Below are 56,754 nucleotides of genomic sequence, written 5' to 3'. Positions count from 1 at the left end.
CGCTCGACGGCTGCCTGGTGATCGAGCTGTCCCATGCTCTGGCCGGCCCGCACGCTGCGATGATGCTCGGCGATCTGGGCGCACGGGTGATCAAGATCGAGACGCCCGGCCACGGCGACGAGGCCCGCGGCTGGGGTCCGCCTTTCGTCGGTCCGGATCAGACACCCGAATCCACGTACTTTCTCTCCTGCAACCGCAACAAGGAATCCGTCACCGCCGACCTCAAGACTGAGCAGGGCCGGGAACTGCTCACGCGGCTGCTGCGCCAAGCGGACGTACTCGTTGAGAACTTCCGCCCTGGCGTTCTGGAGCGCCTCGGGTTCCCGTTGCAGCAAATGCGGGAGGCCAACCCCCAGCTGGTCGTACTCTCCGTGAGTGGGTTCGGCCACGACGGTCCCCACGGCGGCCGTGCCGGCTACGACCAGATCGCCCAGGGCGAAGCCGGACTGATGAGCCTGACCGGTGAACCCGGAGCCCCCGTCAAGGTGGGCACCCCAGTCGCTGACCTGCTGGCCGGGGTCTTCGGTGTGACCGCGGTGCTCGCCGCGCTGCTCGAACGCCACACCACCCAGCGCGGCCAGGTGGTGCGCACCTCACTGCTCTCCTCAGTGGTCGGGCTCCACAGTTTCCAGGGAACAAGCTGGACCATCGCCGGGCAGGAACCGTCGGCCACCGGCAATCAGCACCCCGCCATTGCCCCCTACGGCCTGTTCCACTGTTCGGACGGAGACCTCCAACTAGCAGCCGGAAGTGATCGGTTGTGGCGCGCTGTCGCGGCCATCACCGGTCTGGACCCCGCTGATCCCCGCTACGCCACGAACGCCGACCGGGTCCGGCACCGCACCGACCTGGCCGCCGCCCTCGACGCCGTGTTCGCCCGCGATACCGTCGACGCCTGGATCGAGCGTCTCGACGCGGCCGGCGTACCCGTCGGCCGCGTACGCACCGTGGCCGAAGTCTACTCATGGGAGCAGACCCGCCAGCAGGGCCTACTCATCGATGTCGACCACTCCACTCTCGGCACGATCACCCTGCCCGGACCCCCCTGGCGCTTCGAGACCGGCGGCCGTTCCCGGCACAACGCCCCGCCGACCCTTGGCCAGCACACCACCTCCGTGCGCGCCTGGCTCGACCAGGCCGATCCACCGGCTCCCCATCCCTAGCGCCGCGCCAGCACGGGCCCGCCTCCGACAGGAGCACCAGGCCAGGACACCGAAGGCAACAGGACGGACGACACCATGCCGGGCAACGCACCGCCGAGAGCCGCCGTGTCCCGCAGCCTGTGGCCGACCTGGCTGCGGATCGACCCCTACATCGCGGCTCTGATCGCTACCGTCGCGTGCGCCGCGCTGCTCCCCGCGACCGGCGCCGCCGCTGCACCTACGAGTGCCGCCGCAAATGGCGCGGTCACCGTGCTCTTCTTCCTCTACGGCACACGGCTCTCCTCCCAGGAAGCTGCCGACGGCCTGCGCCACTGGCGCCTCCACCTCGCCATCATCGCCAGCACCTTCATTCTGTTCCCATTACTCGGCGTGGCCGCCCGCTTCCTGGTGCCCCACGTCATCGCGCCACAGCTCTACCCCGGCTTGCTCTACCTGTGTCTCCTGCCATCCACCGTCCAGTCCTCCATCGCCTTCACCGCCATCGCACGCGGCAACGTCGCCGCCGCCATCTGCGCGGGCACATACTCCAGCCTCCTCGGCATGGTCGCCACCCCCCTGCTCGCCACCACCCTGCTGGGCTCAGCCGCAACCTTCTCCCCCGATCGGCTCTTCGCCGTCGCCACCCAACTGCTGCTCCCGTTCCTCACCGGACACCTGCTGCGCCCATGGATCGGCGCCTTCATCAACCGCCGGCACACGGCACTGCGCCTGTTCGACCGCAGCTCAGTGCTTCTGGTCGTTTACACGGCCTTCAGCCAGGGCACTGCACAGGGCATTTGGCACCAGACGGCACCGCTACGACTGCTCACTCTGTTGGCGGTGGAAGTGGTCTTGCTTGCCCTGGTCCTGACCGTCACCGGGATCGGCGCTACGGCGTTGGGGTTCGGGCGTGCGGACCGGATCACGATCGTCTTCGCAGGGTCGAAGAAGAGCCTGGTCAACGGCCTTCCCATGGCCTCGATTCTCTTCGGCGCGAAAGCGGCCCTGGCCGTCCTTCCGGTCATGCTGTTCCATCAGATGCAGCTGATGGTGTGCGCAGTCATTGCCCGACGCTGGTCACGGCACCCCATCATCGAGGCCTCACGGCAGGAGCGGAGCGCCCCGTCCGTCCCGGCAAAGTAGACGCCTTCTACTGGGAGTTGGGCGTCGGCCGGCTATCTGCAACACGGCAAATCACCGCCATGGGTGGGCGCCCTCACGAGTGTCCCGGTCGGCCGTCATTCGAGCAGGGCCTGATACCGCACGGCAGCTGCGTACTGGTGGTGGCTACGCGTCCTCCGGTTGACCGTCGCGTTCTCCGGGTCAGCTGAAGATGCCGGCGTGGCCGAGGGAGCAGCGGCCGGGTCATGGGTATACGCACAGTCCGTGGGGGCCGCGGCCGACGGGGATGCGGGCGTGATCTCGTCGTACGCGGCCGTAGCGCTCATCGCGGATATGTCCAGGTGGTGCTGAGTGTGGCTGCCCAGGTCATGTCCATTGTCCAGGGTGTGGCGGGCCATCGCCGGATGCGTGTCGAGCCAGGTGCCGACCGCCACCTTCGACGTCAGGCGTGCAGGGCCGGGACCTGAGCCCCGGGGTAGATCAGGTGGTCACGGAGCGGCCTACGTGACCATGCGCCGGAGACCGAGAGCCGACCCTGGGCCGAACACGCCCTCAGCCTGCCCGGCCACACCGCGGCCCATTCAGTTGACAACGCCGCCAACACGGCTGTCGCTCTTCTTCGGCCAGATGGCCGACCAACTCGACCGCCGGACGCATCTCCCGGCCGTGAGCCGCAGCCAGCCCCGCGTCGCCTTCAGTGCCATCCGCCCGGGGCCTCAGATCTCCGGTGCCAAGCATGCCGAACAGCGGATCATACGTTTTCCAGCAGGTCGGGGCCGGGTCGACAGCGGGTAGGGCACGTTCGACTACACCGTTGTAGACGGTTTGCTGATCAACCTCTATGGTTAGCCGAGCCTTGCCTAAGCGAAACGGCAGGTTCCTTCGCGTCCGCCCGTTGCCATGGAGTACGTATGTCCAGTTCCCAGATTGCTCTGCTCGGCGCGGTGGCGGGGTTCACGATCTACCTCGGGCTTCCGCTGGGCAGGTTGCGCAACGCCGCGCCCCGGTTGAGGGCGGGCTTGAATGCCGTTGCGATCGGTGTCCTGGTGTTCCTCGTCTGGGACATCCTGACCCATGCGTGGGAGCCCACGGACGCGGCGCTGAGCGACAAGCACTGGGGGACCGCGCTCGTCGGGGGAACGGTGCTGGCTGCCGGGCTGGCGATTGGACTCGCCGGGTTGGTGCATTACGACCGCTGGGCGGCGGCACGGCGGGCCAAGTCCACGCTCCCGCACGGCCCCGGTGCCGCGGATACCGCCGAACTCGCCCCCGCCAAGCGGTCGCAGGCCGGCGAGCTCGCTTTGATGATCGCTACCGGTATCGGGCTGCACAACTTCGCCGAAGGGCTGGCGATCGGCAACTCCGCCGCCCAGGGTGAGATTTCCCTGGCGGTGCTGCTGGTCATCGGTTTCGGTCTGCACAATGCCACCGAAGGGTTCGGCATCGTCGCTCCCCTGGCTGCTGAGGGTGAGCGCCCGACGTGGACGACGCTGCTCTGGCTGGGACTGATCGGCGGCGGGCCGACGTTCCTGGGCACCCTTCTTGGACAGCACCTGGTCAACGACACCTTGTCGATCGCGTTCCTCGGCCTGGCCGCCGGATCCATCCTCTATGTCGTCATCGAACTTCTCGCGGTGGCCCGTCGTGCGGCGGCGTCGAAGGAACTGACGACATGGTGCATCCTGCTCGGCCTGCTCCTCGGATTCGCGACTGATGCCGTAGTCACCGCTGCCGGGGTATGACCCCTTCGCTACACCACCGGGCCCGGTAGCAGAAGGGTGAAGGCCGTGGGGGCGGTGGCGCTGACAGTGAGCCGTCCGCCCGCCGCCTCGGCCATCTCCCGCGCGACCGCCAGTCCGATACCGCTGCCGAACCCAGTGGTGGTGCCCCGTTCGAAAGCGGCCCGCGGGGTGATGCGCAGGGCCCCTTCGTCCGTGACATCCAGGGCGATGGCCCCGGTCGCTTCACGCACGGTGATCAGCACGGTGCCCCGGCCATGTCGCAGCGCGTTGTCGAGGAGGACGTCGAGGACCTGGTCGGTGGTGCGGCCCGGGAGACGAAACGAGCGGGCCTCGGAATGGACCGCGACATCCAGCCGCCGACCCGCTTCGGCGAACGCGCCGTGCCAGCGGCGTTCTGCCCGTGCGATGAGTTCGACGGCGGTTTCATCGGGCGCGGGGACCATGTCGCCGGAAGGTGCGCCGGCCAGGCGAAGGACTTCGTCAACGGTCCGCTGGAGGTGCTGCGATCGTTCGAGTGCGTCCTCGAGTGCCTGTCGCAGCTCTGCGTCGGGGGCCCGGGTCGCGTCCAGCGCGGTTTCGAGTCCGAGCTGCAGTCCTGCCAGTGGGTTGCGCAGCTGGTGTGAGGCATTGGCGCTGAAATGCCGTTCGCGCTGCAGGAGGGTGGTCAGCCGCGCGACCATGGTGTTCTGGGCCGTGGCCAGCTGATCGATCTCCACAATGCCGCAGCGTCCCGCGCGCGCGGTGAGGTCACCGTCGGCGACGGCCTGCGCCGTGCAGGACAGGGACTCCAGGGGTCGGCTGAGTGCCCGCGCTTGCCGCCGGGCGACGGCGATCGCGGCGCCCAGGGCCAGGAGCACCACGCCCAGGAGCGCCAGCCAGGTCAGCAGGATACGGTGCCATACCTCCGAGGTCGGGGTCGTGGCGCGGACGACGCCGATGACCTGTTCCGAGGTCGAGACAGGCACCGCGACGACCAGGTCACTTCCGGAGCCCCCGCGCACCACCACTCCACGGGCCGCACGCCGCGTCACGTCGTCGGCCTGCGCGGAACCCGAGCCCGAGCGCAGCCGCATCGTGAGGTCGTAGACGCCCAGTTGTCCTTCCGTTTCCGGTGCGGGCAGTTCCACTTCGTCACCGGCCGCGAACTGCGGTCCGACGCGGACGGCAGCGGCCAGCGCTGTCCTCTCCAGTTCCCCGCGCTCGTCGTCGAAGAAGGACCGCTGGATCACTACCGCCAGGGGGACGGCGAGCAGGACGAGGGCCACCAGGACCGCGGCGACGGCCACTCGCACCACATGCGCTCTCATAGGCCCATCATGGGCGCCGCTGACTCCCGCGGCCCGGTTACGCGAGGGCAGAGGCGAGGTTTTGTCGTCGTCTAACCCTCGTTGCGCCGGGGTTTTACCGCCCGGTCCCTAGCGTCGTGGTCATCGCAGTCATACCCCCTGTGGAGGCCATCATGACCTTGCGAGGCTCTCTCACCGTCACGGCTGCCCTGTTGGCCGCGGTGGCCATCGCCGGATGCGGCGGCTCCGGCGGCGCCAAGGGTACGACTGCCGTACCCACGACCGCCGGTCCTTCCAACGCCTCCAGCCCCGCCGTCCCGGGCACTTCCGCCGGCAGCCAGACGCCGGCGCCGGTGGAGTCCAATCCGCCCGGTGACATCCCCGACAACCAGGCGTACGTGGCGTACATCCCGGCCGGAGGCGGTTTCCAGGTCAAGGTGCCCGAGGGCTGGGCCCGTACCCAGGCCGGCTCGGTCACGGTCTTCACCGACAAGCTCAACCGTATCGAGGTGTCGCAGAGTGCCGCCCCGACCGCCCCCACGGTGCAGGCAGCGAAGTCGGTGGTCGTGCCCCGGCTGACCCGGGAGGTCCCCGCCTTTGCCCCGGGATCGGCGTCGCTGGCCTCCCGGCAGGCCGGTCAGGCCGTGCTGCTCACCTATCGGGGCAACTCCGCCCCTGACCCGGTGACCGGCAAGGTCATCCGGGACGCCTTCGAGCGGTACGCCTTCCACCAGGCCGGCCGCGAGGTCGTCATTACGGTGTCCGGCCCCGTCAATGCCGACAACGTCGACCCGTGGCGCCTGGTTACCGATTCCTTCCGGTGGCAGTGATGAGCGGAACCGCGCCCGCACGGGCCAAGGACGAGGACATGGCCGGGCCCTACGCCCTCGACGCACGGGACCTCTACCGGTTCTTCCGCTCGGGGGCGGAAGAAACCCTCGCCCTGCGCGGGGTCAGCCTGCACGTCGGCCGAGGGGAGACGGTCGCGGTCGTGGGCCCCTCCGGATCGGGGAAATCGACCCTTCTGGCGTGTCTGGCGGGGTTGGACGAGCCCGCCGGCGGGGTGGTTCGTGTCGGCGGGGAGCGCATCAGCCACCGGCCGGAAGCCGAGCGGGCTCGGGCGCGGATCCGCCGCATCGGCGTGCTGCTGCAGTCCGGCAACCTCATCGCGCACCTCAGCGTGCGCGACAACATTCGCCTCGTCCATATGGCAGCGGGACGCAGCCGAGGTCCGGCGCCGGACGCGGACCGCCTCCTCGAGCAGGTGGGCCTCAGCAGCCGGGCGCGGGCGCTGCCGCATGAACTGGCCGGCGGTGAACTGGCGCGTGCGGGTCTGGCGGTCGCCCTGGCCAACGACCCGGACATCCTGCTCGCCGACGAGCCCACCGGTGAACTCGACGGACAGACCGAGCAGCGGGTACTGGCCCTGCTCAGGGACCGTGCGAAGGACGGCCGCGGGGTCCTCGTGGTCACCCACAGCCCCGAGGTCGTCCGGATCGCCGACCGGGTCATCAGCCTGCGCGACGGAAGGATCGAGTCATGAACGCCCCGATGTCGGCCCGAGCCCCGGCCGACACGGTACTGGTGAGTTGCCAGAACGTCGCGCGGACCTTCGGCAGAGGAGCGGGCGCCGTGGTCGCGGTGCACGGCACCTACTGCCTGGTGCGCGCGCACGACAGGGTCGCGGTCATGGGTCCCTCTGGATCCGGGAAGTCAACGCTGCTGCACCTGATGGCCGGCCTGGAACGGCCGACCGGCGGCACCGTGACCTGGCCCGGTTTCTCCGCCGATGGCGGACTGCGCGCACGGGACGTCGGGGTCGTCTTCCAGAGCCCGAGTCTGATCAACACTCTGGACGTGGCCGAGAACGCCGGTCTCCCGTTGGTCCTGGCCGGCAGGCCCGAGGCCGAGGCCCGGCGGCAGGCGCTCGAAGCGCTCGACCTCGTGGGGGCGGGCGATCTGATGGGCAAGCTTCCCCAGGAGCTCTCCGGCGGCCAGGCCCAACGGGTCGCCATCGCCCGTGTGCTGGCGCTGCGGCCCCGGCTGGTGCTGGCCGATGAACCCACCGGGCAACTGGACCGTGTCACCGGCCGGTACATCGTCGACGTCCTGCTGGGCGTGGCCGACCAGATCGGTGCCGCACTGGTCGTCAGCACGCACGACCCCAGCGTCGGTGAGCGGTTCCCGGCGCGCTGGACGATGTCCGACGGCCGGCTGACCGTTCCCTTCGATTCCGGTCCGCCGACTGCGGGCGCCACTCACCGGGGAGACACACCATGATCGTCACCTGGTCGATCGGCCTGCTGCGGCGGCGCGGTGGCAGATTGCTGGCCACGGCGCTGGGCATCGCGTTGGCCGTGGCACTCATCTCCGCGCTGGGTTCCTTCCTCACCGCGTCGAAGTCGACCATGACGGCCCGCGCGGTCCACTCGGTCGCCGTCGACTGGCAGGTGGAGGTGCAGCCCGGAGCCGATCCCGCCACCGCGCTCGGCACGGTCCGCGCCGCCGCGGGTGTACGGACCGCGCTGCCGGTCGGCTTCGCCCGCAGCACCGGCTTCCAGGCCACGGTCGCAGGTTCGGTACAGAGCACCGGATCGGGGGTCCTGCTCGGTCTCCCGGAAGGCTACCGAGCCGCGTTCCCGCGCGAGATCCGACAGTTGACCGGAGCGGCCGACGGCGTGCTGCTGGCACAGCAGACGGCCGCGAACCTGCATGTGGCACCAGGCGACACGGTGCGCATCGGCCGGCCGGGCGCGAGCCCCGTGTCCGTCACGGTGGCAGGCGTCGTCGACCTGCCGCAGGCCGACTCGCTGTTCCAGAAGGTCGGTGCCCCGCCCCAGACGCAGCCCTCCGCACCACCCGACAACGTCATCCTGCTCCCCGCCGCCGTGTTCAGCACCCTGACGACCCCGGTGAAGGCCGTCGACCCGGCTGCCGTCACCACCCAGATCCACGTGGCCCGCGACGCGCGCCTGCCGCAGGACCCCGCCGCCGCCTACTCGGCGGTCACCAGTGCGGCCCACAACCTCGAAGCGCACCTGTCCGGCGGCGTACTCGTGGGCGACAACCTCGGCGCCTCCCTCGCCGCGGCGCGCCAGGACGCCCTCTACGCTCAGATTCTCTTCCTGTTCCTGGGCGCTCCCGGAGCTGTCCTGGCCGCCCTGCTGACTGCGGCACTGGCGGGTGCGGGCGCCGGCCGGCGTCGCCGCGAACAGGCACTGCTGCGCACCCGGGGGCTGCGGCCCCGCCAGGTGGCCCGGCTCGCCGCGGTGGAAGCCGGAGTGGTCGGGCTGGCCGGTGGCGCGGTCGGGATCGGAATCGCCGCGCTGGCCGGGCGGCTGGCCCTCGGCACCGCATCGTTCGGCGCCACCACCGCCTCGGCCGCCGCATGGTCCGCCCTCGCCCTGATCCTGGGGTTCGCCATCGCGACCGGAGTCGTGCTGCTGCCTGCTCTGCGGGATCTGCGGGCCGGCACCGTGGCCGAGGCGCGGCTCACGGTCGGGCGCGGCCGCAACGCGCTGTGGATGCGGTGGGGTCTGGACGTCGTACTGCTGGTGGTCTCCCTCCTGGTCTTCCGGGCGTCCAGCGGCAACAACTACGCGCTGGTGCTGGCCCCGGAAGGTGTGGCCGCCATCTCGGTGTCCTACTGGGCGTTCCTGGGCCCGGCCCTGCTCTGGCTGGGCTCCGCGCTCCTACTGTGGCGGCTGGCAACAACGGTTCTGGCCCACGGCCGTCGGCCGTTGGCCCGGCTGGTCAGGCCGCTGACGGGAACGCTGGCCGGGGCGACCGCCGCGAGCATGTCGCGCCAGCACCGTCCGCTGGCGCGGTCCATGGTGCTGCTGGCGCTCGCGGTCTCGTTCGCCGCCTCCACCGCGACCTTCAACGCGACCTACCGCCAGCAGGCGGAAGTCGATGCCCAGCTCACGAACGGCGCGGATGTCACGGTCACGCAGTCGCCGGGTTCCACCACCGGACCCGGCGGCGCGAGCGCTCTGGCCTCGGTCGCCGGAGTGCGGCACGTCGAGCCGTTGCAGCACCGGTTCGCGTACGTCGGTTCCGATCTGCAGGACCTGTACGGGGTGCGGCCGTCCACGATCACCTCCGCCACGTCCTTGCAGGACGCCTACTTCTCCGGCGGCAGTGCTCAGAGCCTGATGCAGCGGCTTGCCGCCCGGCCCGACTCCGTCCTGGTCAGCGACGAAACCGTGAAGGACTTCCAGCTCGCCCCCGGAGACCTGCTGAATCTGCGCCTGCAGGACAGTCGCAGACAGCAGCTCCGGACTGTGGCCTTCCACTACGCGGGCATCGTCAAGGAATTCCCGACCGCCCCCCATGACAGCTTCTTCGTCGCGAACGCCGACTACATCGCCAAGACCACCGGCAGTGACGCGGTCGGCGCCTTCCTGGTCGACACCGGCGGCACCCACCAGAAGGACGTGGCCGCGGCGCTGCGGAGCCGGCTCGGCACCGGGGCGAGCGTCACCGACGTTACGCAGGCACGGTCCTCGGTCGGCTCCAGCCTCACCTCGGTCGACCTCGCCGGACTGACGCGGATCGAGCTCGCCTTCTCGATCCTGCTGGCCGCGGCGGCAGGCGGCATCGTTCTGGCCCTGGGCCTGGCGGAACGCCGCCGCACCTTCGCGATCGCCACCGTGCTCGGGGCCTCCAGGCGGCAGCTGCGGGGGCTGGTTCTCAGCGAAGCCGCCGCTGTGCTCACCGGTGGAGTGCTCGGTGGCGCCGTGATCGCCTGGGCGCTGTCGCAGATGCTCGTCAAGGTACTGACCGGGGTCTTCGACCCGCCGCCCAGCACGGTGGCCGTGCCCTGGCAGTACCTGGGCCTGACCCTGCTGATCACCATGACCGCGCTGGCAGCCGCTGCCCTGGCCGCGGCCCGCGCCTCCCACCGGCCGGCCGTCGAGGAGCTGCGGGAACTCTGACGGCCCACCAGGCCGGCGGGGCAGGCGCCACGCTCGCCCTGGTGTCTGTCCCGCTCCTGCCTGCCGGGCCCCCTACGCTTTGGAGCATGCCCATGGCCACCGCATCCGACCGGCCCGCCGCTCTGGTGATCGAGGACGACGAGACCATCGGACGCCACCTGCACACCGGCCTGCTCGGCAACGGATACAGCGCTACCTGGTGCCGCACCGGGACATCCGGTCTGAGCGCGGCGCACAGCGCCCGCCCCGACGTCGTCCTCCTGGACCTCGGCCTGCCCGACATGGACGGCATCGACGTCGCCCGCAGCCTCCGCGCGGACCACCCCGATCTGCTCATCGTCATCCTGACCGCCCGCTCCGACGAGATCGATGTCATCGCCGGCCTGGACGCGGGCGCTGATGACTACCTCGTCAAGCCCTTCAGCCTGACCGTTCTGCTCGCCCGGCTCCGCGCCCACCTGCGCCGCCGCCCCACGACCGCGCCGGAGGGCCCGGCGTCGCTCGTGATCGGTGCCCTGACGCTGGATATCGCCGCGCGGCGCTGCCTGCTCAACGGTGCGGAAATCCTTCTGCGCGCGAAGGAGTTCGAACTCCTGGCCGTACTGTGCCGCAACCAGGGCGCGGCAGTCTCCCGGGAGGACCTGATGGCACAGGTCTGGGACGAGAACTGGTTCGGCCCCACGAAGACCCTGGACGTCACCATGGCCTCCTTGCGCCGCCGCCTGCACCATGCCGCTGCCACAGCGCCGATCCCCACCCGGCCGCTGGAGATCACCACCCTGCGGGGGCACGGCTACCGGCTCGAGCGACCGGAGAGCGGGTAGGGACTTCTGACATGGACTCCTGCAGGAGCTTCGCGGCTACCGCGGCCCCGGCCGGTGGCGGGCAGACCACGTAGTCAGGTTGTGTTCAGGTGGGCCGTGGCAGCCTCGCGCCATGACGATCACGACGGAATGGTCCGGGGCCGCGCCCACGCGCCGCCAGATGTTGAACAAGGTCCCGGAAGTCACGATCTACTTCTGGATCATCAAAGTGCTCTGCACCACCGTGGGCGAGACGGCAGCGGATTTCCTGAACAGCAATCTCGACCTCGGCCTGACCAACACGACCTACATCATGGCCGGCCTGCTGATCATCACACTGTTCTTCCAATTCATGGTGAAGAAGTACGTGCCCGCGATCTACTGGATGGCGGTCGTTCTGATCAGCGTGGTCGGCACGCTGGTCACCGACAATCTCACGGACAACTTCGGAGTTCCGCTCGCGACCACCGCCGTCCTGTTCGCCGTCGCGCTGGCCGCCACCTTCGCGATCTGGTTCGCGAGTGAGAAGACGCTGTCCATCCACAGCATCGTCACGGTGCGGCGCGAAGCCTTCTACTGGGCGGCCATTCTGTTCACCTTCGCCTTGGGCACTGCCGCGGGCGATCTCACCGCGGAGCAGCTCGGTCTGGGCTACTGGGTGTCGACGGTCGTCTTCGGGGCGCTGATCGCCCTTGTCGCGCTGGCGCACACCGGCATCAGGCTGAACGCGGTGGTGGCCTTCTGGATCGCCTACATCCTGACGCGCCCCCTCGGCGCCTCGCTGGGTGACTACCTTTCGCAGCCAGGTGACGAGGGCGGCCTCGGCCTGGGAACGGTCGGGACCAGCGCCCTGTTCCTCGTGACGATCTCCGCTCTCGTCGCCTTCCTCTCCTTCACCCGCAAGGACCAGACGGACCCCGGAACCGCAGAACCCGTCGCGCGCGACCTCGTCCGGGGCACCTCGGAAACCGGGCAATACTGACCCCGTGGCCGTTCACACCCCTTCCCACCGCGACGCGCCGTCCGAACGCCGGGCCGAGCCGGCCGAAGGACCCGGCGCGCCGCCCGGCCCGGCCGCCCGCAGGACGCGGCCCCTGGTGCTGGTCGTCGAGGACGATCACGCGCTGAGGGACGTGCTGGCCCGAGGACTCCGCGAGGAGGACTTCGAGGTCGTGACCGCCGCCGACGGCCGCAGCGCGCTGCGAACCCTTGCCGCCACCGGCCACCCGGACGCCGTGGTGCTGGATGTCGGCCTACCGGACTCCGACGGACGCGATGTGTGCCAGGCCATGCGGGCCCGCGGCCTGGTCGCACCGGTGCTGTTCCTGACCGCGCGCGACGGACTGACCGACCGCCTGTCGGGCTTCTCCGCGGGAGGCGACGACTACCTGTCCAAGCCGTTCCACATGAGCGAGCTCGCCGCGCGACTGCGGGCGGCCCTGCGGCGCACCGGAAGCGAACGCGTGGCGCACGGCGCCGGGATCCGACTCGACCCGGCGCGGCATCTGCTCGAGGTGCGCGACCGCACCGCATCCCTGACACCCACCGAGTTCCGGCTCCTGGCCTGCCTGATGGCCGAGCCCGGCGCGGTGGTGCGCCGGCGGACCCTGATCCGCACGGGGTGGCCCGACGGCGCCAGCGTCAGCGACAACACGCTCGACCAGTTCCTGGCGCGGCTGCGCCGCAAATTGCGGGAAGTGGACGCGGCCGAAGGCATCGAGACCGTCCGCGGAGTCGGATACCGGTTCGCATGAGACGCCTCACGCTCCGCCCGGCCACCCTGCGGGGCCGACTCGCACTGCTCGCTCTGGCCACCACCGCGATATGGGTGGCACTGCTCACAACCGCGTTCAACGTGGTGCTCGACGCCCGGCTGCGCGCGCAGGCCGATGATCTGCTGCGCACGCGTGCGGCCGCCGTCGCCGCCACCGTCGAAGTGCGGTCCAACGGCTCACTCACCGTCCATGAACCGTCCGACGACCATGTCCTGGACACCGGAATCTGGATCTACCAGGGCCGGCACGTCGTGGAAGGCCCGCCGCCACCGGGCGGCCCGCAGGCATGGGCCGACCGGCTCGCCGGCGGGGAAGGGTTCGCGGACGAGTCGTCCGGCACCGCACCGTTCCGGCTGTACGCCCTGCCGATCCGGGACCGCGGCCGACAGGTGGGCACGGTCGTCGCCGCGGTGGAGGTCACTCCGTACCGCCACACGGCCCAGACCGCACTCATCGGGTCGATCGGACTGGCCGTACTGCTGCTCGGGGGCGTCTACCCGGTGACCCGCGCGGTCGTCGCCCGGGCACTGCGCCCGGTGTCCGTCATGAGCCGGCAAGCGGCACGGTGGAGCGGGGAGGACGCCGGTCACCGGTTCGGAGCGGAGCGACGCCCGGCGGAACTGGCTGACCTGGCAAGGACACTTGACGGACTTCTGGACCGGCTCGCCGCTGTGCTCCGGCACGAGCAGCAGCTGACCGGAGAGATGTCACACGAGCTGCGCACCCCCCTGGCCGCTCTCACCGCCGAGGTCGAATGGCTGCAGGCCAGGCCGCGCGGCGCCGAGGAACAGGAGACCGCGCACCAGGCCATCGCCTCCGGCGCCGCCCGCATGCACGACATCGTCGAAACGCTGCTCACCGAAGCGCGCACCCGCGGCTCCGAGACATCCGGACGATGTTCGCTGCATGAGGTGATCGTGGATGTCGCGCGCCGCAGCGCTGAGGATCATCCCCAGGATCCTCCGGTTGTGCTGCGAACCGGCATCGACGGGGAGACCGCCACCGTAGGCGTCTCCGCTCCGCTTCTGGAGCGGATCCTGGCGCCGCTCCTGGACAATGCCCGCCGCTACGCGGTGCGGTGCGTGGTGATCGACTATGCGGCAGCTCCGGGACAGAGCGTAGAGGTCAGGGTCTCCGACGACGGTCCCGGGATTCCGGCCGACCTGTGGGGAGATGTCTTCGAACCGGGATTCCGGGCCGCTCCCGCCAGCAGCCACGACGGAGCCGGCCTGGGCCTGCCACTCGCACGCCGCCTCGCGCGGGCGGCAGGGGGTGAGATCACGGTGTCTCCTGCCGATACCGGCGCCCGCTTCGTGGTCTCACTTCCCGCCGGATAAGGCATATTGTCCGGGGTAATGTGACCAGGAGCTGGTTGTGACGGGCCGCGTCACCGATTCGCGGACAAGAGGGTTCCAGCGTTCCAGCTGTCCCCGAGAGAATCCCTGAGCGGATAATCAAACACCGACCCTTTCACCGTCAATGCACCGGAAGGGATCCGCCACGATCCAGCCGGAGCAGGCGCTGATGTCGCCGGGGATTCCCGTCAGCGAGGGCAGTGGCAGGGATCCCACGTTACGGAGAGCTCTTCCGGCTCGGGTAAGCCGGTGCTCAAGCCCCTCATCAGCGGTCCGTCGATGACTCCGGGCCCGGTGACACCACCCCCCGGATCATCAACCGCGACAAGGGGGGAAGTCATGCCGGACCCGAAGGCCGGTAGCCCCGTTGCGGAGCCACGAAGACGGTAACGGGGGGTCAGCCGCGCGGGCGGGTCGCTGTCGCGCCGCAGCAGCAACTGGGCGACGACCTGCGGGTCCAGGGCCGTGCCCCCGTCCGCCACTCGCCGGACCGCCGCCACGAAGTCGGCGACATCGGCGACCCGCTGCTTGAGCAGGTAGCCCACACCGCTGGTGTTCGCAGACAGCAGGTCAGCCGCGTACCGCTCCTCCACGTACTGCGAAAGCAGCACCACCGGCGTCCCCGGCCAGCGCCGACGGATCTCCATCGCCGCCCGCACCCCCTCGTCGGTGAAGCCGGGCGGCATCCGGACGTCGATCAAGGCACGTTCGGGCCGGTGCTCCGCCACTGCCGCCAACAGCCCCTCCGCGTCGCCGGCTTCCGCGGCGACCTGGAACCCGCCCATCTCCAGCACCTTGATCAGGCCGACCCGCAACAACACCGAATCCTCGGCGATCACCGCGCGCACGGCAGCTCCGCGGTGATGGTGGTGGGCCCGCCAACGGGGCTGCTGACGTGGAAGGCCCCGTCGAGGGAGCCGACCCGCTTGGCCAGCCCGGTCAGCCCCGTGCCGGCGGCGGCGTCGGCACCGCCCAGCCCGTCGTCGGTAACGCGCACTCGCAGCACCCCGCCGACCTGACGGACTATCACCTCTGCACGCATCGCGTTGGCGTGCTTCGTTGCATTGGTCAGCGCCTCAGAAATGACGAAGTACGCGACTGACTCCACGTTGGGCGCCACCCGCTCCTCCAGATCGACCCGCAGCCGCACCGGCAGGGGCGTGCGGGCAGCCAGCCCGGACAACGCCGCGTCCAGACCCCGGTCTTCGAGCACAGCGGGGTGCAGCCCCCGCACCAGGTCATTGAGTTCGGCGATCGCCTCCTTCGCCTCCAGGTGCGCTCTCGCGATCACCTCGCGGGCATCACTCGGCAGGTCCGGGCGGGTGGCAATGGCCAGACCCAGGTTGACCGCGAGAGACACCAACCGCTGCTGGGTGCCGTCGTGCAGGTCGCGCTCGATCCGGCGGCGCTCCGTGTCGACGGCCTCGATCAAGTCGGTCCGGCTCACGGCCAGCTGATCGACCCGCTCCTGGAGCCGCTGCGCCCGGCTGGGCCCGAGCAGGCCCAGCGCCAGCCGCGCCTCGGCCCGGGCTAGTGCCCGCGCGGTCCAGGGCAGGGCACACAGGAGGAGGAGCCCAGCGGCCGTGTAAGCCGGCAGCTGGGTCAGGTATCCGAACCAGTCCTGGCGGATTCCGGTTGGCAGCGCCCATGACCAGGCGTAGGCGATGACGCCCGCCAGGCACGCCGCTGCCACTGCGAGCACCAGCAGCTCCAGCAGCGCGAGCAGCGGGCCCAGCAGGAGGTGGTAGCCGATCTTGCGCCAAGGCCGCCTCGCCGCGAGCCACCGGGCGGTCGAGGCCCGCGTCCATTGTTCCGGCGCGGTGGGGGTGATCCGGGGGACGTCCACACCGATGAGCACCCGGTAGCGAGCCCGCTGAACGGCCGTCAGCACCGGGGTGCCGAGCAGGACCAGGGCGGCCGACACGGAAACCGTAAGGAGCCAGTTCCCCGTCCTGGCAGTAGTCGCCGCCGCCCAGGCCCACACGGGTACCAGCGCCAGGTGCGGCAGCACACCAGCGGCAAGAAAGCCGGTGTCCCGCCGCGCCCGGAGGACCGTGCGACTCAGTCCACCTGGAATCGTCATGGCACGACGCTAGGGCACCGCAGGAGGACGGTGCCATGAAACCTGTACCCGATCTCATGGTGAACCTAGTACCAGCTGTAGATCTTGATCTTGTCCAACGGGACTCCTGTGCTACTGAGTTGAGACTTCGCACACCTCCCTCAACGGCGCGGGAGCCCTGTCCGTTGCGTACCCCACCCTCACGCCAGCTCCGCACCCCGATCGGTAACCGCTCCGAAGAGGCTCCGTCAACGCCCGGATGGTGCCCACGCTGGCGGCGGAGGTGATGGGCCTCAACCAGCAGGTCGCCGAGATCGACAAGTTCATCGAGGCCACGGTTTCGCGAGCACCACCACTTCGCAGTGATCACCAGTTTGCCCGGTCGGGGTGTCCTCGGTGCCGAGTTCCTGGCCGCAACCGGCGGCGACATGGCCGTCTTCGGCGCTCCCGACCGGCTCGCCGGCTTCGGCGGCGTCGCGCCGGCACCGCGGGACTCCGGGAAGATCAGCGGCAACCTTCGGCGCCCCCAGCGATACAACCGCAGGCTCCAACGCGTCTTCTACACCTCCGCCTTGTTCAGCATCCGAACGTGCGAGGAGTCCCGCCGGTTCTACGACCGCAAACGAGCCGAGGGCAAGCGCCATACCCAGGCCGTCCTCGCTCTTGCACGACGCCGCGTCAACGTACTCTGGGCCCTCCTGCGCGACGGACAGTGCTACGAACTCGCGCCGCCGACGGCCCCTGCGGCTTGACAAACCGCATTGGGAATCAGTGAGACGAACTGTGACTGAGCGCCGTACCTATCTGGCCGGTCTGGCCAGATAGATACGGCGCTCATTTGGTGTGTCAGTGGCGAGTCAGTGATCGAGAGCAGTGGGCGGCGTCATTGCCCTGTAGTCCCAAGAGTCTGGTCGGCAGTCGCGAAGCGGTGCTCCGTCGGCTTCAGCACTTCGTAAAGGTGGCCGAAGTACTCCGTTTTCGCCGTTCCGGTGAGCACCGCCAGCAGGAAGGCCAGGGACCCCATGTCGTGATGCTCCCACAGGGGACCGCGCCCCTCGTTGTAGAGCACGGTCCACTCGTCGGGGTGCTGACCAGGCCGCGCGAGCCAGTACAGGAACGCCCCTGTGCCCTCCTCGAATGCCCACGGCAGGACCTTCGCTCCCGCCTCCTGCAGGCCAGCTGGCTTGTCCTCAAACTCCCACAAGTCGGTCAGGACCTCGTCCCGTTCCGCCGTCTGCGCGTGCAGGTCGCAGTCGTCGTAGGCGGAGTCCGGTACAAGCAGCCAGATCGTCTCGTCGAAGATGCCGTCGCCGTACGTCTCGACGAGCTGTTTGTAGTCGGCGGGCAGCGCCGTACCAAGGGTCAGCTCGGCATCCGCCCAGTCCACTGCCGGTGGCGGATCGACCGGCGGCTGGCAGAGACGGACAAGCGCATCGAGGGCGATCATGGATCGGACGCTACCGGAGAACCCGCCGGGAGCCGTGGGGGAGTCGGCAGGCCCTGCGAAGACCCGCAACGGAGCCCGACCCAAGCAGTCGCCCGCCGAGCTTGAAGACCCCGGCACGCCAAGACCTGCGCCTGTCCGGCGGTCGCTGAGCGCGCACCTGGCCGGCGGGACAACCTACGGCGCTCGGTCACACGAACTCAGGCCGCCGACGGCCCTTGCGGCTTGACAAACGGCATTAGGAATCAGTGGCTGTCCCATCTCGGCGAACTTTGACCAATCTCACCGAAGGTTGCGCGGCCGCGGGCGGTGAGGGCGGGAAGGAAGACACCGCGTCCGTGCAAGCATCGCAAGATGGAATCCCTTGAGCCACCTGCAGGATGGACGATTCAGCAGATCCGTGATGTCTCTGGAGACGCTCAAGCTACGGTTCTCAGTGCTGATCGCCCGGCCGTGTACTGCGGGATCGCCGGCCGCGCCGATGAGCTGCTGCACCCAGAGATCGTCCTCGGATTCCACGAGCTGTGCATCGTCAAGGTCTCCGGTGACGATGATTGGCATATGGGCAACCTGTACGGCGACGGCAGCATCGTCTGCTGGAGCACCTATACAGATCTTCGCGACGCCCTTCGGGGACTCTGAGCTCCCACGGAGGCCCGTGCCACAGCCGTGCCAGGTCTGTCAGGGCTGACGGGCGTCCCGCCCCCTCCCTGGAATAACCGTGAGATGTGGGTGCGTGCGTGGGCGGGCGAGACGATGGCTAAGACCCTGCAATGCCGCCTTGACCAGCCAGAACGCGATCCGGTCCTGGTCTTCGGCCCCGCTCTCGGTACTACACGGCACAGGTCGTAGAGACCGTCCAGGGGCGTCCACTGAGTACAGGGAAGTGGCGTAGTGCCAGGTGGGGTCCTTGTGGTCCAGGGTCGTCGGTGTTGTTGGTGAGATGCGGGTGAGAGGGGAACGGGGCTCCTCCGGTCGGGCCGTCGTGCGTCTCGCACATCACTCGGGTTCGCACGGCACCGACCTGTGGCTCGGGGAGGGCGCAGGGTTCGTGCAGGTGTACACCGGAGACACCCTGCCCGAGCGGCGGCGCCGGGGCATCGCGGTCGAGCCGATGTCCTGCCCGCCGAACGCGTTCCGAAGCCGTGACGGTCTGGTGGAACTCGCACCCGGCGACCTGCACACCTTCCGGTGGGGCCCGCGAGCGTGGCGTCGGCAGGACTGACGCCACTCGGCGGTGGCGAAGGGCGCGCGGGCGACAGCCGTCCAGGGGCCGAATCCCCAGGTGTTCAGGCGGTTTCAACTGACGAGTCCGTAGAGGCTCTGTCCCACCAGCCATAGGCCGAGGAGGAGTGACAGGCTCACGATGGCCTGGTCCTGGTGGCCCTCGATCCAGGCGCGAAGGCCGCTGAGTGTGGTCGCGGCGGCAGTTGGTCTGAAGGTCGTGTAGAGCTCCATCGCCAGCAGGCTGGAGGTGGCCAGCAGCACATAGCCGATCAAGGCCAGGTAGGTGGCGAGGGACGACATGTTCGCCTGCACCACGGTCGCTCCGCCGGCGGCGACCATGGCCCACGGCTGGAGGAGGATGCCCAACGCCGCTGCGAACCAACCGGAGACGTTGTCGAGTCGTGCGAACCGCTTGGGGGACGGACGTGGTTTCGCCCCACGGCGCCGTTTGCGCTCGGCGTAAAGGACCATGCCCAGGCCGAGCAGCAGCTTCAGGGCCAGGGCAACGGTGGAGGGCGCGCTCTTGTGTATGAGGGGTTTGCCGCCGGTCAGAAGGACCACCGCGGCGATGACAACTACCAGACACACCAGCCAGGCCAGGATGAACGCGACCCCTTTGCGTACCCCGCCGGGCCCTGAAAGCAGCAGGATGAACGCGGTGTTGTGCAGCGGCCCAAGGGTGATGGCCAGACCGATGATGATGAGGTCGAGCACCATGGCCGCCTCCAGGGGACAGCATCGTTCGACGGGATGGGCAGTCGGGGCTTGCTTCGTTCCGGTGGCTGCCGTCAGTTGATGCTGTCCGGGGGATCCGACGGACTGATCAAGCGCCGGCGTCCGCGGTGTCGAGTGCGGCGACCAGTTCCTGGATCGGAATCCGGCCGCCGGCGATCATCTGCGCGCCGGAGCGTCGCAACGCGGAGGCCAGAGGGGCGGCCCAGAGGTTTTCGTAGACCAGGATTCCCGCCGCGCTGCCGGGCTGGAGGACTCTGCCGGCCTCGTCTATGTCCTCACCGCTGAGCAGGCCCGAGGACGCTCCCTCGAAGACGGCCAGGTCCAGACTGCCATCGTGGTCGAAGTCGGCGATGGTCACGGCGACCACCGATCCATCGGCTTCCTTGCGCACGAATGTGAGGTCGATGATGCGGATCACGCCCCTGTCGACGAGGTCGACGAGCAGGGGGAAGCCCTCGCCACTCATTGCGCCTGGGGGGAATTCGATGATCAGGTAATCGATCGGCCCCATGTCGTCCGTCTCGTTCATGCCGGCTCCTCGTGGGTCTCGGGGTGGGATCCGTCGTTGGTGGTTCTGTTGTTCCACACGTGCCCCTGGTCTCGGACCTGAGAAGTCCGGGGGATCAGCCTTGTAGCACCTTGGCTTTCTCGGCCGCGAACTCCGCGTCGCTCAGCGCTCCTTGGTCCCGGAGCTTGGCGAGCTGGGAGAGTTGGTCGAGCTTGCTGTCCATGTCGGTGGAGGGCGCGGCGGCCGGGGCCGGTTTCGCGGGCTGTGCGGGATCTTGTGGTTGACCCTGCTGAGCCCAACGGCCGGCCTGTCGGCGTGAGACACGGTTCGACACGGCGGTGGCGGTTCCGGCGACGGCCGCGGTGCGGACGACTGCGCGAAGAAGTCCCGGCATGTGCTCTCTCCTTCGGATCCACGGCGAGGTTGTCTGCCCCTGGTCGACTCTTTTGCTCGCCTGCTGCTGATGCGACCTGGTCCCGGGGCGCCCGCGCTTCAGCCGGCCAGACTTGCACTGAGCGCGAATCGGAGGGCGCGCCCTTGGCATGGCCGTTCTGCTATCCACCCTAGGCTCGAAAAGGCCATTTGGCGCCTTATGCCGCATGGCCTGCACAGGGGACTCGCTTGGGCCGCTGGCTTGGGCCGTCCGGATGGGCCAGCCCCGCGTGGCCACCGTCTTCCGGAGCTGCAGACGTGGTCCCCGCATACGGTCGGTGGAGACATTTCCGGCGTGCGAGAGGACCCCGCCCGATGGTCGATCCGCCCCCGGACCGGATGCGCGCTCCGGCTTCCGGGCCCGGAGGGGCGGGCGAGGAGCGAGCCGCCGTGAGCCGGACGGCTAGGTTGCGAGCCCGTCTTCCGCGCTCGTGGCAGGACCTCCTGCCCGGGGCGGCGATGCTGGTGAGTCAGGGGCGTGGATCGTGGGCCAAGGACGCGATCGTCGGTGTGACAGTGGCCGCGGTGGCGGTTCCGGCCGCGATGGGCATGGCCGGGCTGGCCGAGGTGGCCCCGAGGCGCTGCGCAAGCTGGGCGACGCCTCCGTCCTGACGGTGGTGCTCAGCGTGGCGTTGCTGGGTGCGGTGCTGCTGATGCAGCGCTTCACGCCCAAGGTGCCCGGCAGCCTGGTGGTCGTCATCGTCGCGATCACTGCCTCGCAGCTGTTCCATTTCAAGGACCACGGCATCGCAGTCGTGGGCGACCTCCAGGGCGGTCTGCCACATCTGCGGTTCCCCCACGCAGGGCTCAGCGACATGGTCGCCCTGGTGCTTCCTGCGGCCGGGATGGCGCTGGTCTCCTTCGCCGACGGCATCGCCATCGCCCGCTCCTTCGCCGCCAAGAACCACTACGTGGTCAGCGTCAACCGGGAGCTGGTGGCCCTGGGCACGGCGAACCTCTCGGCGGGTTTCACCGGAGCCTTCCCGGTGGGCAGCAGCGGCTCGCGCACCGCGCTGGCCGACGCGTCGGGGGGACGTTCGCAGGTCACGGGACTGGTCGCTGCTGCCATCGTGGCTGTGGTAGCCGCCGTCGCCACCCCGTTGATCGCCCCGCTGCCCAAGGCAGCTCTGGGCGTCGTGGTGGTCGCAGCCGCCCTCAAGCTCTTCGATTTCAAGGGGATTCTGCGACTGCACAAGGTCCGCGATGCCGAAGCCGGGCTGGCGGTGTGCGCCCTGGTCGCGGTGCTCGCCCTGGGGGTTCTCAACGGCCTGCTGGTCGCGGTGGCTCTGTCGATCGGGATCTTCGTGCACCGCACGGTGCGCCCCCACGACGCGGTCCTGGGCCACGACCAGGACATCGACGGCTTCCGCGACATCGAGGTGCATCACAGCGCTCAGACCGTTCCGGGTCTGGTGGTCTACCGCTTCGACGCAGCCCTGTACTTCCCCAACGTGCCCTTCTTCAGTGACCGCGTGCTGCAGGTGGTTGCGGACGCCCCGCCGAAGGTCCGCTGGATCCTGGTCAACGTCGAGGCCGTCACGTACATCGACTCCACCGCCATCGACGCCTTGCGCGACCTGCACCAGAAGTTGGCCAAGCGTGACGTGGTCCTGGCCTTCGCCCGCGCCAAGACCCCCCTACGCCGCGTCCTGACCAACACCGGCATGACCGAGCTGGTCGGCGAGGGGTTCCTCTTCCCCACGGTGCGCGCCGGGGTTGCCGCCTACCGCGAAGCGCACCCGAGATGACTCTCCGGTGCCCGTCACCGCATCGGCGCTCCGAGTTCAGCCGGCAGCGGTTTCGTTCCACAGCACGGGGAACCGGGTGGCCAGCTCCTCTTCCACCCATGTCAGCCGGGCGGTGACCGCAGTCTGGTTGCGGTCTTGGACGTGCGGGTGCAGGCGCGCGAGCAGGGCCCGCAGGCGCATCAGCACGATCGGGGAACCCATCGCGGCCGCGATGATGCCGTCCAGGCCGGTGCGTAGGAAGTCGCCCCAGTCGGGCAGGGTGAGCACCACGCGCGGCTCACCTTCGTGGTCGCTCACATACAAGGGGCCGCGCGGCACTCCTTGCAGCCCCTCAAGGAGGTCCTCCAGGCAGTGCAGGCCCTGGACCGCGGTGGCGGGGTCGTTCACCGCGGGGGACAAGGCCCGCATGACGATGTCGGCCAGCAGACGAAAGGCTTGGAGTGGGTCCTGTTCGAGGGTTCGCTCGGTGCCGGTGACCATGCAGTCGAGGACCGCGCCGGCCGGCAGCGGCGCACCGCGGATGTCCGCGAGAGGTGCCCCGTGTCGTAGCACCTCTCCGGGTGTCACGTGCAGGACGATGACGGCCCCGCACTGCTCCGCGGCTGTCACCAGCTCGTCCATGTCGATCTGCTGCAGTACCGACAGGTGCCCGGGCCAGGCGACCGTGGCGACCGGCGCGGGCAGCTCGACGTCGGACATGGGCACCGGCCCGGCTGGGCCGGGGTAGAGGCTTGCGAGGATGGCGCGGCCGCGCTGAGTGATGGCGAGGAGCACCGGGGCGAGCTGGATGGAGGCGAAGGCCTGCAGTTGGAGTCTCCGCAGCATCGCCAGCATCGTGAGCAGCATGATTCCGGCAAGGGCCGGTACCGCGAAGGAAACGTGAGGTCGTGTGCCGATTGCCAGCGCAGCGGTGATGCTGAAGACGGTGACGCTGATGGCCATCGCGAAGGTCCGCCACACGATCGGCGCCTCACGGAAGAGCGTCAGGCGCGGCGAGAAGTTGGAGTGCGCCCACTGGACCACCAGAAACAGCAGCGAGAAGATGACCGCGACCACTCCGAGCACGCCGAAACCCAGAGTGAGCAGCATCGTGGTGACCTGGCCGGACGCGATCTGCGGCCCACCGCTGACCCTGGGCATCACAAGGCCCAGGCCCAGGCCCACCAGGGTGAACAGGGCCTGGGTGCGCTCGGCGCGCACACGGCGCCTACGGTGCAGCGGGGTGTGACCGGTCCGGGCTGCCATCAACACTCCAGCCATCACAGGGCGCCACGGCCGCGCCCTCGACCCTCGGCCGCGCAGCTTGCTGGGGTAGGCACCTGCAGCCGGCGCAGGGCTACCGCGCGGCAGGTAGCGCGCGTACCTTGATCGTCACCCCGCGGCTCCGTGCGCGCACGCGGAGACGTCCACGTTCGCCCACCGGGTAGCGACCTACCACCTGCGCCCCGGAACACGCGGGACGTGGCCTCGGCGTGAATGCCGCAGCCCGAACAACCGCGGCCCGGACCTTTGCCGGACATGCACACCAGTCGGCGGGGTGCGAGGCTTTCGCCATGCTGATCGCACTACTGGCGGTGCTGGGTGTCGACCTGATCGTGATCGTCGCGTTCTTGGCAGTCGTGCTGGCACGACGACGCTGGGTCACCCGTCAGCCTGACGTTTTCAAAGGGGCCATTCGGGTGGTCGACGGCGATGCGCCGGGCCTGAGTACGAAATGGCGGCGCGGTTATGGACTTTGGGTTCGCGACGTCCTCGTCTGGGAGAAGAAACCTTTCCTGTTCCGGGGCGCATTCGTTCTCCCCGACGCCCTGACGGGCCCGGCCCGGGAAGCCGAGAAAGGCGAGGTCAAGCGTCTGGGGAAGAACGTCGTGGTCACTCCGATGGTGATCGAAGGTGGTGCCCGGATCGACCTCGCATCGGCAAACGACGACAGAGAACAGGTCTACGGCCCGCTGAGGGCTCAAGGACGGGGCACAACGACGTCTTGACGCGAACGGAGTGCACGTGCTGAGGCTGCGGATGCCCCGCATCCTCAAATGTGGGCGTCCGCAGCCTCAGCACGTGCACTCCCTGCCGAAGCGGAGTTACTGGCGTGCCATGGCGATCCGGATCCTTTCGTCCGGCTCGATGAAGTGGTCGGCGTCGTTGCTTCCGACGTCGACCTGGACCCAGTGGATGTCGCCGGTGAAGGTGCCAGTGGGGCTGTCGTAGTCGGGGGCGACCGGGGTGCCGCTGTCGAGACCGACGTCTGCGGTCTCGTCGGCGGAGAAGATGAAGGGCAGGGTGTGTTCGAGCCGGCCCTGGCCCACGGGCTCACCGTCGTAGTAGAGCGCGACGTTCCCGCCCTTGCCGAGGCCGCCGCCCTCGTAGTCGAACTCCATCCGGACCTGGTGCTCGCCGGAGGGGAGCGGTCGGTCGGCCTCGATCGACGTGACTTCCAGCGCGCCGAGGTTGTAGGCGAACTTGGCGCGGCCCTCCTTGGTGTAGAGGCTCCAGCCGCCGAAGCTGCCACCTTGGGCGAGGATGACGCCCGAGAGCGGGCCGCCGTTGGTGGATGCGACCTCGGCGGTGACGGAGAACGACTTGTTCTTGACGTTGACCAGACTGTTCTCGGTCAGCCGTCCCATGCCCGCGTACAGCATCTGGGAATCCCCGGTGATCAGTTCGGGGCGCCCGGCCAGCTCGGCGTTGAACCGCTCGGCCGTCCGGTCGTCCAACGGGAGCACGTTGTAGCGGGCGGCGTCGATCAGCCACAGCCGTTGCAGGTAGTGCAGCTTGTCGGGCATCTCCGCGGCCAGGTCGTGGGCCTGGGTGGAGTCGGTGGCCCCGTCGTAGAGCTCCCAGACGTCGTCGTCGAAGGCGAGGATGTTGCCCGGACCCAGCAACCACGGGGTGCGGTGCTTGGTCACGGCGGACCAGCCCTTGTGGTAAATGCCGCGGTTGCCGAACATCTCGAAGTACTGGTGGTCGTGGCGCTCGGGGGCGTCGGCGTCGTTGAAGGTGTAGAGCATCGAGGTGCCCTCCATCAGCGACTGCTGGACGCCGTTGACCGAGGTCGGCTCCGGGATGCCCGCGGCTTCCAGGATGGTGGGGGCGATGTCGATGACGTGGGTGAACTGGTGGCGCTGTTGGCCGGTGGCGGTGATCCCGCGCGGCCAGTGCACGATGGTGCCGTTGCGGGTTCCACCCCAGTGCGAGGCGATCTGCTTGGTCCACTGGTAGGGGGTGTCCATGGCGTGGGCCCAGCCGACCGCGTAGTGGTTGTAAGCCTCGGGGGTGCCGAACTTGTCGATGCGCTCGGCCATGAATTCGGGCGTCTCCACGTCGGCCATGGCGTTGAAGACCAGCATCTCGTTGAAGGTGCCGCGCAGGCCGCCCTCACCGGAGGCCCCGTTGTCACCGATGATCAGGTAGATCAGGGTGTCGTCGAGGACGCCCAGCTCCTCCAGGGCGTCGATGAGGCGGCCGATGTGGTGGTCGGTGTGGGTCATGAAGCCCGCGTAGACCTCCATCTGCCGGGCCAGGACCGGCCGCAGTTGGGGGTCGGTCTCGTCCCACGCGGGGATCTCCTCGTGCCGGGCGGTGAGTTCCGCGTCGGCGGGCACGACCCCGAGCTCCTTCTGCCGGGCCAGGGTCTCCTCGCGGATCGCGTCCCAGCCCTGGTCGAAGCGGCCCCGGTAGTGGTCGGACCACTCTGCCGGCACGTGGTGCGGTGCGTGGCAGGCCCCGGGGACGAAGTAGCAGAAGAACGGTTTGTCCGCCATCAGAGTCTTCTGCTGGCGCACCCACATGATGGCCCGGTCGGTGAGGTCCTCGGTGAGGTGGTAGCCCTCCTCAACGGTCTTGGGCGGATCCACGGGGGTCGTGCCGTCATACAGCGCGGGATCGTACTGGTTGGTCTCCCCGCCGAGGAAGCCGTAGAAGTGCTCGAAGCCGCCGCCACCGGAGGGCCAGGCGTCGAAGGGCCCGGCCGGGCTGGTCTGCCAGACCGGTACCTCGTGGCACTTGCCGAACTGCGCGGTCGAGTAGCCGTTCAGGCGCAGGGTCTCGGCGATCGGGGCCTTGGTGTTGGGCCGCAACGAGTTGTAACCGGGGGCGGAGGTGGCAATCTCGGTGATGCCGCCCATGCCCACCGAGTGGTGGTTGCGCCCTGTCAGCAAGGCCTGGCGGGTGGGCGAGCACAAGGCGGTGGTGTGGAAGCGGGTGAACTTCAGGCCCCCGCCTGCCAGCCGCTCGAAGACCGGTGTCTCGCACGGGCCGCCGAAGGCGCTGGACGCTCCGTACCCCACATCGTCGAGCATGATCACCAGGACGTTCGGCGCGCCCTCGGGCGGGCGCAGTTCCTTCAGAGGCGGGAAGGACGTGTCGGGGTCCTTGGCGTCGTAAGTGATCGGACCGGGGCGGGGCAGGTCCGGAATGGGAAGGATCTGACGCTGAATGTCAGCCATGACTGCTGCCTTCTCTTCGTCGGTCATGCGGATTGCCATCCGGGGCCTGGCGCCGGTGCGGTCGCCATGCGGCGGCCGGCGCACGGAACGGCTCGCATCCAATCTGCGTCGACGACGCGTGCACCGCGTCACCCGCACCGGGTGAACGCACCCCCGCCAGGCCAGGTGCCTCAGGAGAAATCACGCTCTGGACGCATCGGCCGTGCCCGTCGAAGGCCGGCACGACTGGCGGCACCCAGGTGCCCGGGGTTCAGTGGAAGGAGGTTACGTCTCGCAGGCCCCACTCGCGTGATCCTGGGTGATCCCTTGCAGAACCTGGCAGCGTCCGAGCCCCCCGACCCCTGGCAGCACCGCGATCCGGCACCGTCGGGTGACCCGATCCTCTCCGCGAGGTTCGCCGTCCCCGCCGTACCCAGGATCCTGGTGCCCCGGCCGGGCCTCCTGGAACGCCTGACCACTGGTGTGCAGGGGCCGGTCACCTTCGTCAGCGGCCCCGCGGGCGCCGGCAAGAGCGTGCTCACCGCTCACTGGGTGAGTCAGTACCGGGGACCGGGCACGGTCGCCTGGCTGAGCGTGGAGCCCGGCGATTCCCCCGACAACTTCTGGGCCCATGTTCTGGAGGCCCTGCACCGCAGTGGGGTTCGGCTGCCGGCTCAGGTGGACACGCCACTACGCGAGCAGGACGCCGGGCGGTTGCTGCTGGCGCGCCTCGCCGAGGGGCTGGCCCACGCACCTGAACCGGTGGTCCTGGTTCTGGACCGGTTCGACGCCCTCGTCTGCCCCGAGGTCACGCAGGACCTCGCGTTCCTGATCCGGCACGCCGCCCCCGGACTGCGCCTGGTGCTGACCAGCCGTTGCGATCCGCTGCTCCCACTGCACCGCTACCGCGCAGCAGGCGAGATCACCGAGATCCGCAACGCCGACCTGAGGTTCACGCAGCAGGACACCCAGGTGCTGCTGCGCGGGCACGGGCTGGACGTCGGCGAGGAGGATCTGCGCACCTTGGCCGAGCGCACTGAGGGCTGGGCGGCGGGCCTGCGACTGTGCGCGCTGGCGATGCAGCGTGCCATGGATCCGCGGGCCTTCATCCGCGACTTCGCCGCCGACCGGTCCACCATCGCCGACTACCTGCTGACCGAGGTACTGGACGCCTACCCACCCGCGACGCAGAACCTGCTGCTGCGGGTGAGCATCATCGACCGCATCCACCCCGACCTGGCCGACGCCCTGACCGGAGACCACGACGGCCAGTGGACCCTAGCCGCGCTCGCCCGCGCCAACGCCTTCGTGGAGCAGGTGAACGACACCGCCTGGTACCGCATGCACCCGCTGTTCGCCGAGGTACTGCGAGCCCGGCTGCGCCACATACACCCCGACCTGGAACCTCGCCTGCGCCAACGCGCGGCGCGATGGCTGGCCGCCAACGGGCAGCAGACCGAAGCCGTCGTCCAGGCCTCGGCCGCCGCCGACTGGGGTTTCGCCGCGCAACAGCTGGTCGACACGCTGGCGATCCCCCGCCTCCTGGCCGGCCCGGACACCGACAGGCTCACCCGCCTGCTGTCCGCCATGCCGCTGGATCTGGCCGGCGCGGAACCTGCCCTGGTGAACGCCACCCTGTGCCTGGCGCAGCACGACGTCCAGGGCTGCGCCGCCGCGCTGCGGACCGCCGAGGATCAGCCCGGGAATCAGGGCGTGGCTGTCAAGCTCTCCGCGTCCTTCCTGGCGGTGCTGTCCGCGCGTCTGTCCGGCCCCTACGAAGCCGTCCGTGAGGCAGCAGCGGACACCCGCAGGCTGCTGCGCGAGATCCCGCAGCCCCTCCGTCTGGAACACCCGGAACTGGCGGCGACCGTGCTCGCCAGTCTCGGATCGGCCGCGCTCAACGCCGGAGAGCTCGACAACGCCACGGCCACCCTGACCGCCGCCGTCGACGCCTGCGGGCAACCGGGCACCGAACACCCACACCACGACGCTCTGGGGTCCTTGGCTCTGGTCGAACTGCTCCAGGGACGGCTGCGCCAGGCTCAGGCCTACGCACACAACGCGCTCGACATCGTCGAACGTTCCGCCCTGACACCCGCGCACCACGCCGCACTGGAACGCCTTGTCCTGGCGGGCGCAGCAGCTGAGCACAACGAACTGGCCGATGCCCAGGCCCATCTCGACCTCGTGCTGACCACCAGGGCCGACCTGGAGGATGTGGCGTTGGTCGAGGCGGCGGTCATCGGTGCCAGGCTCGCGGCTGCGGCGGGTCACTGGGCCGGGGCACGTGCGGCCCTGGACCGGGCGTACGAGTGCCTGCCTGCCGACGGCGCACCGCCATGGGCGATGGACGAACTCGCCATCGCCGCGTCCGCGGTGCACCTGGCCCAGGGGCAGACCGGCGCGGCCCTCGCCGCCCTGGACAGCGTCGCCTGCGAACGCCCCCAACACACCGTGGCTCTGGCCCGCGTCCTGCTGGCGACCGGCCGTGACGACAGCGCGATGCAGGAACTCACTCATCTCCCCAACCCGGAACCGGCCACCGCTCCCAGCCGAGTACAGGCCTGTCTGCTGCGCGTCCAGGCCGCGGTGCAACGAGACGACCTCCAAGAGGCGCACAGCCTGCTGGCCCAGGCGCTCACGCTGGCCCGGCCCGAGAAGCTGCGCCGCCTGTTCGTCGAGAGCGGGCCTGGAGTGCACCTGCTGCTGCGTGAGAACCCGGACCTAGCGCAGGCACACAGCTGGCTTCCTGCTCAGCTTCTCGGCCGTCATCGCATCGACACCATCACCGAACTGCCGTCCATTGTCGATGGTCTGACGGACCGTGAGCGGGACGTCCTCAACCAGGCCGCCCGCATGCTCTCGACCGAGGAGATCGCAGCCGAGCTGTGCGTGTCCGTCAACACGGTCAAGACCCACCTCAAGAGTGCCTTCCGGAAGCTGGGTGTCACCCGCCGCAGCGAAGCAGTCCACCGCGCGCAGGCCCTCGGTCTGCTGTGATTGCGCCAGTGCCGAGTCTCCCCCGAACTGGGGGAAGACGTCCGGCCCGCAGGCGCCGACCATGGTGGGACGAGCATCGGACTGCCGCACCCACGTGGAGGCACGCGTGCGCTACGAATTCCACATCGCCGGCGTCGTCTCGGAGGACCTTGCCGAGACCTTCCCCGAACTCGACCACGTCCCGGTTCCCGACCAGGACCTCTTCCTGGGACCTGTCACCGACGAAGCCCACCTGTACGGGCTGCTGCTGCGGTTCCAGGCGGTAGGCCTGCACGTGCTGGAGATGCGCCGGCTACCCGATTGAGGCAACCGTTCACCCGCGCCGGGTGAACCCATCAGCACCCACCGGTGCAATGGTGGACGAGCCAAGAACCCGCGAACGCAGGAGGAGACATGGCGACATCCATGCCTGCAGAGGCAACCACACCGGACCTGCGCACCGCGCTCGCCGCGGTACAGGCGGCCTACGAGCGCCTGACCGCGACCCCACGACCGGACCCCCGTGTACTGCTCGACCTGGAGCGGCGGACCCGGGAGCTGGACACCGTCGCCCACAGGAGCGCCCAGGCCGCGCACAGGCACAGCTCGCGTACTGAGCGCCGGTGCGCTGTCGCGAACCGCGGCGCCGAATGGATCATCCGGCACTACGCCTGAAACACGGCACGAACCGGACCCGTCGCTCACCGTGCGCCACGCCCACCAGCCCGGCATCCTCCGTTCCTGGCCGGCACCGGCAGATAATCCATGCACCGCTGAGCCCGGCACCGCACGAGAGAGCCGCCCACCAGGATGAACGACGACCGGCCCGCCTGTTGTAGTCCTGCCCGTCCTGTCCAACCGGCGGGGCCACCCCAGCCCCTGGAGTTCCCGGCCACGTCGGGGGCGGTGCCCGTGCTTGAAGCGCCCGTTCATTTGGAAGCCGGCTCCTTCCGTATGGGTAGCGACGACGCCTGGGCCTACCCCGGCGACGGTGAAGGGCCTGTGCGCCGGGTCGACATCAGCGCCTTCGCCATCGATGCCCACTGCGTGACCAACGCCCGGTTCCGCGCGTTCGTCCAGGCCACCGGACACGTCACCGACGCCGAACGCTATGCGGCGTCCTTCGTGTTCGCCGGACTGCTCCCTGACGACTTCCCGCCCACCCGCGGCGTCGCGGCCGCCCCCTGGTGGCGCGAGGTTCCCAGCGCCCAGTGGCGGCACCCCGAGGGCCCGCACTCCGACCTGACCGGGCGTGAGGACCATCCCGTCGTACACGTGTCCTGGAACGACGCCACCGCCTACTGCGCCTGGGCAGGCGGGCACCTGCCCAGCGAAGCACAGTGGGAGTACGCCGCCCGCGGCGGCCTGGAACAGCAGCCGTTCCCCTGGGGCGGCGAACTGCGGCCGGGCGGCCGACACCGGATGAACGTCTGGAACGGCACCTTCCCCCAGCACAACACCCGGGAAGACGGCTACCTGGGTACCTGCCCGGTAGACGCCTTCGAGCCCAACGGCTACGGCCTGTACAACACGACCGGCAACGTATGGGAGTGGACCGCCGGCAGGTTCCACCCCGGCTCATCCACCACCAGCCCCGACCAGGACCCCACCGGGCCGCCCACTGGCACCGCCCGTGCCCTGCGCGGCGGGTCCTACCTCTGCCACGCCTCCTACTGCCGCCGCTACCGGGTCTCGGCCAGGATGGCCAACACACCCGACTCCTCCACCGGCAACATCGGCTTCCGCTGCGCGGAGCCGATCGGACCGTAGCCGGGAACCCCGGCTACGGTCCGATACGAACGTCGACCGAACACCGGTCGGTCAGGAAGGGCCTGCTGATGTCTTGGAGTGCGCCGGGGCGCACAGGGAAAAGGACAGGCTGGGTGATGGGATGACAAGCGTGGACCTCGCTGGCTGGCGTGAAGGCGGTTCCAAGCGCGCGATCGCGGAGTTCGTGGAGTCGGCCACCCAGCCCGGCGCAGCCTTCGCGCCGCTGGCGGACCGGATCGCCACCTTCGACAACGACGGCACTCTGTGGGTGAAACAGCCGGCGCCCCCGCAGTTCGATTTCCTGCTGCGTGTCTGGTCCCAGGAGGCGGGGGAAGCCCCGTCACTGGCCGAGCGGCAGCCGTACAAGGCCATCGTCGAGCGCGACCCGGCATTCTTCGAGGGACTCATGACCCAGGACCCTCAGGTCATGGCGTCGCTGGAGGGGGCAGTGGCCCGCTCGTGGGCGGGATCCACGCCGGACGCGTTCGAAGCCCAAGTGCACCGATGGGCCGATACGGTCAAGCAGCCCAGGTTCGGCATCGGTTACACCGACCTGGTGTACCGGCCCATGCTCGAACTCTTCGACTACCTCAAGGCACACGACTTCCGGGTGTTCGTCTGTTCCGGGGGCGGCCGGGATTTCATGCGCGTGTTCGCTGAGGAGATCTGGAGCCTGCCGAAGGAGAACGTCATTGGAACGGCCTCAGCGTACGAGTACACCGACGGCCGGATCGTACGGACCGACCGGATGCTCGGCGGGCTGGCCCTGGGCGCGGGAAAGCCGGAGCACATCTACGCCCAGACCGGGCGCCTGCCCCTGCTCGCAGCCGGCAACGCCGATGTGGACATCGAGATGCTCACTACGGCCTCGCTCGCTCTGCTGATCAGCCACGACGACGCGGAACGCGAGTACGCCTATACGAAAGCGGCGGAAAGGCGAAAGCCCCTGGCAACGAGGGTGACCTGTGATGCAGTTGGCCACTTCGCTCCACGATGGTTGGCCAGCGGGGCACTGCTTCTGTCACGCAGCGTGAAACCGCGTCGTCTCGGTGTGGAACTGAGGAGCTGTGCCGTACCTGGCCGCCAGGGGGTTTCTACGGGAGAGGGTGGCGGCGCGCAGAGCCTTGGGAGGCTCTGCGCGCTCGGTGCCGGTCTACTCGGCGTCGAAGCTTGCCGGGTCTTCGGGACCGTGCATTTCGTCGGCGCTGTCGGCGGCGCCGTCTTCGCCGTCGATGGGAAGTGCGGACAGGTGGGCGGCATGCCCGGCGGGTGCCGTGGCCGGAGCGGCGAGGGCGGGGGCCGCCGCGCCTGCGGTGGCGGCGATGACAGTGGCCGCCACGACGGCCTGACGGATGCGTACGGACATGAGCTGTTCCCTCTTCTTCCCCGGCCCCGCCCGGGGGTGGGCGGAGCGTCCTGAACGCCATACCCGACACTCCGCCCGCCATGGGGTACTCCACCCAAACAGCCGGTAGTACACCGTCCCCGAGCCACCAGAAGCGGCGCACACCCGAGCATTCGTGATCAGCCACAGAACGTCACTGGCCACCTATCGCGGAATGTGGCCAACAAACGTGGAAGGCCACATCTGCTCCGGGGCGAGCTGGGGCACCTTCGGCGACGTCGTCTCCGTGACGGACTCCCTGCTGTTCGTAGGACGGGTGCCTGCTGCGCCCGGCCGATCGCCCTACGGTCCAGCGCTGGACCTGTGGACAGGGTCCGGCCTTCAGAGAGGGACACTTCCTGTGGCGTCAGTCACGGACAAACCGGGAGGACAAGGGGCGGTCAAGGGGCGTAACGGGCATCGGTGGTGGGCGGCGAACAGACTGCGGGCAAGGGGTGGCTTCGCACGGTGGCCCCGGCCCGTACGCACCTTCGCGTGCGAGCCGGACCTGTCACCGATCCGGCCGCGAACGGCCGGAGAATCCGAGGATCCGATGACCACCGCACCCACTTCGGAGACTCCGCCGGCCCCGGCGGGCACCGCTGCGACGGCGAACCCCGCTGCGAGCCCTGCGGCAAGCCCCGCTGTCGGTCCCGCAGCTGTCGGCCGCCGCCTGAGCGTTGTTGCTGATCAGACCCCCAATTCGCCTGCTGTGGCGGGTTGCAACTCCTCTTCTCCCCGTATTGATTTACCGGGAGAAGCGTCCCGGCCCCGCAGGAGCGCGACGGCGGCGAAGGCCGGAGCGGACATCCGCGGCGAGGTCCTGCTGACCCTCACTCAGCTGCGCCTGGCCACACCTCGCCAGCTCAAGGCGCTGCTGCTGTCGCACCAGCAGGACACCGACCATGTCCGTCGCGCGCTGCGCAGTCTGCTCGCCGAATCCCCGGCCCTGGTCGGCCGGACCCACCGTGCGCAGCAGAGCTACTGGTACTGCACTGCGGCGGGTCTCGCCGAAGCCGCGGCCTCCGGTGAACTCGCGCCGACGACTGGGCGTACCACGGGCAAGCGCATCGCCGCCAGTAAGACGGGCCTGTGCGAGCACGGCCTCGCCCTGGTCGACACCGTCGTCGCCTCCACCAGGCGCAGGTGGCCGACGCTGCGGACTGGCGGGTGGAAGTCGCCCACCCCACCCCGGCCGGGAACCTGCTGCCCGACGGCGTGGTGCTCCTGAACAACGGTGCCAGCGCGTTCGTGGAGATCGGCCGCACCATGTCCTACGCCCGACTGGTCGCCAAGCTGGAGCGCTACGACGCCTACCGCAACGCACCACCGTCCGGGCGCGGCAACGCCGCCCGCACCCCGCGCAACCACTGGCAGGAGACCTACGCCGGGCCGTCCCGGGAGCGTTCATTCCCGGTGGTGTTGTTCGTCCTCGCCCCGGCCCCGCGCCGCGCGGCCCCGGACACGCGGGAGGCCGCCTTCCACGAGCGGGCACGCCACGCCGGGAGCGTGAACGGGCAACCGCCCGGACTCTCGATCCGCCGGACGTAACGCTCCTCCCAATCGGGCCGCAGTCGTGGCGTCAGCCAGCCCGGGGCCACCTCGGCCAGCTGTTCCAGTGCCAGCCTGCACCCCCCTGGCAGGCCCCGGAATGACGCCGGGTTACAGCACCACCAGTACTGTCACGATGACTGCTCCAGACCGGCCTGAAGCACCTTGCGAACCAGCGACTCCGGGCAGACCGGCTTGTCCGGGTCGCGAGTTAAGGGGATACGTTTTTGGGTCGCCGTCGCCGCCGTTGCCGCCGTAGCCGCTATTGACCTTGCCGCCGCCGCCGCCGCCTTTGCCGCCGCCGCCGTAGCTGCTGCCTGAGTTCGAGATGGCTGCGCCGCCCCCGCCGCCCCCACCGGAGAGATTGAAGCCGCCGCCGGAGCCGCCGGCGCCGCCGCGGCTCCGGGAGAGGCCGACAAAGCCGTTGCCGCCGTCGCCGCCCAGCGTTCCTGATTGCCCGATTGTTCCGACGGTGGAGATGAGGGGGATTGATGTGAGGCTGCATTCTGATGTGCCGCCGGATTGGCCACCGCGTCCGCCGCTGCCGGAGGCGATGCCCCCGGTCCCGCTGTAGCCGCCATCGCTGCTACCGCCGTAGCCGCCGTACTGGCCTTGTGTGCTGCCGCCGGAGGGCCCGAGGCCGGGCGCTCCCCCGTAGGCATATACGTTGCTGCGCAGCACAGGGACGAGGGCGCCGAGGGGAGAGAACTGGCTGGGAGAGCCGGTGCTGCCGTTGGCTGCGAAGCTGCCGGACGTGCCTGGGCTGCCGTTGGAGCCGTTGTTGTGTACAGACCCGCCGGCCCCGCCGCTGCCGCCGGCCAGGCCGGTGCCTCCCCCGCCGCCGGCGCCCACATTGACGGCGAACGTCCCTCCACTCAACAGCGGAATTCCGACGAATGTGCATTTGATGAATGCGCCGGCTTGGCCGCCGCCACCGCCGTTCCCGCCGGCGCCGGTCCCGCCGCCGCCACCGCCGGCACCGTAGCCACCGCCACCGCCGCCACCGCCGCCACCGCCTGCGCCGCCTGCGCCGCCTCCGCCGCCGCCCCACATGGTGACGGTGAGGACAGTGGTCGTCCCGTTGATGAGCCCGCTCGGGATAGTGAAGGTGTCCCCATTTCCACCTGTCGTGGGTGCGGTGTAGATACAGGAATTGCCGCTCAGCATCCCGGTGTTGCCGCATGAGATGCCGTCGGCGGCGTGCACGGCCGGAGCAAGTGCGGGCATCAGCCCAGTGGCCAACACCCCCACCGCTGCACCCACCCCGACACGACGGCGGCTGGTGGGAGTGAGGGAAGCGGGAGTGAGGCGCATGGCGGGTCCCTTCCAATCAGGTATCGCGAGTCAGACGTTGGGTGTCGCCTTGTCAGTACGCCGCATCAGGATGATGTCTGAGCTGAGAGGCTTGCTTCCCGCACGTCGCTTTGGTGAGGACCAACGGACCCGGCCGAGTCGAACCCGCACGCGCATCCACTGATCCTGCTTGCAGTGTCTCGAAAGAAAAAATCATGACAGAAGGATTTGAATGCCACTATAAGCCCAAAGCGAGCTGAATGTCTGGAGCGCTCCGGGCGCGCCTCGGCTGACCCAGCATCTGATTCCCCTCCCCGCCCCCGCGTTGGGCTCGTGTGTCGACGGGCAGTCGGCAGACATGGGGAGACGAGTCCGCAGGGCCGTGCTGATGGTGCTGCTCACGGTCGCAACCGCAGGGGCCGGCACCGTTGCGACACACCTGCTGCTCGGTCACGGGTGGCGGGACGCGGTGGAGATGGCCTGTTCGGTGACCGCGGGCGTGGTGGGCGGCTCGCTGGTGCTCCGTTGGACGGGCTGGCGCGGAAGGCGCCGGTAGATCCTGAACCGCACCCCGCCCGCCCCACCGCCGCCGCCGGCTGCGGGCGTAGGCGGAGCCGATGGGCGCGTGCTGCCGATGTGCCGCGCGCCTGACCCAAGCGCGGGTCAGGCGCTGCGCTTGCGCGCGGTGGCTTTCTTCGCCTTTTCGTTCCTGCGGGTGGCCTTTCGGCGGCCCTCTCCGCGTGGCTGACCTGGTTTCGGGTGGCCAGCCACTATCCATGGGCTACATGGACCACTTCGTCACCCGGCGTACCGCTCTGACCGGCGCTCTTGCCGCAGGTGCGGCCGTCGGCCTGCCCGCCGCTGCCACCGCCTCCGCCCGCCGTGCGGCATCCGGCCCGGCTGCCGAGCCCGACCCCCGGTCGGTCTGGGAACTGCCGACCGATCAGGCCGCGCAGGAGGGCGACCCAGAGGCCGACGAGGTCGTCAAGGAGCTGGTGAGCGCCGGTCAGATGCAGCTGGCCAACCAGGTCTTCCACGAATGGACCCGCAACGACCAGCCGGTGCCGGACGCGGCGCCGTTGGGGCTGCACGACTTCCTGACGCGCAACGCCGTCCTGACCAGGGAGGAGCGGGCCACGATCGACCTGGTCAAGAACGGTGACTCGGGCAAGCTCGTCCAGGGCAATATCGAGGCCATCACCATGACCGAGGCTTTCGGCGGCCTGTTCACCGCCTTGGCCGACCCGCTGCTGGCCAAGTCGGTCTGGTACGCCAAATTCGACCTGGTGATGGACATCGGCCGGCGCTTCTCCCGCACCATGAACACCCTCTGGGACGGCATCGACGGCGGCAACTGGAATCCGTCGGGCAACGCCTTGATCAGCATGGTCAAGCTGCGGCTGGTGCACGCGGCGGCCCGGCAGATGGGCCTGGCGCACGGCTGGAACGTGGCCCGGGACGGCATGCCGATCAGCCAGCGGCTGGAGGTTGAGGAGCTCATGTACGTGGGCGCCAGCAACGTCCAGCTCGCGGCCAAGTTCGGCTTCCACCCCAACCCCCGGCAGATCGACGAGCTGGTGCAACTGATCCGCATCGGCGGCCGGCTGCTCGGCATCCAGGAGAAGTACAACCCGCGCACCCTCGACCAGTGCAACCAGGTTCTCGCCGACGCCGCCGCCCACCACCGGGCCTCCTCCGACGAAGGCACCAAACTGGCCCACAACATGCTGGACTGGATGGACCGGAAGATCTTCCCCGGCGCCGGGGCCGTCGGCGCCTCCATGGTCCGGATGATGGACACCCACGTCGCAGACATCCTCGACATCAAGCCCAACCCGTTGCTGGACATCCCCGTCGCCACCCTCGGCCCCTACCTCTACCGGCCCGTGTACGAGATCCAGCAGAAGTTCCCGCTGCTCGTCCCCATCCACGAGAAGATGTTCAAGGTCGCCTCGCAGACGGTCGCCTGGTACGCCGTCGACTTCCGCGACTACGACCTCCAGATGCCCGTCCGCTGACCGCCCGACGAAAGTGCGCCCGGTGGACGACGAGCAGCCTGCCCACCGGGCGACCAATCGCCTTACGGCGACCGCAGAACCTCGGTGGCAACCGCCGTGCCGAACCACCGCCTGTGACAACCACCCGGGCCAGGCGCTTCCCCCTCAAGCGACGGCCTCCGATCACCGACAGTGACTGAAACGCCGCGCACTCGCAAGCTACCGTGCTCATCACGGTGCCGGGGGGCAGGTTCTCAGACCTGCTTCTTGAGAATGTAGTCGGCGGCGTCGCCGACCGTCCGAAAGCCCTTCATGTCCTCCTCGGGGAGCGAAGGGTCAGCGCGCGCGGCCACGGCGTGGCCCTGGAAGTCGGCACGCTGTTCAACGACTACTAGGCCGTGTATCGGAAGTGAATCTTGCACATAGGGTGTCGGCAAGTCACTGAGCCACATAGCCCTCTCGTCTGGACGTTCGATCGAACTCACCGAGCTGCGAATGTCTTCGACCTACGGAGGGATGCTGGAGGGCTACCCGTGCAAGCCCGTCAATGACATGAAGGTCAGGAGTCTCCAGCGGCAGGCTGAACGTGCGTTCCCCTCCACGCCGGTCCATTCGGTTCCCCCCTCCCGCGAGTACCCGGACCAGGCTGCCGGCGCCTTCGGCCCCGTTGAGGTGCTGCCTTCCGTGGCCTGCATCGGCGCCTTCCGCTCGACAGCGGTCGCCCCTGAACTCGACCCGCTCCTGCACCGTTCCGCTCTTGGCCTAGGGCGGCCCGCGCATCGCACAAGGCCTGGGCCGAGATCGTTATGGATTACTTGTCTCGAATGAAGCCACCACTCGCTCATGAGTCCGTGCGAGTACTCCGCAGGTGCGTCGGCACGGCCCACCACTGGTCCGGGCGGTCCACGACTGGGGCGTCGGGGCCGCTCTCGCCGTACCGGGCGAGGCGCAGAAGGTAGGCCGCGATGCCTGCCGCGCCCTGCATCCACGTCGTCTGGGGCGGCAGCAGCGGCGGGTCCTCGCGGTGTTCCAGAAAGCGCCAACGGGCGCCCGCATCATCTCTGATGACCCGGTCGACCAGCGCATCGCCCATCCGGTGCGCGGCCCGCAGCAGGGTCTGCCTCCGCTGCGGCGACCGGCAGTCCTGGGCGGCGTCTAGCAGGACGTCTCCGACGCCTGCCGTTCCGCAACAGCGGCCGTCGTTGTCCCAGAAACCGGGACGGAGGCGTTGCGGCAGGCCCGAGGTGAGGATCGAGGTCATACAGCGGTGCCGCAGTTCGTCGACGTCATGGCCCGCCACCTCGGCGACCCCTGCGTGCGCCAGTGCGGTGAACAGGTGCGAGGTGCCCGCCGGGCCGTGGCACCACGTGTACGTCACCGGTTCCACCTCCCGTTTCGACGGCGGGATCGTGTGCGGGACGACGAAACCGGCGTCCTCCAAGGACCCCACCGAGAGGACGTGCCGGGCGCCTTCCACCGCCGCCTCGATGAAGTCCTGACGGTCCAGGGCGGTGCCCGCGACCGCCAGTGCGGCCGCGATGCCGGCGGTTCCGTGCGAGTAGTTCGGTGCCCTCGACGGCCTCCCCGGGGTCATGCCCCAGTCGAGGCCCGCTTCCGTACGGTCCGCTGCCCGCAGCAGCGCCTCGCCTCCCGTCGTCGCGATCGCCTCTGCGAACTCGCTCTTCGCCCAGACCGCCGTCATCACGACGCCCGCGGTCCCCATGATGACGTCGGTGAGGGGTGCGTCGGAGCCCGGTTCGAAATCGAGGGTGGTCTTCCACCCGTCGCCGGTCGCCAGGGCGGCCAGCCGCCGCAGTGCCACGGCTTCCTCGCCTGGGGCGAGCAGTCTGAGCGCCGTCGCGTCGCCTGCGAGGCCGTCGTACAGCGAGGGTTCCGTTCGCTGCCCGGCCTGTGCCGACAGCCTGGTCACGATGCCGGTCGCCAGTGCCGCTTCCCGCGCGCTCAGCTCCCGGTACTGCGCGATCTCGGCCAGCACCGGGCCAAGCCGGCGATCCCCGCGTACAGCGAATCGCGGTCCTGTGGCGGCGACACGGTTTCCGGACCGCCCTCCACCACCGCCTGTACGAGCCATGGGCCCTCGGCCTCGCGCACGTGGTTCAGCACCCACGACCAGGCGGCCTCGCCCACGTCCCGATATACGTCGCTCCTCATCCGGTCACGCTACAACCCCCCGGATGAGCAGCCCGTTCGGCGGGGTGTCGCTGGTCTGTCGGTTCCGGCGGTCCTGGGTACCGGCTTCCGCGGCCGCCTTCAGGTCACGCAGCCCTGCTTCGAGGCCGTCGCGCGACGGGTGCCGATCACAGCCACTCGTTGATAGCAGCGATCAGCACGGTCGCCTCGTAGCGGACGGCGAGCTTGTCGTATCGCGTGGCGACGGCGCGGTGCCTCTTGAGGCGGTTGATCCCGCACTCGACCGCGTGGCGCTTGCGGTAGTCGGCCGGGTCGAAACGTGGTGGTCGGCCGCCGCGGGAGCCGAGCTTCTGGCGGTTGCGTGTCTGGTCGGCCTTGTCGGGGATGGTGCAGCGGATTCCGCGGCGCCGCAGGTAAGCGCGGTTTCTGCGGGAGGCGTACGCCTTGTCGGCCCGCACGCGATCGGGGCGGACGCGTGGCCGGCCTAGTCCGATGCGGGGCACGCGGACCTTTTCCAGCACGGGCTCGAACTGCGGCGAGTCCCCTCGCTGCCCGGCCGTGATCACGATCGCCATGGGTTTCTGGCCCTGTCACATCGCCGTGCAGGTCAAGTCCGGACCCAGCTTCTTCGACAAGCGGCAGTCGCCGAACGGCTGGTGGTTCCCCTTCGGGGACGGTCACGGCCAGTACTGGCTCCACCATGACTTCCCCGTGATCGTCGTGCTGGTTGACCTGGAGAGCGGCATCGGGTACTGGCAGGCCGTCACCGCCGACACCGTGATGTCGACCGGCGAGGGGTGGAAGGTCGAGGTCCCCTCCGCTCAGAGGCTCGACGGCAGCGCGCTCGCAGCTCTGTTTGAACTCGCCGAAGCTCCGCGGGTGCAGGGGGACTCCATCCTGGCTGAGTTCTACACGAACCTGGACCACCTGCCCCCCGAGGCAGCACGTCCTCTGCGCAGGTTGCACGCCTCCGTTCCGCGCACCGATCTGAGCGCACGCCGGCCGATCGAGCGGCTCGCCGCAACTCTCGCCAGCAAACGAAGCGACCCGGACGGCTGCTGCGGGCTCCTGCTGGAGAAGACCCCGAACTGGCTGCACCGGCGTGAGGACGACAAGCCGGAATGGCGCGGGCCCGACGAGCGGGAGGTGTGGGTGGCGGTCGGCGGCTACGCCAACGAGTACGGACTGCCGGCCCGGGCTGCTGAGGCTTACCGGCGCGCCGCCGCCGCCGGTTCCCAGCCGGAGGGCTACTGGCGCGCCGTCGGCGGCCTGTTCGAGGTGGAGATCGCCCAGGAGCAGGCGAAGGAGACCCTGGAAGCGGCGGGCTCGCGTGTCGGCGGGCGGATCCTGGTGGACATCGGCCTGGCGATCTTGGCCCACCGCGGGCAGCCGGGGCCAGTACCTGTGCCATCCAGCCTTCTTCCGCAGACAGCCGCGGACTGACAGGGCATTTCCACCGCGCTGCTGTTCCTCGGCGATCAGGCTACCCAGCGCCACGACCACGACCAGGCGCTGTCGCGCTATGAGGCGGCCCTGGATCTGTGTCCGGGCAGTGCGACCATCCAGATCTTGATCGCCCGCACCCTGTTGGACCGGCTCCAGACCCACAAGTCGCCCTCACGCGATGCCGACCTTCGGCGGGTGTTGCGGCTTGCTGAGGCCGCCCGCGCGGACCGGCGCCGGTGGGACGGCCCCAGCGACGCCGCCGCGGCGGTTCTCCTGCAGGCCCGCCTCCTACTTCCCGACACTGATGCGGCTCTGGCCGCCGCGCTGCCCGCCCCGCAGGGGGAAGCCACGGCAACGGAAGCCGCGGCACCGGGCCTTGCCGCGTTCGCTGCGCGGATCGCCTACCGGGACGGCCGCACCGACACCGCCGACGCCCTCGCGGCTCGCTCGGCATCGGCTTCCGACCGGTACGCCGCGGAGCTCGCCGCCGCCCGGGCGGCGGCGATAGGAGCGTCCGAAGACGAACAGCGGCGCCTATGGGGCGAAGCGCTTGAGGCGGCAGGCGACGACGAGCAGCGCCTGACGGCCTGCAAGCGGCTTGCGGAATTGGGCCAGTGGCCGATCCCTGTTCTGGAGGGCCTCCGCGCGGCCGATTCCGTCGCTCGTGACCTCTACGCGGTGATGGAGGCGAAGGCTCGCCACCACGGTGATCCGGCCGGGGCGCTGCGGCTGCTGCGCCCGCTCCAGAACACCAGCGTGTACGCCGTCATCGCGATGGCAGAGCTGTTGGAGGCCGACGGGCACCCGGAGCAGGCCGCCCAGGTCCTGCAACAGGGCGGCACACGGTTCGCCGACGTGCACCTGGATCTCGCCGCCTTGGATGTGCTGCGCCGCGGCGGCGACCAGCAGGGGGCCGAGACGCAGGCCTTCCGGATTCTGGCCCCGACACCTTCGTCCGGGACACCGCCCGCAGGGTTGGCATACCGGCCTTCGGCACCCTTGCCCTCGTCCGCGAGCTGATCGACAAACAACGCCTCCCCGACTCCCGCGCGGACGACCACGCTCGCCTGCTGGCCGGTTTCGTCGTGGACCTCCCCTTGGCCCCCGACCTCCTGCTCGTGCAGGCGGAAGCCGACCTGTGGCAGCCCGGGGCGGCCGCCACAGCCCTGGCCCGCCCTGCGGCCTGGCAGTCCCCTGACGCCTTGGACACCTGGGCGACCATCGCCGCTGCGATCACTGCCAACGCCCCCGAGCAGCTCGCCCCCTGGGTCTACCTCGTTTCGCTCGGCGCGGCTGTCCACGATTCGGGTACCGCAACGCGCATGGGTCAGATCCTCACCGTGGCGGTCATCGAGGGGGAAGCGGACTCAGCGCTTGAACTGATCGGAGCCAGCGCTGAGGCTGCAATGGTTCGGGGCATCCCCGCAGCGTCGTGGATGGCGGCCGTTCGGTCCGAACTGGGCGGGGCGGTCGTCGCAGGCCATCTCGTCGGTGTGACCGTCGACGATGTCGAGCGCTTCCTCGAGAGGTTGGTGCAGGAGCCGGACAGGTCCTGACGTTGCTGGCGGCCCGGGAGCTGTGTCGCCGCGGCGGCGACTTCGCAGTACTGAACGCCGCCGACCGAGGGACCTGGAACGCTCAGGCAGCCGCGATGCCGCCCGGGGTGTTCACCCGCTCGGTCGGGATGAGGCTGACGATCGTGGGGGCCGCCCATTTCCAGGGCCGCGACCTTCGACCAGGGCCTGCGCTCGGCCACCAGGCCGTCGACATCCTCGCCCCTGTCCAGTCAGGCCTGGACTACGTCCGCGAGCTCGACACTGGCCTGGCCCCTTGGCGGTGCGAGACCACGGTCCGCGACTTCTTGCGCCACACCCGCCAGAAGCTCGGCGTCGCCTGACAGTGGTCCCCAGCAGCGATGTCGGGGACCACCCGGAGTCGGCCGCCGGGCAGTGCTTGGGAAAGTGCACGACGTTGTCGGACAGCGGGTCCTGTGTCTCGGCCTTGTGCAGAGTCTGGGTCGAGGGCCCATACGCATTGGTGGCCGTCCGGTTCGACGGTCATCCCATAGTCGTAGAGCGAGGGTCGGCCTGCGCTGATCCACTGGTCCCATGCCTGTTCGACGTCGTCGGCCAGCTGGCGCGGGCCGCCCTGGGTGACGATGGTCCGGCCGTCGCCGATGGCCACGATAGAGCGATGTACGGCCGGGCCTCCTTCGCTCTCCTTCGGACGAGAATCCTCATCCGAGAATGACGACGCCGACCTCGGGCGGGGGAGGAGAAAGTCCCAGCTCAGCGGAGCCTTGCCCTGCCATGATGGGGATATGACACCGACCGGTCCCGATCAAGAGCTGACTGCAGCAATAGAGGATGCGGACTCACCTTTGTGGTCCGTGAGAGCTGATGCGGGTCGGCGACTCGCAGTTTTGGCAGAACTCGTAGGGGTAGCCGACGTTCTCCACCGGCTGCTGCTAGACGCTCAGGACACGGGGGTGACCCAGGAGACGGCTGAGGCATTGTTGGCGCGAGGGGATACCCGGGGACTGCGAGCCGTCCTGGCAGCCCTCTTCTGCGCGGCAGAGATGGGGACCTTGGACCAACTCAGCGCAGCAGTGGATTGTGACCCCAACTGGATGACCGAGGAAGGTGAAAGTCGACTCGTCCGCCAACTGCAGGAACTGACGGCCGATGACGACGCCGGGGTCCGTAGCGAAGCCGAGAGACTCCTGAAGCCCATCCTCCAACACAGACAGAACCGCCAACCTTGACCTTCACGAATCGCGGGCAGAGCCATCACGGCTGTGACCGCGCTTCCGTGATGACTACGCCCCTTGCGGATCGTTGATGTGGACGCTGGGTCAGGCGGACTCGAAGCTGGGTGTCGCGGGTCCGATGTTGCCCGCTTCGTCCATGAACTGAAGATTCGTGACGAAGTTGAGGACGAAGGCGGTAAACGGGCCGTCGAAGGTCACGCAGCTGGATCCATGCACCGCTGTGACGACCTTCCATCGGTTCGGATCAGGGCTGCACGGCATGAAGAAGTGCTCATCCCCGCCGAAGTCGTACCCCCAATAGATGAGACCATTTTCCTCAGGGTGGAACGGATGAGGAAAGTCGTCCGGGCGCCGCTCGCGGGACCGGCTGACGCGCTCGTGTATCTCGCGCATGTGCGGCAGGAGCGGGGTCGAACCTTGAGGGTGGAAGACCATGAGCTCTTCGGAGATGATGCCGCTGCCATAGGCGTCCATGAAGGCCTTGTAGTCGCTCGGCAGCGACGAGCCGAGGTGGTTTTCAACCTGAGCCCAGTCGCTCGGCGAGTGCGGCCTTGGCGCAGGCTCTCCCAACAGGCGCTTCAACTCGTCAAGGTCTGACACGTACCCCACCTCGCTCGAACGTCGCGTTGACCAGCGATGACGAAGATAGCTGGGCCAGTTCGGCCACGGGCGAAGGGGGTAGGGTTCGCCCGGTTCATGAAGTTCGACATCGACGCCGTCACCGCTGGCCTGACATTGCAATACAGCTCTGGCGTAGTAGAAGGCCACGTCAACCGCGTCAAGACGATCAAGCGACAGATGTACGGCCGGGCCTCGTTCCACGTACTGAGAGCCCGAATCCTCATCCAACCGTAGTCATCACGGAAGCGCGGTCACAGCCAAAATCACGGATTCCCATCAGGGCCGAGGCGCCGCTGCCGTGCCGCTGGTCAATCATGGGGCCCGCGGCCGAGGCGGGACTGGGCGTCACCGGGCGCCCGATCTCGGTCATCGGTGGGAGGGTGCTCAGGAGGCGCGCCGTGGCGGCGCAGTTGCTGGTGGCGTCGCCAGTCACGCCACCAGGCCAGCCGGTGCTCGGATTCCTGCGGGAAGACCGATTGAATGCCGACCACGACCAGGACCAGGGCACAACAGATAACCGCAGCCACGGTCAGCCACCAGTGCGCGCCGGCCAGGGCCAGTAAGACAGCGGCGATGCCGGTGGTTCCGGCCGCGGTGAGCAGGCCATTCACGAGAGACATATGCGGTTTCCCCTTCGGACGGGCGCGCTGGCTCAGTCCGCCCGGTGGCAGACCCCCGGGTCGTTCTTGCCCGGGCTGGTGGGTCCAATTTCTCAAAGGGACGAGCAGGTGATGTATCGGTGGGTGTCACAGACGGCGGCCGTACCGGTCGAACGCCTCGTGCCACGCCGCCTGCATCGACTGTTCCAGGGACAGAGAGGTGGTTCGAAAGGCCCAGGTGGCAAGAAACTGTACGAAGTCCGGCTGGTCCTGGCCGGCCAGCACGGTGGCGGCCACGGTGTGCCCTGGCCACCGCCACACGGCCCTGCTCACCACGAATTTCGCGCCGATGCCCCGGTCGTACTGCTGGGCCAGGCGCCCGAACGCGCGCGCGTCGCCGCGTTCGTGCTGCTCCCGCAGCACACGGAGCCGGTCTTCGTCGTCCGGATCGTCGTCCTCGAAGGCTTGGATGACCGCCTCCATAGCGGCCAGCGTCGAGGCGCGCGCTGCGGCCCGGGCCTCCCGCTGCTCCTCGGCGGTGACGAACCCGAAGGCACGGGCCTTGTCCACTGGAAGGTCCAGCCCGAACCCCACCATCGGTGGCTCCTCCTCTGACGGGCCGTCCCAGACCACGAGTACCGCCTCGATGAAGGCGCTGATCTGCTCGGGGCGCAGCGCGGCGGCGGCCGCGGCGACCGGTTCCATCCCGGGCGCCGGCACCGGTACCTGCCCGGGCCCGTCTGGAGAGTCGCGCAGCGGCTAGACCGCTTGCCCGTCGCGGAAGGGAAAGCACAAGACTTTCCCGTCGGCCACCCACCGGGCGTACAGCTCGGGCAGCGCTCCGTCGCACAGGGCCGGCGCGCGGGCGTGCCACGGCCCGGGCAACTGGACCTGCCATCCGGGCGGGTCCAGCTTCCGCTGCGGCTCGGAGTCAGAGCCGGCCGGACGCTGCAGCAGCCAGTCCTCGAAGTACCGAAGATCCACATGGCGGCGCGCCCGCCATACCGCCGTCCCGCCGCGCCCGGACCAGTCGTAGGCCGTCGATCCCTCCATCAGGCGCGCCCGGTGGTCGTCGGCGGCATGCAGGGTGTCCTGGTAGCGCTCTTCCCACTGATCGTCCTGCTCGTAGAGCAGGTCTTCGTGGGCGCCGGCGTTGGTGCCGGTCAGCAGGTCGCGGGCGATGTTCTGGGCGACCTGGAAGCGCTGCGGTGAATGCCAGGCCGCGTCCTCTTCCAGTGCCCTCGCGAGCAGGAGCGTGTGAGCATCCGCCGCCCCGCCGCAAGACTCCAAGATCCGTTCGTCTTCGGCTGCGGACAACAGGTCTCGCTCCGGGCGGGTACTGGTTGCGGCCATCGCCAACCGCCACAGCGCGAGCGCGGCCCGCTGCCGCAGCAGCGGGAACAGCCCGTCGAGGAATGCGTCGGTGAAGGGCTCGCGCACGGCGATGGCCGTCATTACGGCGTCGGTGAGTGCTCGCCCCTGGTAGTCGCGGTGGCTGCGTTCGTACTGCCCGGGCAGGTGCAGCGAGACACTGCGGGCACGCGTCAGCACGTCGGCGGCTACACGCAGCCGCAAGGGACGGTCCTGCCGTGGATCGGTGCGCCACCGAGGTGGTGGCGGATAGCGCAGTACCGTGGAGATGTGGGTGAGCCGGTCGTCAGGATCCCGCCCTTCCTGCACTTCGACGTGGGCCGCCAGTAGTTGGCGAAGGGCCTCGTCCCGTGAGGTTCCCCGCTCAGCCACGATCGCGCCCAGAGCCTCATGGGCGCACTCGGGCAGTCGGACGTTGGTCTCCGCGTATCCAGACACCCGGTCAATCTCGAGCATCTGTGACCCATGCATGGGCGACGGGCCCCGCCGGCCGCCAAGGTGCTCACCGTGCCGGCCACGGTCCCGGGGACTGCAGGCACCGGACCTCTTCTGTGCCGTTCCGTAGCGACGGCGCGAAGCTGTTCCAGGTCAGGGCGAATCGACGGGCTATTTTCGGCGCAGATGACGACAGCGGCGGGCGGCTGAGGCCGGTTCGAGCGGCGGGCGGGTTCGGGATTGCGTTACCGGTGCGAGCAGCCATCGAACGCGCCTGGTCCTCATCAACCCCCAGTCCCAGCAGGCTCATACGGCTCTTCCCCGGGCCGCATGAGCCGGCTGATCGCACCAGGGCGAGGCACGATTCCTGGACCGTTCGAGGACGCGGTCGTGGACGGTCGAAGAGCCCGTCAGCCCACCCGGAGACCGACCGCCAGCGTCAGTTCGAGGACCCGGTGCGGGGACCCGAGGTCGGGAAACAGCTCCCGCACCTGTGACATCCGGTACCGGACGGTCTGGGGATGGACGAACAGCGCCGCCGCCACCTCGTCCCGCCTGCCCTGGTGCAGCAGCCACTCCCGCAACGTCTCCTCGAGGCGTCGCGCGGTCGCGGCAGGCAAGGTCAGCAACGGTGCGAGGGCTCGGGCACGCAGGTCTGCGAACGCGTCCGCGTCGGCGCTCAGTACCAGCTCGGGCAGGTGGTCCTCGGTGTCGCGGATGTCGGAGGAGAGGGAGCGCGCGCGTACGGCTCGTGCGTACGAGGCGGACGCACGCGTCCATGGCCGGGCCGGGCCGACCACGACGGTGCGGTCGGGCAGCTGCCTCAGGAGATGTGCTCGGTCGGCATCGGGGACGAGCAGCACGCCGGAGGCGTCCGGCAGATCGTCGAGGACGAGGGTGCCCGGGTCGAGCGCGCGGTAGGCGGGCCGGGCTTGGGCGGCGGGCAGCAGGACTGCGGTCAGTGAAACCGGCGGCTGCCACCCGGCCCGCCCGGCAGCAGCAAGGAGCGCGTCCGGGCTCGCGCCGGCGAGGAGGTCGCGGGCCAGTTGTTCCAGGTGGCGCTCGTGGGCGCGGCCCCGGGCGGCCAGTTCGTCGGCGTGGCCCGCGGCGCTCGCGGCGGAGAGCTCGTCGATGTAGGCGAAGGTCAGCTCGGCGAACTTGGCGACCTCGGCGGCGGGCAGACCTGCGGGCACGGCACCTGCGGCCAGGCCTCGCCAGGCCACGCGGGCGCCGACCCGGTAGGCGCTGAGCAGGGCGTCCATCGAACGGCCGTCGCGGACCTCGCCGCGGCCCAGTTCGTAGGCTGCGTCGCTGGCGTCGCCGCCCGTGGCGTTCCCGCTCGCGAGGTCCAGGTAGAGGCCCAGGGCGGTGCGGACGGCTCGGCGGATGGTGGAGCCCATGCGGCCCGAAAGGGCGTTGGCGTAGGGAGGGACCTCGTCGATGATTGCCTGGACGACCTCGTCGGCGGTGGTCCTCAGCGCGGCCCGAAGCGCGTTGACCGTCGTCTCGTCCAGGACCAGTTCGCTGGCCCTCCGGATTGCGTGACTCATACGTTTGTTCCCCGCGAACAATTCGGCTGACCAGATTCACATCCTACGGACAGGACTTTACCCCTAGGGGTGCAGGAAGCTGGGGTCATGACGAGTGCAGCCCTCCGCAGTAGGGCGTGGAAACTGCTGGAGATGCTCACGACGCCACTTCTGCCGTCGGACTACCTCGACCTGGTCAGCCCGCTGCGTGCGGGTGCCGACCTGCGGGGGCGCATCGAGGACGTGCACCCCGAGACCGGTGACGCCGCGACCATCGTGATCAGGCCGGGAAGAGGCTGGCGCGGCCACACAGCCGGTCAGTACGTGCGGATCGGGGTCGACGTCGACGGGGTGCGCCTGTGGCGTGCCTACTCGGTAACCTCGCCGACAGACCGCCGGGACGGCCGGATCACGATCACCGTGAAGGCGATCCCGGACGGCAAGGTCAGCAATCATCTGGTCCGCAGGGCGAAACCGGGCACGCTGATCCAGCTCGACCAGGCGACCGGTGACTTCGTGCTGCCGGAGGCCAAGCCCGCCAAGGTGCTCTACCTGACGGCCGGCAGCGGCATCACGCCGGTGATGGGCATGCTGCGCGACATCGAGTTCGACGACGTCGTCATGGTCCACTCCGCACCACAGCCGCACGACGTGATCTTCCGCAAGGACCTGCACGACCTGGTCGTGGACAAGAAGCTGCGGCTCACCGAGCTGCACACCGACACGGACGGCATGCTCGACATCGCCCGTATCAACGAACTCGTGCCGGACTGGGCCGAGCGCGAGACCTGGGCTTGCGGGCCCGCGGGGCTGCTCGACGCCGCCGAAGAGCACTGGACCGAGCACGGCGTCCCAGAGCGCCTGCACACCGAACGCTTCCGCCCCAGCATCGTCGTCGCCGGCGACGGTGGCAAGGTCACCTTCGGCACCACCGGCAAGACCGTCGACGCGGACGGCGCCACGCCGTTGCTGGACGTCGGCGAGGAGGCCGGCGTGCTCATGCCGTCCGGGTGCCGCATGGGCATCTGCTTCGGCTGCGTCACGCCGCTCACGGCGGGCGCCGTCCGCGACCTGCGCACCGGCGAGATCACCGAAGCCGAGCCGGGCGTCCTCATCCAGACCTGCGTGTCCGCCGCGGCGGGCCCCTGCGACATCGAACGGTAGGAGCGCCTTGACCGCCATCGACCCCACCGCCCACCTGACCGCGGAGCAGATCGAGGAGCTCGGCCGCGAGCTGGACGCGATCCGCGACGAGGTGATCTCCAGCCGCGGCGAGAAGGACGCCGCCTACATCCGCAAGGTCATCTCGGCGCAGCGCAAACTCGAACTGGTCAGCAGGGGCATCCTGCTGTTCTCGATCTTCCCGCCCGCGTGGCTGATCGGCACCGCCGGCCTGTCCGTGGCGAAGATCATGGACAACATGGAGATCGGCCACAACATCCTGCACGGCCAGTGGGACTGGATGCGGGATCCGAAGATCCACTCCACCACTTGGGACTGGGATCACGTCTCGCCGGCCGAGCAGTGGAAGCACTCGCACAACGAGCTGCACCACACGTACACCAACGTGATCGGCAAGGACAACGACCTCGGCTACGGCATCATGCGCGTCGACGAGGACCAGAGGTGGCACCCGTTCCACCTCGGCCAGCCGCTGTGGAACTTCATCAACGCCTGCTTCTTCGAGTACGGCATCGCCGCCTACGACCTGGAACTCGGCAAGAACCTGGACAAGCGCCGCCGCAAGGACCCGGAGTTCCGCGCGCGAGCCAGGGCCGTGGGCCGCAAGATCCGCAAGCAGGTGCTCAAGGACTACGTGATCCACCCGCTCCTTTCGGGCCCGTCGTTCCTCACCACGCTCGCCGCCACGTTCACCGCGAACCTGGTCCGCAACATCTGGTCCCACTCGGTGATCATGTGCGGGCACTTCCCCGAGGGCGTGCAGGTCTTCGAGCGCCGGTCGATCAAGGGCGAGACGCGCGGCCAGTGGTACCTGCGCCAGATGATGGGCTCGGCGAACATCAGCGGCAGCAAGGCCATGCACTTCATGACCGGCAACCTGTCGCACCAGATCGAGCACCACCTGTTCCCGGACCTGCCGAGCAACCGGTACGCCGAGGTCGCGGTGAAGGTGCGCGCGTTGTTCGAGAAGTACGAGCTGAAGTACGTCACCGGGCCGCTACCCAAGCAGGTGTACTCCGCGTGGCACAAGGTCTTGCGGCTCTCGCTGCCGAACAGGAAGCCCAAGGTCACGACGCCGGACCGTGAGCAGGAGCTCGTCGCGGCCTGACTCCCGGTACTGGTTCGGGCATCAGAAGTCGGAGCTTCACGGTGTGGAGAGACCTGCGCTGACGGCGTCGAAGGTACGTCGCAGGCCGGCGATCAGCGAGTGGAGGGCTGAGAGGTCGTCTGCAAGAACTCGCTCCATCCAGCGACGAATCGCGGAGATCCTGCCGCGCTGCGGAGGGACGCCGATCTCACGCTGGCGGACCGGGAGACAGACCGGGTTCATGGGCGCTTCGGGCTGGCGGCCGGGGAAGAGCCACTCGTCATGATGGCCGTGCAGCAGGCGAGGCTGGGACGGCGGGAACGCCGTGGCCGCCGTCGAGCGGCCGGGAGCGGGCGAGAAGTCCGAAGTGCGCTGACCGCCATTGCCCGGCGGCCGAAACTCGGCAAGCGCCCGAGCCGTTCCTTCCCGGCCGTGACGGTGTGAATCGGCCCCTGTCTCACGGTCCCAGGGGGCTCAACTGGCGGCTGCATCGAGGGTGGTGTGGCGGCTTGCAGCGGCCTCGGAGGTCGGGGGTCGTCGGCCGGGCCTGTGCTATCTGCCGGTCCGTTGAGCGGAACTGCGGTGTGACGATCCCCGCTGAGGGACCATGCTGCTGACGGACAGGCCGACATGGGCGAGGTCCGGAAGTCGTCGCGATCGTCGTTCACCGCCGTCTCAGTGCTCTCGCCCGCTGTGTGCCGGGCCGTCGGTTCGGCGCAGGTGCCCGACGCCTGTGCCGCCGTCGTTGTCGCACGCTGCAGGGAGCGTCACTGCGAGTCGGCCGCCTGCGGCGACAAGGACCCGGCATCGAGATGCGAAGCCGCAGGCATGATCGGCCGTGGGTGACCGCGGGCATGGCGCCAGTCAGTCTCACCGACACCGCTGGGGTCTCGCAGCGACGCCGGGCGCGCTGATCCGCGTTGACCAGTTTGAGCTGCGCTATGGCGGTTCATCCTTGGGCGGGTTACGGCGGTGCAGGAATTGTTCGTTGCGCCCAGCGATGGCCTGGTCGATCTGCGGGATGGTCAGTCCGGTCATGTGGGCGATCAGCTTGGCGGTGGCGCCGGGTGTTGCGCTGGTCAGTGCATGGACGATCTGCCAGGCCCAGAGTTCTTCGCTGACGAAGGGCCGCTGCCGGTACTCCTCTTGCAGTTCCGCCAGGTGTTCGGCTGAGCAGGCGACGATCAGGCGCTTTCCGTCTTTGTCGGGGTCAGAGGTATGAACGGCCGAGGAATCCGGTACCAGGGCCAGGACGCCGTCACGCCATGTCCGGCCGCACCAGTCGCACAACTCCGGCGGTCCTTCGCCTTCGCCCACCGCGTCATTGTCAGCCATTCCCGGTTCCTACCCCTCGCGTGGGTACAGCGTGACCGGCGCGGCAAGGGTCCGCGTGACGGCGGTAGGTAGTTGGTAACAACCGCTGGCACATGGGGGAGCCGCGCGCAAGGCCTCTGGGCTCGCAGTCGCGCGGGTGGCTACGCTGCCGCGCATGAACCTTTACGGGGAAGTGGGCGGTTGCCGGTGATGCGGGAATTGACGGACACGGAGTGGGCAGCGGTGCGGTCCGCGTACTGCCGGGGGACTTCCGCGATGTGCCCGCAGTGCGCTCGCGGCGGTGCCGCGGTGCTCAAGCCCGCGGAACGCGTGATGCGCTTCGCCTGCGGTCATGAACTGGCGGTCCCCGAGGGCGCCACCCCGTAAAAGGAGTGGCACGGCCAGGGGTCCAGGGGCGGATGCGTCGTTGACAGGCCGCGGGCCATGGGTGCGGGCCGGTCGGCATCTCGGCGGGCCGGCTCGCTCATGTGCTCGAATTTGCTTGGGAAGCGGGGGTGGCCGTGACGCGGCGCCGGGAACGCCGCACCTCATCAAGGGATTCTGTCCCCGCCGTACTGTCTGATATCCCTAGATATGCGCACTGATTCCGGGTCTGTGCCCGCCTTTATCCGCGAGATCATCGACGAGGTCGTCGAGGCCGTCCGGTATGACGACCCCCCTCGGGTGCGGGCTCTGCTCGATGATCTCGCCGAGGTCGCCGACCTTGGCGCCCTGCTCCTGCTGCGCAGTCGGCTCCATGGCGATCTGTTTTCGGACCGATCTGTGCTGGCGGGCTTGCCCCGATAGTTCACGCGTCAGCGCCGTGCCCTTGTGGGCCCCCGGTCGGGTGAGGGACGGGCGCAGGGAGTTGCCAGGGCGGGGTGCGGTCGTTGGCCTGGGGGTGACAGTCATGCAGGATCCTGTGAGCCCGACGGGTCGGCGGCGTAAATCAGCCCAAGGCGGTGGTGGCGAATCGGTTCTTCTCGCGCAGGAGGCGCCGATTTATGCGGCGCTGGCTGAGCGGTGGCGGCGGGCCGGGCGGATGCTGCCGGGGCAGGACGACCGTGAGTGGTCCCAGCTGGTGGCCATGGTGCCGGACCTCGGCCTGCGGCCAGAGCGTGATGCCGGTCTTCCCCCCGGCATGCTGCCGCTGCCGCGGGGGGCGGGCGCCGTAGGCGGCGCCCGCCCGGCTCAGGCCACCACAGGGTCAGCCGGATCGGGCGGCCATGGTTGGGCCCCGTCCGATCCGGTTCCTCAGCCCGCCGCGGACTCGTGCGCGCGGGCCTTGGTCTGAGCGAGTCGATAGGGAAGTCGTCGGGAGTCTGGCGGGCCTTGCGCGGGCGGCGGGTGGTGGGGTCGTGGGTGTGGCGGGCCGCGGCTGGGTTGCCGTGGCACGCCGTTCCCGTGGTGGGCCGGGTTACTAACCTTGTGGCTGTGGCTGCCGGTGGGGGTTGGCGGTGGTGGTGTCCGCGGCCCCAGGTTTCGGTGTCGATGACGTGGCCCCGGTTGTCGCGGAGGGTGGCGGTGTCGTGTGCGTCCCAGATCTGCTGGTTGCGGTTCTGGTAGACGTCGTGGTGGGTGTCGCGGCCGTGGCCGGTGTGGACCTTGACGCTGGAATGGCCGTCGAGGCGCAGGCCGGCGAAGCGGTAGCGGTTGCCCTGCTGGTCGGTGAGGGTGAAGCCGCGCAGGTCGACGCTGTGGCGGCTGGTGTTCTTCACTTCGACCCCATTCGCCGTTCAGGGCGCGGTGGTCGTGGCCGCGGCTGTCCCACTGGACGTCGCCCCGCGATCGAGGAGCGCGCTGCGCGGTGGTCATCGGCGACGGCCGGCAAAGCCGCAGCGCTGACCAGGGCGCCGGCGGCCAGGATCGTGGCGAGAGCGCGGCGAGTGGCGTAAGAAGCAGACATGAGATGACCCCTTCAACAGACAGCCCTGCCCGGCCCTGGTGCAGGCCGGGCGGGTGTGGAACAGGTCCCAGCGTCCTGCCGAGGAGCCATACTCTGGCCCCCATACGCCCCCAAAATCCTGCAATTCTGCCTATATTGCCCAATCCGGATATATCTGTAACTGTCGCTTTTAGCGGGCACTGGTCAAGGCAGTGTTGACCGCAGGGCGCGGGAGTTTTACCCAACTCCGTGCCAGGCCTGTGCGGTGCGGCCTTCGGCCCCGCGCATCCGGCCTCCCGCTGCCGGTTGTCCCTGGCCAACGGGTTCCCGGACCTGTAGGAGCCGTTGTGCCGTTTCTTCGACCAGAGCAGATGCAGGACGGGCGACGGGGCTGGCTGCCGGAGGGTGGTGCGGTGAAGGCCACCAGCAGTTCGTAGTACCGGTTGGGTAAGTGATGCATTTAGAGGGTGTCTCACGTGGTTGTGTGACGACTCGTTCCTCTTAGCCCGATGACTCGTGTGCCTTGAATAGTTGAGCGTAGGGGGCCACGTGGCCGGATTACCGAAGACAGCGCTGACCTCATCGCTGCAGCCCGCCTGCCGAGGAACAGGCGGCTCTGACACAATCGGGGTCCCATGCCCACAGGTGCTGAGCAAGGCGCTCCCTGCGTTGCCCGAGTTCCGGAGTCGTATCCATGCCAGTCCTAGCCCTGTCTGTCACGCCGAGCGGGGTACCCGTTGTCGGCCTCCTGGTCGGTCTGGCCCTGATTGGAAGTCTGACCTGGGATGTTTTGCGCGGTTCAGGGGAGCCGATCCTGGTCTGGCTCCAGCCGGCGGGCATGGCTGTTGCTTGGGGCGGGTTCATGTTCGGGTCCACTGCTGCGACCGTCTGCGGATTGGCGGGGTTCCTCATCGGAGCGACGGTGATCAAATGGTGCCGCTGGCACCTTACGGGCGACGACTTCCGTCGAACACGCAAACGCAGGCTCCCTCCGATCTGATTGATTGAAGGGACGTCAGCGGCCGACTCGTAGCACTCAGTCGGTGTCGTTCACTGATGCGGCATGCTGCTGGGCCGTGGGTGTTGACCTGTCGCGTCGGTTGGTGTCGGACGAACTGTGGAAGCTGACGGCTCCGTTGTTGCCGAGGTTCGCCTCCCGTCCGCAGGGAGGTGGTACCGCTCCGGCGGATGAGCGGGCGGCATTTGGGGCCGTGGTGTACGTGCTGACGAGCGGATGCGCATGGCGGTATCTGCCGAAATCGTTCGGTGTCTCACCGGCCACCGCGCACCGTCGGTTCACCAGGTGGACCAAAGCGGGGTTGTGGCGCAGGCTGCACCGAGCGGTGCTGGACGAGCTCGGTGCCAGGGGCGCGTTGGACTGGTCGTCCGCGATTGTCGATGCCGCGTCGGTGCGGGCGAAGCTGGGTGGATCGCTGACTGGCGCAAATCCCGTCGATCGCGGAAAGAAGGGCAGCAAATTGCATGTTCTGTCCGAAGCCCAGGGCCTGCCGCTATCCGTGGCAGTGTCGGGCGCGAACCTCCATGACAGCCGGGCGTTCAAGCCGCTGATTCTCGGGATACCCGCAGTTCGCTCACGGCGTGGCCCCCGCCGACGGCGACCGGCGAAGGTCCGGGCCGATAAGGCGTACTACTCTGCGGAACACCTGCGTTGGCTCCGCGATCGCCGCCTCGTTCCCCGGATCGCCCGGCCCGGCGTCGAGTCCGGCGAGCGCCTCGGTCGCCACCGTTGGAAGATCGAGCGGTCGATCGCGTGGCTCTTCGGCTACCACCGCCTCACCGTCCGGTACGAGCGAAAGGGCAGCCACTTCCTTGCCTTCCTCGGCCTCGCCGCTGCTCTCACCTGCTACAAGAAACTCGCAAAACTCACCACGTGAGACATCCTCTTAGAGGGAACGGAGGGGTTGAGCGCCATCAGGATCGCCCGGGCCGACGGCTTGAGTCCGGGTACCGCAGGACATCGATAGTGAGGTGGTCTCCGGTCACGCATTCGCGATCCCCGCACCCCCGACCACGGTCGGCAGTGCGGACCCAGTAGGCCGGCGCAGTATCGGGGTCGGCAGGTGGTGTTTTCCGTCCCTCGGGGCCCTGGCGCTGCAAGCGCCAGGGCCCCTCCACGCGTTACCTTCACGCCCCTTCGCCCGTATCCCAGTGAGGTGAGATGACAGCAGACCACTCCTTCGGCCGTCTCGATGACGAGGACTACCCCGCCTACACCATCGGCCGCGCCGCCGAAATGATCGGCGCCAGCCCCGCCTTCCTCCGCGCGATCGGCGATGCCCGACTGATCACCCCGCTGCGCTCCGACGGAGGCCACCGCCGCTACTCCCGCTACCAGCTACGTATCGCCGCCCGGGTCCGTGAACTCGTCGACCAGTACACCGCCATCGGGGACGCGTGTCGCATCGTCGCGCTGCAGGACCAGCTCGAACTAGCCCTCGCACTCAACGAACAACTCCGTACCCGCGCCCACCACCCAGCCGCCTGAGCACAGGAAGCGCACGCAGCCGCCTGCTGCGCACCCCATCACACCCCCGGGTGCGTGTAAGCCGTCGATCAGTCAGGGGCCGCTCCATGACCGAGGAGTGGAGCCAGCGGGTACTGGCGTCTTACTCCTCGGCGGCGCG

General features: G+C 69.2%; 54 protein-coding genes and 1 pseudogene (1 of these 55 running past the window's edge). 34 read left to right on the top strand and 21 right to left on the bottom strand.

All coding sequences use genetic code 11. The features are described 5' to 3' along the window. Both LNW72_RS01310 and LNW72_RS01305 read left to right on the top strand, forming a co-directional pair. A protein-coding gene (locus LNW72_RS01310; protein WP_250973589.1) for a CoA transferase crosses the window boundary here: on the top strand, positions 1-1,163 show its 3' portion. Its footprint begins 31 nt before the window's first position; the window shows 1,163 of its 1,194 coding nt (coding positions 32-1,194); the start codon falls outside the window, past its left edge; its stop codon occupies positions 1,161-1,163. Positions 1,164-1,238: 75 nt separating this feature from the next. Next, positions 1,239-2,285, top strand: a complete 1,047-nt coding sequence (locus LNW72_RS01305; protein ID WP_285369192.1) for a bile acid:sodium symporter family protein — start codon at positions 1,239-1,241, stop codon at positions 2,283-2,285. Between the two features lie 95 nt (positions 2,286-2,380). Here LNW72_RS01305 and LNW72_RS41990 read toward each other — a convergent pair whose 3' ends face one another. Beyond that, positions 2,381-2,662, bottom strand: a complete 282-nt coding sequence (locus LNW72_RS41990) for a hypothetical protein (protein WP_374117390.1) — start codon at positions 2,660-2,662, stop codon at positions 2,381-2,383. A 513-nt stretch (positions 2,663-3,175) separates the two neighbouring features. Here LNW72_RS41990 and LNW72_RS01295 point away from each other — a divergent pair. Next, positions 3,176-4,006, top strand: coding sequence for a ZIP family metal transporter (locus LNW72_RS01295; RefSeq protein WP_250973587.1), 831 nt, complete (start codon positions 3,176-3,178; stop codon positions 4,004-4,006). An 8-nt stretch (positions 4,007-4,014) separates the two neighbouring features. On the opposite strand, the gene LNW72_RS01290 is transcribed toward LNW72_RS01295, so the two are convergent. Then, entirely contained in the window at positions 4,015-5,313 is a 1,299-nt protein-coding gene (locus tag LNW72_RS01290) for a HAMP domain-containing sensor histidine kinase (protein WP_250973586.1), read from the bottom strand. 152 nt (positions 5,314-5,465) lie between these two features. Between LNW72_RS01290 and LNW72_RS01285 the strand changes: the two genes are divergently transcribed. The 8 genes from LNW72_RS01285 to LNW72_RS01250 all read left to right on the top strand — a co-directional run bounded on the left by LNW72_RS01285 (position 5,466) and on the right by LNW72_RS01250 (position 14,144). Beyond that, on the top strand, positions 5,466-6,122 hold the full coding sequence (locus LNW72_RS01285) for a hypothetical protein (protein WP_250973585.1): 657 nt from the start codon (positions 5,466-5,468) through the stop codon (positions 6,120-6,122). After that, entirely contained in the window at positions 6,122-6,835 is a 714-nt protein-coding gene (locus LNW72_RS01280) for an ABC transporter ATP-binding protein (RefSeq protein WP_250973584.1), read from the top strand. Before LNW72_RS01285 ends, LNW72_RS01280 begins: the two co-directional genes overlap by 1 nt. Next, positions 6,832-7,572 (top strand): ABC transporter ATP-binding protein, encoded by a 741-nt coding sequence (locus LNW72_RS01275; protein WP_250973583.1) that lies wholly within the window; start codon positions 6,832-6,834, stop codon positions 7,570-7,572. Before LNW72_RS01280 ends, LNW72_RS01275 begins: the two co-directional genes overlap by 4 nt. Then, entirely contained in the window at positions 7,569-10,229 is a 2,661-nt protein-coding gene (locus LNW72_RS01270) for an FtsX-like permease family protein (protein ID WP_250973582.1), read from the top strand. The genes LNW72_RS01275 and LNW72_RS01270 overlap by 4 nt, the downstream gene beginning before the upstream one ends. An 86-nt stretch (positions 10,230-10,315) precedes the next feature. Further along, positions 10,316-11,053: a response regulator transcription factor gene (locus tag LNW72_RS01265; RefSeq protein WP_250973581.1), complete on the top strand. Its 738-nt coding sequence runs from the start codon at positions 10,316-10,318 to the stop codon at positions 11,051-11,053. 112 nt (positions 11,054-11,165) lie between these two features. Beyond that, positions 11,166-12,014, top strand: coding sequence for a hypothetical protein (locus LNW72_RS01260; RefSeq protein ID WP_250973580.1), 849 nt, complete (start codon positions 11,166-11,168; stop codon positions 12,012-12,014). Between the two features lie 112 nt (positions 12,015-12,126). After that, on the top strand, positions 12,127-12,786 hold the full coding sequence (locus LNW72_RS01255) for a response regulator transcription factor (RefSeq protein ID WP_250979970.1): 660 nt from the start codon (positions 12,127-12,129) through the stop codon (positions 12,784-12,786). Further along, positions 12,783-14,144, top strand: coding sequence for a HAMP domain-containing sensor histidine kinase (locus tag LNW72_RS01250; RefSeq protein WP_250973579.1), 1,362 nt, complete (start codon positions 12,783-12,785; stop codon positions 14,142-14,144). Before LNW72_RS01255 ends, LNW72_RS01250 begins: the two co-directional genes overlap by 4 nt. Before the next feature lie 206 nt (positions 14,145-14,350). Here LNW72_RS01250 and LNW72_RS01245 read toward each other — a convergent pair whose 3' ends face one another. After that, positions 14,351-15,010, bottom strand: coding sequence for a response regulator transcription factor (locus LNW72_RS01245; protein ID WP_250973578.1), 660 nt, complete (start codon positions 15,008-15,010; stop codon positions 14,351-14,353). Next, a complete protein-coding gene (locus LNW72_RS01240) occupies positions 14,998-16,245 on the bottom strand; it encodes a histidine kinase (protein ID WP_250973577.1) in 1,248 nt (415 codons plus the stop codon). Before LNW72_RS01240 ends, LNW72_RS01245 begins: the two co-directional genes overlap by 13 nt. A 232-nt stretch (positions 16,246-16,477) precedes the next feature. Between LNW72_RS01240 and LNW72_RS01235 the strand changes: the two are divergent. Next, positions 16,478-16,976: pseudogene (locus LNW72_RS01235) on the top strand (transposase); the annotation flags it as partial. A gap of 131 nt (positions 16,977-17,107) precedes the next feature. On the opposite strand, the gene LNW72_RS01230 reads toward LNW72_RS01235, so the two are convergent. Continuing rightward, positions 17,108-17,671, bottom strand: a complete 564-nt coding sequence (locus LNW72_RS01230; protein WP_250973576.1) for an SMI1/KNR4 family protein — start codon at positions 17,669-17,671, stop codon at positions 17,108-17,110. Positions 17,672-18,022: 351 nt separating this feature from the next. Between LNW72_RS01230 and LNW72_RS01225 the strand changes: the two genes are divergently transcribed. Both LNW72_RS01225 and LNW72_RS01220 read left to right on the top strand, forming a co-directional pair. Continuing rightward, entirely contained in the window at positions 18,023-18,310 is a 288-nt protein-coding gene (locus LNW72_RS01225) for a hypothetical protein (protein WP_250973575.1), read from the top strand. Positions 18,311-18,653: 343 nt separating this feature from the next. Next, positions 18,654-18,893, top strand: coding sequence for a hypothetical protein (locus LNW72_RS01220; RefSeq protein ID WP_250973574.1), 240 nt, complete (start codon positions 18,654-18,656; stop codon positions 18,891-18,893). A 74-nt stretch (positions 18,894-18,967) separates the two neighbouring features. On the opposite strand, the gene LNW72_RS01215 is transcribed toward LNW72_RS01220, so the two are convergent. The 3 genes from LNW72_RS01215 to LNW72_RS01205 all read right to left on the bottom strand — a co-directional run bounded on the left by LNW72_RS01215 (position 18,968) and on the right by LNW72_RS01205 (position 20,532). Continuing rightward, the gene (locus tag LNW72_RS01215) at positions 18,968-19,612 is read right to left on the bottom strand and encodes a GAP family protein (protein ID WP_250973573.1); all 645 of its coding nucleotides are present in this window, start codon (positions 19,610-19,612) and stop codon (positions 18,968-18,970) included. Positions 19,613-19,718: 106 nt separating this feature from the next. Next, complete coding sequence (locus LNW72_RS01210; protein WP_250973572.1) at positions 19,719-20,159, bottom strand: DUF6325 family protein; 441 nt, start codon at positions 20,157-20,159, stop codon at positions 19,719-19,721. 94 nt (positions 20,160-20,253) lie between these two features. Next, a complete protein-coding gene (locus LNW72_RS01205) occupies positions 20,254-20,532 on the bottom strand; it encodes an SHOCT domain-containing protein (protein ID WP_250973571.1) in 279 nt (92 codons plus the stop codon). A 469-nt stretch (positions 20,533-21,001) separates the two neighbouring features. On the opposite strand from LNW72_RS01205, the gene LNW72_RS01200 reads away from it, so the two are divergent. Continuing rightward, complete coding sequence (locus tag LNW72_RS01200) at positions 21,002-22,318, top strand: SulP family inorganic anion transporter (protein ID WP_308401860.1); 1,317 nt, start codon at positions 21,002-21,004, stop codon at positions 22,316-22,318. A 36-nt stretch (positions 22,319-22,354) separates the two neighbouring features. Here LNW72_RS01200 and LNW72_RS01195 read toward each other — a convergent pair whose 3' ends face one another. Next, positions 22,355-23,563: a DUF2254 family protein gene (locus LNW72_RS01195; RefSeq protein WP_250973569.1), complete on the bottom strand. Its 1,209-nt coding sequence runs from the start codon at positions 23,561-23,563 to the stop codon at positions 22,355-22,357. A gap of 308 nt (positions 23,564-23,871) precedes the next feature. Between LNW72_RS01195 and LNW72_RS01190 the strand changes: the two genes are divergently transcribed. After that, on the top strand, positions 23,872-24,306 hold the full coding sequence (locus LNW72_RS01190; RefSeq protein WP_250973568.1) for a hypothetical protein: 435 nt from the start codon (positions 23,872-23,874) through the stop codon (positions 24,304-24,306). A gap of 96 nt (positions 24,307-24,402) precedes the next feature. On the opposite strand, the gene LNW72_RS01185 is transcribed toward LNW72_RS01190, so the two are convergent. After that, entirely contained in the window at positions 24,403-26,766 is a 2,364-nt protein-coding gene (locus LNW72_RS01185) for an arylsulfatase (protein ID WP_250973567.1), read from the bottom strand. Between the two features lie 306 nt (positions 26,767-27,072). Here LNW72_RS01185 and LNW72_RS01180 point away from each other — a divergent pair, with 306 nt between their 5' ends. The 7 genes from LNW72_RS01180 to LNW72_RS01150 all read left to right on the top strand — a co-directional run bounded on the left by LNW72_RS01180 (position 27,073) and on the right by LNW72_RS01150 (position 34,429). Further along, positions 27,073-29,745 carry a LuxR C-terminal-related transcriptional regulator gene (locus tag LNW72_RS01180; protein WP_250973566.1) on the top strand — a complete coding sequence of 891 codons (2,673 nt, stop codon included), beginning with the start codon at positions 27,073-27,075 and terminating at the stop codon, positions 29,743-29,745. Between the two features lie 106 nt (positions 29,746-29,851). Further along, positions 29,852-30,049: a hypothetical protein gene (locus LNW72_RS01175; protein WP_250973565.1), complete on the top strand. Its 198-nt coding sequence runs from the start codon at positions 29,852-29,854 to the stop codon at positions 30,047-30,049. A 101-nt stretch (positions 30,050-30,150) separates the two neighbouring features. Further along, positions 30,151-30,399, top strand: a complete 249-nt coding sequence (locus LNW72_RS01170) for a hypothetical protein (protein WP_250973564.1) — start codon at positions 30,151-30,153, stop codon at positions 30,397-30,399. A 135-nt stretch (positions 30,400-30,534) separates the two neighbouring features. Beyond that, positions 30,535-31,494, top strand: a complete 960-nt coding sequence (locus tag LNW72_RS01165; RefSeq protein WP_374117106.1) for a formylglycine-generating enzyme family protein — start codon at positions 30,535-30,537, stop codon at positions 31,492-31,494. 130 nt (positions 31,495-31,624) lie between these two features. Then, positions 31,625-32,914, top strand: coding sequence for an HAD family hydrolase (locus LNW72_RS01160; RefSeq protein WP_250973562.1), 1,290 nt, complete (start codon positions 31,625-31,627; stop codon positions 32,912-32,914). A 676-nt stretch (positions 32,915-33,590) separates the two neighbouring features. Beyond that, positions 33,591-34,109, top strand: coding sequence for a replication-relaxation family protein (locus LNW72_RS01155; RefSeq protein ID WP_250973561.1), 519 nt, complete (start codon positions 33,591-33,593; stop codon positions 34,107-34,109). Next, positions 34,049-34,429 (top strand): hypothetical protein, encoded by a 381-nt coding sequence (locus LNW72_RS01150; protein ID WP_250973560.1) that lies wholly within the window; start codon positions 34,049-34,051, stop codon positions 34,427-34,429. The genes LNW72_RS01155 and LNW72_RS01150 overlap by 61 nt, the downstream gene beginning before the upstream one ends. Before the next feature lie 111 nt (positions 34,430-34,540). Here LNW72_RS01150 and LNW72_RS41020 read toward each other — a convergent pair whose 3' ends face one another. Further along, entirely contained in the window at positions 34,541-35,635 is a 1,095-nt protein-coding gene (locus LNW72_RS41020) for a hypothetical protein (RefSeq protein ID WP_285369188.1), read from the bottom strand. An 863-nt stretch (positions 35,636-36,498) separates the two neighbouring features. Here LNW72_RS41020 and LNW72_RS01140 point away from each other — a divergent pair. Further along, positions 36,499-37,740, top strand: a complete 1,242-nt coding sequence (locus tag LNW72_RS01140; protein WP_250973559.1) for an oxygenase MpaB family protein — start codon at positions 36,499-36,501, stop codon at positions 37,738-37,740. Positions 37,741-38,214: 474 nt separating this feature from the next. Next, positions 38,215-38,547 (top strand): hypothetical protein, encoded by a 333-nt coding sequence (locus LNW72_RS01135; RefSeq protein WP_250973558.1) that lies wholly within the window; start codon positions 38,215-38,217, stop codon positions 38,545-38,547. Positions 38,548-38,560: 13 nt separating this feature from the next. Here the strand turns inward: LNW72_RS01135 and LNW72_RS01130 are convergent, their stop codons facing one another. Further along, on the bottom strand, positions 38,561-39,715 hold the full coding sequence (locus tag LNW72_RS01130; RefSeq protein WP_250973557.1) for a lanthionine synthetase LanC family protein: 1,155 nt from the start codon (positions 39,713-39,715) through the stop codon (positions 38,561-38,563). 322 nt (positions 39,716-40,037) lie between these two features. Continuing rightward, positions 40,038-40,445, bottom strand: coding sequence for a transposase (locus LNW72_RS01125; RefSeq protein WP_374117105.1), 408 nt, complete (start codon positions 40,443-40,445; stop codon positions 40,038-40,040). On the opposite strand from LNW72_RS01125, the gene LNW72_RS01120 reads away from it, so the two are divergent. The 4 genes from LNW72_RS01120 (at position 40,444) to LNW72_RS01105 (ending at position 43,213) form a co-directional block, all read left to right on the top strand. Next, a complete protein-coding gene (locus LNW72_RS01120) occupies positions 40,444-41,313 on the top strand; it encodes a DUF4365 domain-containing protein (RefSeq protein ID WP_250973556.1) in 870 nt (289 codons plus the stop codon). The genes LNW72_RS01125 and LNW72_RS01120 overlap by 2 nt on opposite strands. 126 nt (positions 41,314-41,439) lie before the next feature. Further along, positions 41,440-42,336 carry a hypothetical protein gene (locus LNW72_RS01115; protein WP_250973555.1) on the top strand — a complete coding sequence of 299 codons (897 nt, stop codon included), beginning with the start codon at positions 41,440-41,442 and terminating at the stop codon, positions 42,334-42,336. 77 nt (positions 42,337-42,413) lie between these two features. Next, a complete protein-coding gene (locus tag LNW72_RS01110; protein WP_250973554.1) occupies positions 42,414-42,872 on the top strand; it encodes a hypothetical protein in 459 nt (152 codons plus the stop codon). Positions 42,873-43,015: 143 nt separating this feature from the next. After that, a complete protein-coding gene (locus LNW72_RS01105) occupies positions 43,016-43,213 on the top strand; it encodes a hypothetical protein (RefSeq protein ID WP_250973553.1) in 198 nt (65 codons plus the stop codon). Positions 43,214-44,170: 957 nt separating this feature from the next. Here the strand turns inward: LNW72_RS01105 and LNW72_RS01100 are convergent. Continuing rightward, positions 44,171-44,686, bottom strand: coding sequence for an SMI1/KNR4 family protein (locus tag LNW72_RS01100; protein WP_250973552.1), 516 nt, complete (start codon positions 44,684-44,686; stop codon positions 44,171-44,173). A gap of 96 nt (positions 44,687-44,782) precedes the next feature. On the opposite strand from LNW72_RS01100, the gene LNW72_RS01095 reads away from it, so the two are divergent. Continuing rightward, positions 44,783-44,941, top strand: coding sequence for a transposase (locus LNW72_RS01095; protein WP_374117104.1), 159 nt, complete (start codon positions 44,783-44,785; stop codon positions 44,939-44,941). Positions 44,942-45,015: 74 nt separating this feature from the next. On the opposite strand, the gene LNW72_RS01090 is transcribed toward LNW72_RS01095, so the two are convergent. From LNW72_RS01090 to LNW72_RS01075, 4 genes are all read right to left on the bottom strand, one after another. Then, positions 45,016-45,327 (bottom strand): hypothetical protein, encoded by a 312-nt coding sequence (locus LNW72_RS01090; RefSeq protein WP_250973551.1) that lies wholly within the window; start codon positions 45,325-45,327, stop codon positions 45,016-45,018. Between the two features lie 126 nt (positions 45,328-45,453). Continuing rightward, entirely contained in the window at positions 45,454-46,011 is a 558-nt protein-coding gene (locus tag LNW72_RS01085; RefSeq protein ID WP_250973550.1) for a hypothetical protein, read from the bottom strand. Positions 46,012-46,065: 54 nt separating this feature from the next. Then, positions 46,066-47,133, bottom strand: coding sequence for a hypothetical protein (locus LNW72_RS01080; RefSeq protein ID WP_250973549.1), 1,068 nt, complete (start codon positions 47,131-47,133; stop codon positions 46,066-46,068). 389 nt (positions 47,134-47,522) lie between these two features. Next, on the bottom strand, positions 47,523-48,662 hold the full coding sequence (locus tag LNW72_RS01075; RefSeq protein WP_250973548.1) for a PucR family transcriptional regulator: 1,140 nt from the start codon (positions 48,660-48,662) through the stop codon (positions 47,523-47,525). Between the two features lie 87 nt (positions 48,663-48,749). Between LNW72_RS01075 and LNW72_RS01070 the strand changes: the two genes are divergently transcribed. Both LNW72_RS01070 and LNW72_RS01065 read left to right on the top strand, forming a co-directional pair. After that, positions 48,750-49,805 (top strand): ferredoxin reductase, encoded by a 1,056-nt coding sequence (locus LNW72_RS01070; RefSeq protein ID WP_250973547.1) that lies wholly within the window; start codon positions 48,750-48,752, stop codon positions 49,803-49,805. A gap of 7 nt (positions 49,806-49,812) precedes the next feature. Beyond that, positions 49,813-50,931 (top strand): acyl-CoA desaturase, encoded by a 1,119-nt coding sequence (locus LNW72_RS01065; protein WP_250973546.1) that lies wholly within the window; start codon positions 49,813-49,815, stop codon positions 50,929-50,931. A gap of 918 nt (positions 50,932-51,849) precedes the next feature. Here the strand turns inward: LNW72_RS01065 and LNW72_RS01060 are convergent. From LNW72_RS01060 to LNW72_RS01050, 3 genes are all read right to left on the bottom strand, one after another. Then, positions 51,850-52,245, bottom strand: a complete 396-nt coding sequence (locus LNW72_RS01060; RefSeq protein WP_250973545.1) for a hypothetical protein — start codon at positions 52,243-52,245, stop codon at positions 51,850-51,852. A gap of 567 nt (positions 52,246-52,812) precedes the next feature. Further along, positions 52,813-53,136 (bottom strand): hypothetical protein, encoded by a 324-nt coding sequence (locus LNW72_RS01055; protein ID WP_250980488.1) that lies wholly within the window; start codon positions 53,134-53,136, stop codon positions 52,813-52,815. Then, on the bottom strand, positions 53,133-53,942 hold the full coding sequence (locus LNW72_RS01050) for a lamin tail domain-containing protein (protein ID WP_250973544.1): 810 nt from the start codon (positions 53,940-53,942) through the stop codon (positions 53,133-53,135). The genes LNW72_RS01055 and LNW72_RS01050 overlap by 4 nt, the downstream gene beginning before the upstream one ends. A 1,243-nt stretch (positions 53,943-55,185) precedes the next feature. Between LNW72_RS01050 and LNW72_RS01045 the strand changes: the two genes are divergently transcribed. Both LNW72_RS01045 and LNW72_RS01040 read left to right on the top strand, forming a co-directional pair. Then, complete coding sequence (locus LNW72_RS01045) at positions 55,186-56,004, top strand: IS5 family transposase (protein ID WP_250973543.1); 819 nt, start codon at positions 55,186-55,188, stop codon at positions 56,002-56,004. A gap of 284 nt (positions 56,005-56,288) precedes the next feature. Further along, positions 56,289-56,615 (top strand): MerR family transcriptional regulator, encoded by a 327-nt coding sequence (locus tag LNW72_RS01040; RefSeq protein ID WP_250973542.1) that lies wholly within the window; start codon positions 56,289-56,291, stop codon positions 56,613-56,615. The last annotated feature ends 139 nt before the right edge of the window (positions 56,616-56,754 follow it).

The organism is Streptomyces sp. RKAG293 (genome assembly GCF_023701745.1).
Lineage (GTDB): Bacteria > Actinomycetota > Actinomycetes > Streptomycetales > Streptomycetaceae > Actinacidiphila.
Note: the sequence above shows the minus strand (reverse complement) of the source record. Positions and strands in the feature narration are given on the sequence as shown.

Coding starts and splice junctions, on each gene's coding strand:
- LNW72_RS01305 (WP_285369192.1), top strand. CDS start 1,239: ATGCCGGGCAACGCACCGCCGAGAGCCGCCGTGTCCCGCAGCCTGTGG.
- LNW72_RS41990 (WP_374117390.1), bottom strand. CDS start 2,662: ATGGCCCGCCACACCCTGGACAATGGACATGACCTGGGCAGCCACACT.
- LNW72_RS01295 (WP_250973587.1), top strand. CDS start 3,176: ATGTCCAGTTCCCAGATTGCTCTGCTCGGCGCGGTGGCGGGGTTCACG.
- LNW72_RS01290 (WP_250973586.1), bottom strand. CDS start 5,313: ATGAGAGCGCATGTGGTGCGAGTGGCCGTCGCCGCGGTCCTGGTGGCC.
- LNW72_RS01285 (WP_250973585.1), top strand. CDS start 5,466: ATGACCTTGCGAGGCTCTCTCACCGTCACGGCTGCCCTGTTGGCCGCG.
- LNW72_RS01280 (WP_250973584.1), top strand. CDS start 6,122: ATGAGCGGAACCGCGCCCGCACGGGCCAAGGACGAGGACATGGCCGGG.
- LNW72_RS01275 (WP_250973583.1), top strand. CDS start 6,832: ATGAACGCCCCGATGTCGGCCCGAGCCCCGGCCGACACGGTACTGGTG.
- LNW72_RS01270 (WP_250973582.1), top strand. CDS start 7,569: ATGATCGTCACCTGGTCGATCGGCCTGCTGCGGCGGCGCGGTGGCAGA.
- LNW72_RS01265 (WP_250973581.1), top strand. CDS start 10,316: ATGCCCATGGCCACCGCATCCGACCGGCCCGCCGCTCTGGTGATCGAG.
- LNW72_RS01260 (WP_250973580.1), top strand. CDS start 11,166: ATGACGATCACGACGGAATGGTCCGGGGCCGCGCCCACGCGCCGCCAG.
- LNW72_RS01250 (WP_250973579.1), top strand. CDS start 12,783: ATGAGACGCCTCACGCTCCGCCCGGCCACCCTGCGGGGCCGACTCGCA.
- LNW72_RS01240 (WP_250973577.1), bottom strand. CDS start 16,245: ATGACGATTCCAGGTGGACTGAGTCGCACGGTCCTCCGGGCGCGGCGG.
- LNW72_RS01230 (WP_250973576.1), bottom strand. CDS start 17,671: ATGATCGCCCTCGATGCGCTTGTCCGTCTCTGCCAGCCGCCGGTCGAT.
- LNW72_RS01225 (WP_250973575.1), top strand. CDS start 18,023: ATGGAATCCCTTGAGCCACCTGCAGGATGGACGATTCAGCAGATCCGT.
- LNW72_RS01215 (WP_250973573.1), bottom strand. CDS start 19,612: ATGGTGCTCGACCTCATCATCATCGGTCTGGCCATCACCCTTGGGCCG.
- LNW72_RS01210 (WP_250973572.1), bottom strand. CDS start 20,159: ATGAACGAGACGGACGACATGGGGCCGATCGATTACCTGATCATCGAA.
- LNW72_RS01205 (WP_250973571.1), bottom strand. CDS start 20,532: ATGCCGGGACTTCTTCGCGCAGTCGTCCGCACCGCGGCCGTCGCCGGA.
- LNW72_RS01195 (WP_250973569.1), bottom strand. CDS start 23,563: ATGGCAGCCCGGACCGGTCACACCCCGCTGCACCGTAGGCGCCGTGTG.
- LNW72_RS01190 (WP_250973568.1), top strand. CDS start 23,872: ATGCTGATCGCACTACTGGCGGTGCTGGGTGTCGACCTGATCGTGATC.
- LNW72_RS01185 (WP_250973567.1), bottom strand. CDS start 26,766: ATGGCTGACATTCAGCGTCAGATCCTTCCCATTCCGGACCTGCCCCGC.
- LNW72_RS01170 (WP_250973564.1), top strand. CDS start 30,151: ATGCCTGCAGAGGCAACCACACCGGACCTGCGCACCGCGCTCGCCGCG.
- LNW72_RS01165 (WP_374117106.1), top strand. CDS start 30,535: ATGAACGACGACCGGCCCGCCTGTTGTAGTCCTGCCCGTCCTGTCCAA.
- LNW72_RS01140 (WP_250973559.1), top strand. CDS start 36,499: ATGGGCTACATGGACCACTTCGTCACCCGGCGTACCGCTCTGACCGGC.
- LNW72_RS01135 (WP_250973558.1), top strand. CDS start 38,215: ATGTCTTCGACCTACGGAGGGATGCTGGAGGGCTACCCGTGCAAGCCC.
- LNW72_RS01120 (WP_250973556.1), top strand. CDS start 40,444: ATGGGTTTCTGGCCCTGTCACATCGCCGTGCAGGTCAAGTCCGGACCC.
- LNW72_RS01125 (WP_374117105.1), bottom strand. CDS start 40,445: ATGGCGATCGTGATCACGGCCGGGCAGCGAGGGGACTCGCCGCAGTTC.
- LNW72_RS01095 (WP_374117104.1), top strand. CDS start 44,783: ATGAAGTTCGACATCGACGCCGTCACCGCTGGCCTGACATTGCAATAC.
- LNW72_RS01090 (WP_250973551.1), bottom strand. CDS start 45,327: ATGTCTCTCGTGAATGGCCTGCTCACCGCGGCCGGAACCACCGGCATC.
- LNW72_RS01085 (WP_250973550.1), bottom strand. CDS start 46,011: ATGGAACCGGTCGCCGCGGCCGCCGCCGCGCTGCGCCCCGAGCAGATC.
- LNW72_RS01080 (WP_250973549.1), bottom strand. CDS start 47,133: ATGCTCGAGATTGACCGGGTGTCTGGATACGCGGAGACCAACGTCCGA.
- LNW72_RS01075 (WP_250973548.1), bottom strand. CDS start 48,662: ATGAGTCACGCAATCCGGAGGGCCAGCGAACTGGTCCTGGACGAGACG.
- LNW72_RS01070 (WP_250973547.1), top strand. CDS start 48,750: ATGACGAGTGCAGCCCTCCGCAGTAGGGCGTGGAAACTGCTGGAGATG.
- LNW72_RS01060 (WP_250973545.1), bottom strand. CDS start 52,245: ATGGCTGACAATGACGCGGTGGGCGAAGGCGAAGGACCGCCGGAGTTG.
- LNW72_RS01055 (WP_250980488.1), bottom strand. CDS start 53,136: ATGACTGTCACCCCCAGGCCAACGACCGCACCCCGCCCTGGCAACTCC.
- LNW72_RS01040 (WP_250973542.1), top strand. CDS start 56,289: ATGACAGCAGACCACTCCTTCGGCCGTCTCGATGACGAGGACTACCCC.